The sequence below is a fragment of the Ewingella sp. S1.OA.A_B6 genome, assembly GCF_049889095.1.
Lineage (GTDB): Bacteria > Pseudomonadota > Gammaproteobacteria > Enterobacterales > Enterobacteriaceae > Ewingella.
Map to the genome: position 1 here is coordinate 173,015 of NZ_JBLJFK010000005.1, position 40,938 is coordinate 213,952.

Annotated in this window: 32 protein-coding genes, 1 tRNA gene and 3 pseudogenes (1 of these 36 running past the window's edge); 14 read left to right on the forward strand and 22 right to left on the reverse strand. The window is 50.3% G+C overall.

What is annotated here, in order from left to right; translation table 11 throughout:
• From uxaC to ACMV8I_RS13225, 4 genes are all read left to right on the forward strand, one after another.
• A protein-coding gene (gene uxaC, locus ACMV8I_RS13210) for a glucuronate isomerase (RefSeq protein WP_498865669.1) crosses the window boundary here: on the forward strand, positions 1-218 show its final stretch. It extends 1,195 nt beyond the left edge of the window; only the last 218 of its 1,413 coding nucleotides appear in the window; its start codon lies off the left edge, out of view; its stop codon occupies positions 216-218.
• 143 nt (positions 219-361) lie between these two features.
• Positions 362-1,813 (forward strand): tagaturonate reductase, encoded by a 1,452-nt coding sequence (locus tag ACMV8I_RS13215; protein WP_498865670.1) that lies wholly within the window; start codon positions 362-364, stop codon positions 1,811-1,813.
• Positions 1,814-1,823: 10 nt separating this feature from the next.
• Positions 1,824-3,305, forward strand: a complete 1,482-nt coding sequence (locus ACMV8I_RS13220; protein WP_498865671.1) for a UxaA family hydrolase — start codon at positions 1,824-1,826, stop codon at positions 3,303-3,305.
• An 87-nt stretch (positions 3,306-3,392) separates the two neighbouring features.
• Complete coding sequence (locus ACMV8I_RS13225) at positions 3,393-3,953, forward strand: YgjV family protein (protein WP_498865672.1); 561 nt, start codon at positions 3,393-3,395, stop codon at positions 3,951-3,953.
• Positions 3,954-3,966: 13 nt separating this feature from the next.
• Here the strand turns inward: ACMV8I_RS13225 and ACMV8I_RS13230 are convergent, their stop codons facing one another.
• From ACMV8I_RS13230 to ACMV8I_RS13265, 8 genes are all read right to left on the reverse strand, one after another.
• Positions 3,967-4,695 (reverse strand): proteasome-type protease, encoded by a 729-nt coding sequence (locus ACMV8I_RS13230; protein ID WP_498865673.1) that lies wholly within the window; start codon positions 4,693-4,695, stop codon positions 3,967-3,969.
• A 30-nt stretch (positions 4,696-4,725) separates the two neighbouring features.
• Positions 4,726-5,520: a transglutaminase family protein gene (locus tag ACMV8I_RS13235; protein WP_498865674.1), complete on the reverse strand. Its 795-nt coding sequence runs from the start codon at positions 5,518-5,520 to the stop codon at positions 4,726-4,728.
• Complete coding sequence (locus ACMV8I_RS13240) at positions 5,520-6,464, reverse strand: alpha-E domain-containing protein (protein ID WP_498865675.1); 945 nt, start codon at positions 6,462-6,464, stop codon at positions 5,520-5,522. The genes ACMV8I_RS13235 and ACMV8I_RS13240 overlap by 1 nt, the downstream gene beginning before the upstream one ends.
• Positions 6,458-7,924, reverse strand: coding sequence for a circularly permuted type 2 ATP-grasp protein (locus ACMV8I_RS13245; RefSeq protein WP_498865676.1), 1,467 nt, complete (start codon positions 7,922-7,924; stop codon positions 6,458-6,460). Before ACMV8I_RS13245 ends, ACMV8I_RS13240 begins: the two co-directional genes overlap by 7 nt.
• A gap of 289 nt (positions 7,925-8,213) precedes the next feature.
• Positions 8,214-8,600 (reverse strand): 2-iminobutanoate/2-iminopropanoate deaminase, encoded by a 387-nt coding sequence (gene ridA / locus ACMV8I_RS13250; RefSeq protein WP_498865677.1) that lies wholly within the window; start codon positions 8,598-8,600, stop codon positions 8,214-8,216.
• A gap of 84 nt (positions 8,601-8,684) precedes the next feature.
• Positions 8,685-9,149, reverse strand: a complete 465-nt coding sequence (gene pyrI, locus ACMV8I_RS13255; protein WP_498865678.1) for an aspartate carbamoyltransferase regulatory subunit — start codon at positions 9,147-9,149, stop codon at positions 8,685-8,687.
• A gap of 18 nt (positions 9,150-9,167) precedes the next feature.
• Positions 9,168-10,103, reverse strand: coding sequence for an aspartate carbamoyltransferase (pyrB, locus tag ACMV8I_RS13260; protein WP_498865679.1), 936 nt, complete (start codon positions 10,101-10,103; stop codon positions 9,168-9,170).
• A 186-nt stretch (positions 10,104-10,289) separates the two neighbouring features.
• Positions 10,290-10,559, reverse strand: coding sequence for a hypothetical protein (locus ACMV8I_RS13265; RefSeq protein ID WP_498865680.1), 270 nt, complete (start codon positions 10,557-10,559; stop codon positions 10,290-10,292).
• A gap of 49 nt (positions 10,560-10,608) precedes the next feature.
• Here ACMV8I_RS13265 and ACMV8I_RS13270 point away from each other — a divergent pair, with 49 nt between their 5' ends.
• Entirely contained in the window at positions 10,609-11,070 is a 462-nt protein-coding gene (locus ACMV8I_RS13270; RefSeq protein ID WP_498865681.1) for a NanQ anomerase/TabA/YiaL family protein, read from the forward strand.
• On the opposite strand, the gene ACMV8I_RS13275 is transcribed toward ACMV8I_RS13270, so the two are convergent.
• Together ACMV8I_RS13275 and argF are read right to left on the reverse strand one after the other, a co-directional pair.
• A complete protein-coding gene (locus ACMV8I_RS13275) occupies positions 11,060-12,823 on the reverse strand; it encodes an alpha-amylase family glycosyl hydrolase (RefSeq protein WP_498865682.1) in 1,764 nt (587 codons plus the stop codon). The genes ACMV8I_RS13270 and ACMV8I_RS13275 overlap by 11 nt on opposite strands.
• 196 nt (positions 12,824-13,019) lie before the next feature.
• Positions 13,020-14,027, reverse strand: a complete 1,008-nt coding sequence (gene argF / locus ACMV8I_RS13280) for an ornithine carbamoyltransferase (protein ID WP_498865683.1) — start codon at positions 14,025-14,027, stop codon at positions 13,020-13,022.
• A 170-nt stretch (positions 14,028-14,197) separates the two neighbouring features.
• Between argF and rraB the strand changes: the two genes are divergently transcribed.
• The 3 genes and pseudogenes from rraB to tehB all read left to right on the forward strand — a co-directional run bounded on the left by rraB (position 14,198) and on the right by tehB (position 15,998).
• Positions 14,198-14,638 (forward strand): ribonuclease E inhibitor RraB, encoded by a 441-nt coding sequence (rraB, locus tag ACMV8I_RS13285; RefSeq protein WP_498865684.1) that lies wholly within the window; start codon positions 14,198-14,200, stop codon positions 14,636-14,638.
• Between the two features lie 236 nt (positions 14,639-14,874).
• Positions 14,875-15,030 (forward strand): annotated as a pseudogene (locus ACMV8I_RS13290) (anaerobic nitric oxide reductase flavorubredoxin); the annotation flags it as partial.
• Positions 15,031-15,134: 104 nt separating this feature from the next.
• Positions 15,135-15,998, forward strand: a complete 864-nt coding sequence (gene tehB, locus ACMV8I_RS13295) for an SAM-dependent methyltransferase TehB (protein WP_498865685.1) — start codon at positions 15,135-15,137, stop codon at positions 15,996-15,998.
• 285 nt (positions 15,999-16,283) lie between these two features.
• Here tehB and ACMV8I_RS13300 read toward each other — a convergent pair whose 3' ends face one another.
• The 4 genes from ACMV8I_RS13300 to ACMV8I_RS13315 all read right to left on the reverse strand — a co-directional run bounded on the left by ACMV8I_RS13300 (position 16,284) and on the right by ACMV8I_RS13315 (position 20,867).
• Positions 16,284-17,717 (reverse strand): 6-phospho-beta-glucosidase, encoded by a 1,434-nt coding sequence (locus ACMV8I_RS13300; RefSeq protein WP_498865686.1) that lies wholly within the window; start codon positions 17,715-17,717, stop codon positions 16,284-16,286.
• A gap of 55 nt (positions 17,718-17,772) precedes the next feature.
• Positions 17,773-19,305 carry a PTS transporter subunit EIIC gene (locus tag ACMV8I_RS13305; protein ID WP_498865687.1) on the reverse strand — a complete coding sequence of 511 codons (1,533 nt, stop codon included), beginning with the start codon at positions 19,303-19,305 and terminating at the stop codon, positions 17,773-17,775.
• Between the two features lie 269 nt (positions 19,306-19,574).
• The gene (locus tag ACMV8I_RS13310; RefSeq protein ID WP_498865688.1) at positions 19,575-20,327 is read right to left on the reverse strand and encodes a MurR/RpiR family transcriptional regulator; all 753 of its coding nucleotides are present in this window, start codon (positions 20,325-20,327) and stop codon (positions 19,575-19,577) included.
• Between the two features lie 36 nt (positions 20,328-20,363).
• Positions 20,364-20,867, reverse strand: coding sequence for a GNAT family N-acetyltransferase (locus ACMV8I_RS13315; protein WP_498865689.1), 504 nt, complete (start codon positions 20,865-20,867; stop codon positions 20,364-20,366).
• Between the two features lie 257 nt (positions 20,868-21,124).
• On the opposite strand from ACMV8I_RS13315, the gene ACMV8I_RS13320 reads away from it, so the two are divergent.
• Entirely contained in the window at positions 21,125-22,315 is a 1,191-nt protein-coding gene (locus ACMV8I_RS13320) for a YjgN family protein (RefSeq protein WP_498865690.1), read from the forward strand.
• 3 nt (positions 22,316-22,318) lie between these two features.
• Positions 22,319-23,353, forward strand: coding sequence for a M48 family metallopeptidase (locus ACMV8I_RS13325; RefSeq protein ID WP_498865691.1), 1,035 nt, complete (start codon positions 22,319-22,321; stop codon positions 23,351-23,353).
• A 46-nt stretch (positions 23,354-23,399) separates the two neighbouring features.
• Here the strand turns inward: ACMV8I_RS13325 and ACMV8I_RS13330 are convergent, their stop codons facing one another.
• The 3 genes from ACMV8I_RS13330 to pepA all read right to left on the reverse strand — a co-directional run bounded on the left by ACMV8I_RS13330 (position 23,400) and on the right by pepA (position 28,407).
• A complete protein-coding gene (locus ACMV8I_RS13330) occupies positions 23,400-26,255 on the reverse strand; it encodes a valine--tRNA ligase (RefSeq protein WP_498865692.1) in 2,856 nt (951 codons plus the stop codon).
• A gap of 14 nt (positions 26,256-26,269) precedes the next feature.
• Complete coding sequence (locus tag ACMV8I_RS13335) at positions 26,270-26,734, reverse strand: DNA polymerase III subunit chi (protein WP_498865693.1); 465 nt, start codon at positions 26,732-26,734, stop codon at positions 26,270-26,272.
• A 161-nt stretch (positions 26,735-26,895) separates the two neighbouring features.
• Entirely contained in the window at positions 26,896-28,407 is a 1,512-nt protein-coding gene (pepA, locus tag ACMV8I_RS13340; RefSeq protein WP_498865694.1) for a leucyl aminopeptidase, read from the reverse strand.
• Between the two features lie 276 nt (positions 28,408-28,683).
• Between pepA and lptF the strand changes: the two genes are divergently transcribed.
• Both lptF and lptG read left to right on the forward strand, forming a co-directional pair.
• Complete coding sequence (gene lptF / locus ACMV8I_RS13345; RefSeq protein WP_498865695.1) at positions 28,684-29,778, forward strand: LPS export ABC transporter permease LptF; 1,095 nt, start codon at positions 28,684-28,686, stop codon at positions 29,776-29,778.
• Entirely contained in the window at positions 29,778-30,848 is a 1,071-nt protein-coding gene (gene lptG, locus ACMV8I_RS13350; RefSeq protein ID WP_498865696.1) for an LPS export ABC transporter permease LptG, read from the forward strand. The genes lptF and lptG overlap by 1 nt, the downstream gene beginning before the upstream one ends.
• A gap of 67 nt (positions 30,849-30,915) precedes the next feature.
• Here lptG and ampH read toward each other — a convergent pair whose 3' ends face one another.
• Positions 30,916-32,061 (reverse strand): D-alanyl-D-alanine-carboxypeptidase/endopeptidase AmpH, encoded by a 1,146-nt coding sequence (ampH, locus tag ACMV8I_RS13355; protein ID WP_498865708.1) that lies wholly within the window; start codon positions 32,059-32,061, stop codon positions 30,916-30,918.
• A 220-nt stretch (positions 32,062-32,281) separates the two neighbouring features.
• Between ampH and ACMV8I_RS13360 the strand changes: the two genes are divergently transcribed.
• Positions 32,282-32,366: transfer RNA gene (locus ACMV8I_RS13360), tRNA-Leu, on the forward strand.
• Between the two features lie 303 nt (positions 32,367-32,669).
• Positions 32,670-32,853, forward strand: a pseudogene (locus ACMV8I_RS13365) (integrase); the annotation flags it as partial.
• A 271-nt stretch (positions 32,854-33,124) separates the two neighbouring features.
• Here ACMV8I_RS13365 and ACMV8I_RS13370 read toward each other — a convergent pair.
• The 4 genes and pseudogenes from ACMV8I_RS13370 to ACMV8I_RS13385 form a co-directional block, all read right to left on the reverse strand.
• Entirely contained in the window at positions 33,125-36,334 is a 3,210-nt protein-coding gene (locus ACMV8I_RS13370) for a type I restriction endonuclease subunit R, EcoR124 family (protein ID WP_498865697.1), read from the reverse strand.
• Between the two features lie 17 nt (positions 36,335-36,351).
• The gene (locus ACMV8I_RS13375; RefSeq protein ID WP_498865698.1) at positions 36,352-37,605 is read right to left on the reverse strand and encodes a restriction endonuclease subunit S; all 1,254 of its coding nucleotides are present in this window, start codon (positions 37,603-37,605) and stop codon (positions 36,352-36,354) included.
• A gap of 1 nt (position 37,606) precedes the next feature.
• Entirely contained in the window at positions 37,607-40,198 is a 2,592-nt protein-coding gene (locus ACMV8I_RS13380; RefSeq protein WP_498865699.1) for a type I restriction-modification system subunit M, read from the reverse strand.
• Positions 40,199-40,358: 160 nt separating this feature from the next.
• Positions 40,359-40,706: pseudogene (locus ACMV8I_RS13385) on the reverse strand (DDE-type integrase/transposase/recombinase); the annotation flags it as partial.
• Positions 40,707-40,938 lie beyond the last annotated feature (232 nt).

Sequence of the window (40,938 nt, forward strand, 5' to 3'; positions counted from 1 at the left end):
ATCTGGGCTTACTGAGCCGCTTCGTTGGGATGCTTACCGATAGCCGCAGCTTCCTGTCCTACACGCGCCATGAATATTTTCGTCGCATCCTGTGTCAGATGATTGGCCGCTGGGTAGAAGATGGCGAAGCGCCGAACGACATGGCGCTGCTGGGCAACATGGTTAAGAACATTTGTTTCGATAATGCGAAAGAGTATTTCGCCATTGAATTGAACTGAGTAAAACCCGCCAGGTGTGATGTGTCGCGCCCGGCAGGGTCAAAATTCTTATTCAGATTAATAATTTCTTCTGAACACGACGGTGATGGAGCGCGAACCGCCTTCAAAGACCGGCGTTTGCGTAAATTTAAGGTGAGTGTGAGATGCAAAGGTTAAACCGTCGTGATTTCCCCGGATGCCATTTCCCGGAAAAAATTATTCAGTTTGGTGAAGGCAATTTCCTGCGTGCGTTTGTTGACTGGCAGATTGACCTGCTGAACGAACATACCGATCTGAATGCCGGCATCGTGATTGTGCGCCCGATCAACAGCGACTTCCCGCCTTCGCTGAATGAGCAGGATGGCCTTTACACCACCATCATCAGTGGCCTGAACGAACAGGGTGAACGCGTGCGAGATACGCGGGTGATCCGCTCAGTTAACCGTGAAATCGATATTTACCACCAGTTCGATGATTATCTGGCGCTGGCGCACAACCCGGACATTCGTTTTGTCTTTTCCAATACCACCGAAGCGGGTATCAGCTACGTGGAGGGCGACCGCTTTGACGATGCGCCGCCGGTCAGCTTCCCCGCTAAACTGACCCGTTTGCTGTTCGAGCGCTTCACGCATTTTGCCGGCGCAGCAGATAAAGGCTGGGTACTGCTGCCGTGCGAACTGATCGACTACAACGGCGAGAAATTGCTGGAACTGGTGCAGCGTTATGCAACCGAATGGGCCTTACCGGCAGCGTTCAACCAGTGGCTGCTCACTGATAACACCTTCTGTTCGACGCTGGTTGATCGCATTGTGACTGGCTATCCGCGCAGTGAAGTAGACAGCCTGCAGGCTGAGCTGGGTTATCAGGACAGTTTCTTCGACAGCGCCGAACACTTTTACCTGTTTGTTATCCAGGGGCCGAAAAGCCTGACGCAGGAACTGCGTTTGGACAAACTGCCGCTGAATATCCTGTTGGTCGATGACATCAAACCCTACAAAGAACGCAAAGTAGCCATTCTCAATGGTGCGCATACCGCTCTGGTGCCAGTGGCATTTCTTGCCGGGCTGGACACGGTAGGCGAAGCGATGAATGACCCGCAAATCAGCCGCTTTGTTGAAATGGCGATCGCCGAAGAGATCTCACCGGTGCTGAACTTACCGCAGGCCGAACTGACGTCGTTTGCGCAGGCGGTATTGAGCCGTTTCCGCAACCCGTTTATTCAGCATCAGTTGCTGTCGATTGCCCTTAACGGCATGACCAAGTTCCGTACCCGCATTCTGCCGCAGCTGCTGGCCAGCCAGCAGATGAACGGCCTGTTGCCACCACGTCTGACTTTTGCGCTGGCCGCGTTGCTGGCGTTTTATCGCGGTGAGCGCAACGGCGAAATCTTCCCATTACAGGATGACGCAAAGTGGCTGAGCCTGTTTTCTTCACGGTGGAGTGAAGTACGCCGTGGAGAGCTTACTCTCAGTGGCTTGGTTGCAACGGTCCTTGCTGATGAGCAGCACTGGGGGCTGGACCTGAATACGGTGCCGGGTCTGAATGAAAAAGTGACCGAACAGTTACAGGCAATTGAGGATCGTGGTATGCGCGATGCACTCACGGCTTACAGTTAAGAGGTTGATTATGAATAGTATCATACAGATTCACCCCGCTGATAACGTCGCCGTCGCCCTGCAGGATCTTGAATCCGGCGAACCAACCGAAGCCGGTGTTACGCTGCTTCAGGCGGTAGTGCGTGGGCATAAGTTTGCGATAAAACCCATCGCTGCTGGCCAAAATATCATCAAGTATGGCCTGCCTATCGGGCATGCATTGATGGACATTGCCGCCGGTGAGCATATTCACTCGCAGAATGCCAAAACCAATCTCAGCGATCTGGACCAGTATCAGTATCAGCCGGAGTTCGTCGAACTTCCTCCGCAAATGGCCGATCGCGAGGTGCAGGTTTATCGCCGTAAAAACGGTCTGGTGGGTATCCGTAACGAACTGTGGTTGATCCCGACGGTCGGTTGCGTCAACGGGATTGCTAAGCAGATTCAACAACGCTTTTTGAAAGAAACCAATCAGGCTGAAGGCACTGATGGCGTCTATCTGTTCACGCATCCATTTGGTTGTTCTCAACTGGGTGATGACCACATTAATACCCGCACCATGCTGCAAAATATGGTTCGCCATCCGAACGCCGGTGCGGTGCTGGTGATTGGTCTGGGGTGTGAAAATAATCAGGTGGATGTGTTCCGCGACACGCTGGGAGACGTGGATGACGAGCGCGTGCGCTTCATGACGCTGCAAAAGTTTGATGACGAAGTGGAAGCCGGGCTGGAGCGCCTGCGTGAGCTTTACGCAGTAATGCGCCATGACCAGCGCGTGCCAGGTAAACTCAGTGAGCTGAAGTTTGGTCTGGAATGCGGCGGCTCCGACGGTTTGTCCGGCATTACGGCTAACCCGCTGCTCGGACGTTTTTCCGATTACGTGATCGCTAACGGCGGCACCTCCGTATTGACGGAAGTCCCGGAAATGTTTGGTGCAGAACGTATACTGATGAGCCGTTGCCGCGACGAGCAGACGTTTGAAAAAACCGTTCACATGGTGAACGACTTCAAACAGTATTTCATCGAGCACAATCAGCCGATTTACGAGAATCCGTCGCCGGGCAACAAAGCGGGCGGTATTACTACGCTGGAAGAGAAATCGCTCGGTTGTACCCAGAAAGCCGGTCAAAGTCCGGTAGTGGACGTCCTCAAGTATGGCGAACGCCTGTCCCGTCACGGGCTTAACCTGCTCAGTGCACCGGGTAACGACGCGGTTGCTACCAGTGCGCTGGCGGGCGCCGGTTGCCATATGGTTCTGTTCAGCACCGGACGTGGCACGCCTTATGGCGGTTTTGTGCCGACCGTTAAACTGGCGACCAACAGCGAGCTGGCGGCCAAGAAACCACACTGGATTGACTTCGATGCGGGAAAACTCATTCACGGTGTTCCGATGGACGACCTGCTCAGTGAATTTGTCGATCTGATTGTCGGCATTGCTGACGGTAAACTGTCGAAAAATGAATTGAATGATTTCCGCGAACTGGCGATTTTCAAAAGCGGCGTGACATTGTAGTTACTGAGTTTTAGGATGAAGGTGAAACGGTGTTTCAATATGTGAGGCGCCGTAAACTTTCTCCTGGCTGGATAATGATGTTTGCACATGAGTGACTTCTGGAACGCGCACTATATCTGGTTTGCGCAGGGCGTTGGCGTACTGGCATTCTTTGTCGGCATCACGATGTTCTTCAACCGCAACGACCGCCGTTTTAAACAACAGCTCTCCGCCTACAGCGCCATTATTGGCGTTCATTTTTTGTTAATGGGGGCTAATCCGGCGGGAATGAGCGCCTTGCTCAACGCTGTCCGTACCCTGATCACCCTGAAAACACGCAACCAGTGGGTGATGGTAGTCTTTATTGCTCTGACACTTATTTTTGGCATCGGCAAAGCCAAACACCTGATGGAATTGCTGCCAATCGTCGGTACCGTAGCCAGTACCTGGGCACTGTTTCGCACCAGCGGGCTAAAGACCCGATGCATCATGTGGGGTTCCACCTGCTGCTGGGTCATTCACAATATCTGGCTCGGTTCGATCGGTGGTTCACTGATCGAGGGCAGCTTCCTGCTGATGAACGGTTACAACATACTGCGTTTTCGCCACCTTCAGCGGCAGGGGATTGATCCTTTCGCCGTGGAGAATGCGGTGGAGAAAAAGCGCTGATTTGCACGGATGTCTAATCCAGTTTCAGCGGTGGCAGTTGGCCGAAAATACTCAGCAGGCCTTCGCCCCAGCCCTTGCTTATCATACCGAAGTACGGATGTTCTTCGGTAATGCGGTGCTGCTGCGCGGAACTGTAGCTGTCAGCCGGGTAGATCATCACATCCAGCGGTAAACCGACGGACAGATTGCTGCGCAGGGTGGAATCCATCGAAATCAATGCGCACTGCATCGCCTGTTCCAGCGGGGTATTGTAGTTCAGCACGCGGTCAATAATAGGTTTGCCGTACTTGCTTTCGCCAATCTGAAAGTAGGGGGTGTCATGCGTCGCTTCGATGAAATTGCCCTGCGGATAAATATGGAACAGCCGCAATCCATCTCCTTTAATCTGACCGCCGAGCAGTAAATTGCAGCTGAAATCAGTCATGCCGCCCTGATTGGCACCGCTGTCGCGGGCAATCACTTCACGCACCGTTTCTCCCAGCAGGCTGGCTGCGTCATACATCGACGTCGCATTCAACAGATTCTCGCGTTCAGGATCAAGGCAGCGCCGGTGTAGCATGCTGATGATGCTCTGTGTGGTCGCCAGATTTCCGGCACTCTGAATCACCAGCATCCGTTCATCACTCTGATGAAAAATATGCAGTTTGCGGAAAGTGGAAATGTGGTCCACTCCGGCATTAGTGCGCGAGTCCGAGACAAAAACCAGGCCAGAGGACAAGCGCATGGCCACACAGTAAGTCATAGGAATATCTACCTTTTCAGTAAGTCATCCTCATTGAGGAATATCGAGCATGTGAACCGCCGCGACGGTGTGCATATCTTCACATCCTCCGCCTAAACGGATACCGCGAACCGGGCATGCATCAAGATAATCGATACCGATAGCCAGTTTCAAATGCTGATTGGGTTGGCAGGTATTGTTAGTCACATCAAAGCTCTGCCAGCGGTCATCAAGCCAGGCTTCGGCCCACGCATGCATGGCGACGTGCGTCGAGTCTTCGCTGTAGAGATAACCGCTGACGTAGCGGGCCGGAATGCCCAGACTGCGGCAACAGGCCAGAAAAACATGGGTGTGATCCTGACAGACGCCCTGTTGCGCCGAAAAGGCCTGCGAAGCGCTGTCTTTTACCGTGGTGGTCCCTGGGCTGTAGGGCATTTTCAGCAGCAGTTCGCCCATCAGCGTACACAGACTCTCATGTTGAGCTTGCGGGCGGTAATAGCGGCCGGCAAAGTCACGGATCGCCCCGTCCGCGTGGGTCAGTGGGCTGGTGCGCAGAAAGACCAGCGGCGACAAATGCCCGCAATTATCGTCTTCCACATTGTCTTCAATTTCCACCACGCCATTGGCTTCGATAGTGATCGCCTGATGGGGTTGGTCCAGCGTCAGAACATGGAGCACATTCCCGTAAGCATCCAACGTGCGGGTGGCATATTCCGGCAGCGTCAGATCCCACGACAAGATCTTCTGATGGCTGGAGTCCTGCGGCGTCAGGCGAAGATACTGCGTACTGCGTTTGACCTGCTGCGCATAGGTGTAATGCGTCTGATGACTGACATTCAGTTTCATTATTGTGCCTCCAGATAAGTTTGATGGATGCTCTCTGCAATGGCGCTGGTTTTACCGAGGAACTGCGTCAGCCATTCCGTCAGGCCCTCTGCCATAATTTCATCCAGCGTGGTGAAGCGCAGTTCAGCATGCAGTGTATGCACCCGGCGGCGCGGTAAATTGCCGGAAGTGCCGCCAATCAGTTCGAGCTGTTCGGCCATGATCTCCACGCAGGCCAGCAGGGATCGCGGCAATTCACCCCGTAAGATCAGCAGTTCGGAGATCGTCTCGCGGCTGATTTGCTGTTTGTAGAGCGTATGGAAGGCTTCGCGCGCGCTTACTGCCCGCAGCAGGGTATCCATCCGGTAGTATTCCCGCACCGGGTCTTCATCGGCATCAAGCAGCTGGTGAGTGACATCCAGCAATCGTGCGGTGCTGTCAGCGCGTTCAAGCATGGTACCGAGACGAATGAAATTCAGCGCGTCGCTGCGCAGTAACGTGCCAAACATCGCGCCACGAAACAGATGCGAACGCTCTTTTACCCAGTCGAAAAAGGCGTCAGCGCCGAGCGCAGCCACGCCCTGACGACGGATCAATTTCATCTCAATCCACGACGCGTTAATGCTCTCCCACACCTCAGATGACAGACTGCCGCGCACTGCGTGGGCGTTATTCCACGCCATCTGCATGCAGCTGAAAATACTGCTGTGGTTGATATTATCCAGGGCAAAAAAGTTGAGCAGATTGCTCATGGTGACCTGAGGATAATGCTCACTGAACAGCGTCTGCGTGCCGGTGAGCGTTAACGGAACCATCAGATCATTTTGATCGTCGTTCAGTTGGGTGTGATCGCGGATCGACATCATCGACAGTTTGTTAGTGACGTCGAGCAGGCGGGCAATGTTTTCGGCGCGTTCCAGATAACGTGCCATCCAGTACAACTCACTGGCGGTTCTGCTTAGCATTCGTCGTCCTCCGCACTGTTTTTCTCTATCGGCTCATCCTCTAACACCCAGGTGTCTTTGGTTCCGCCACCTTGCGATGAGTTGACCACCAGTGACCCTTCCTCCAGCGCCACGCGCGTTAAACCGCCTGGCACCAGGCGGATCTCTGCGCCGGTCAGTGCGAAGGGTCGCAGATCGATGTGACGCGGTGCCAGACCGCTATCAACGAACGTCGGGCAGGTCGAAAGTGCCAGCGTCTCCTGAGCGATATAATTTTCAGGACGTGCCCTGAGCAGATCGCGGAAACGGGCGATCTCCGCAAGACTGGCCGTCGGGCCAATGAGCATGCCATAGCCCCCTGCGCCGTGAACCTCTTTCACGACCATCTTTTCCAGATTCGCCAGCACAAAAGAGAGTGCTTTTTTGTCACGACATTGCCAGGTTGGCACATTGTTGAGGATCGGCTCTTCGGAGAGGTAAAAACGGATCATCTCCGGCACGTAAGGATAAATGGATTTGTCATCGGCAACGCCGGTGCCAATTGCATTGGCCAGCACCACGCCGCCAGCACGGTAGACCGACAGCAAACCCGGCACGCCGAGCATGGAGTCAGCGCGAAACGCCAGCGGGTCGAGGAAGGCATCATCAAGGCGGCGGTAAATGACATCAATCTTGCACGGTCCGGACGTGGTGCGCATAAACACGGCGCCGTCTTTGACGTACAGGTCGACGCTTTCCACCAGCTCGACCCCCATTTGCTGTGCCAGAAAGCTGTGTTCGAAATAGGCGCTATTAAAACGGCCAGGAGTCAGCACCACGACGGTCGGATCATTGACCGGTGTACTTTCGCGCAGAGTTTGTAGCAAGTGGGAAGGGTAGCGGGAAACCGGTGCAATACGCTGTTCAGCGAACAATTCCGGATACAACCGCATCATCATCTTACGGTTTTCCAGCATGTACGAAACACCGGACGGCGTTCGCAGGTTGTCCTCCAGAACGTAATATTCGCCATCACCGCCGCGCACCATGTCTGTTCCTGCAATATGCGCATAGGTGTCGCGATGCAGGTCGATGCCCTGCATGCACGGCTGATACTGGTCATTTGCCAGCACTTGTTCGGCAGGCACAATGCCAGCCTTAAGGATGTTCTGATCGTGGTAAATATCATGCAGAAAAGCATTCAACGCCTGTACGCGCTGGCGGATCCCCAGATCCAGCATTTTCCACTCGTTAGCAGGAATAATACGCGGCACGCTGTCGAACGGAATCAGCCGCTCAGCACCGTCATCTTCGCCGTACACATTAAAGGTGATCCCCACCCGGTGAAACAGCAGCGCCGCCTCTTCTTTCTTGCGCTGGACGGCCTGTTGATCGGCCTTCTGTAACCACTGCCAGTAAGCCTCGTAATGGCCGCGATGCTGTCCTTCAGCCATTAACATTTCATCAAAAAAGGGTGAATCGGAAAGGTCGATGTTGATCATATTCACCTCAATGACAGGTCGGGCTGTTTCATTTTTTAAGAGAATTTTTTTTACGTTACAAAAGGGACACGCATAAAGTGTGCCAGCGTGCATAAACCGCGGAAACACGTCTAAAAATCAGTATCTACGCGCTATTTAGGTGCGTAATGCTAACGGCTTGCCTGAATTTGGGGCAAAAAAAGGCGTCGTTTATTGAGTATGGTCGCTGATGAGGCAATCGTCAGCGCAGGGAATAAGACAAAAAAAAGGCCAGCCCGAAGGCTGACCTGATCCCTGCACTGCGTTTGGATTAACGACGTACAGCGATGGCTTCTATTTCGATTTTTACGTCTTTTGGCAGACGGGCTACTTCGACGCATGAACGTGCCGGGAACGGCGCATTGTGCTCGGTGAAGAAGGCTTCGTAGGTGGCGTTAACGGTCGCAAAATCATTCAGATCTTTCACGAAAACAGTGGTTTTCACAATATCTGATACTTTCAGGTTAGCGGCTTCAACAATGGCTTTAACATTTTCCAAAGACTGGCGCGCCTGAGCGGCGATATCATCGGCGACGGCGCCGGTTTTAGGATCCACCGGGATCTGGCCGGAAGTGATGATCATGCTGCCAAGATCAACGCCCTGAACGTAAGGACCGATGGCTGCGGGTGCATTTTCAGTACTGATTTCGCGGGACATGGTGTCTCCTGATTTGAGTGGTCGGATTTTAAAACTTATGGCCAGTATAAAGGCCATGCTTCAAAAGTCATTACGCCTGTCGTGTCAGTCGTTATTCATCACCACCTGATGCTCAAACTCTTTCTCACAATATTTACATTGCAGATGCACGTCGCCCTGACGTTTTTTCACCGCAAAGCTTGACGCCACCTGCTCTGAACGGCTGATGCAGTTGCTGTTTGGGCAGCGCAGCACACCTTCGATGTGGTCCGGCAGGGTTGGCATCAGCTTTTTCACCACGACATAATCGTCAATGCGGTTAACCGTGGCGTTCGGCGCATATACCGCCAGCTGATTGACCTGCTGTTCGGTCAGGAAGGTATTCTCTATTTTGATCAAATCTTTACGGCCAAGCTCATTGGACGGCAGGTTCAGCCCGATGGTGATACGCTGATCGGTTTCGGTCAGCTTAAACAGCGACAGTAATTTGAAGCCGATTTGTGCCGGAATATGGTCAATCACCGTGCCGCATTTAATGGCTTCAACCTGAAGTTTATTATCGTGAGTCATACTATTTTCTCCTCAAGTTTATTGGGCGGTGTCGGCGTTAAGTACCAATGCCAGTAAGGCCTGACGGGCGAAAATGCCGTTGCCGGCCTGCTGGAAATACCAGGCATAAGGGGTTTTATCAACGTCTGGCGTAATTTCATCAATGCGTGGCAGCGGATGCAGTACTTTCATATGCGCCTGGGCACCGACCAGATCGGCAGCGCGCAGAACAAACTGGGCTTTGACGTTAGCGTACTCGGACGGGTCCAGGCGCTCTTTCTGTACCCGGGTCATATAGAGAATATCCAGCTCCGGTACGACGTCATCAATGCTTTCATGAAGGCTGTATTCAATGCCTTTCTCTTCCAGCAGGGAGAGAATATAGCCCGGCATCGCCAGCGCGTCGGGCGCGATAAAGTAAAAGCGATTGCCCTGGAATTTAGCCAGCGCCTGAGCAAGAGAGTGAACGGTACGGCCATATTTAAGGTCACCGACCATGGCAATCTTGATATTGTCGAGGCGGCCCTGGGTTTCGCGAATGGTGAACAGATCAAGCAAGGTTTGCGTCGGATGCTGATTGGCACCGTCACCGGCATTGAGGATCGGAATTCCGCCGGAGAATTCGGTCGCCAGACGCGCCGCGCCCTCCTGTGGGTGGCGCATCACGATGGCATCAACGTAAGTGCTGATCACCGAAATGGTGTCGGCCAGCGTTTCGCCTTTTTTACCGAGCGAGGTATTGGAGCCGTCAGCGAAACCGACCACCGATGCACCAAGACGATGGATCGACGTTTCAAACGATAGGCGGGTACGCGTTGAGGCTTCGAAGAAACAGCTGGCGATCACTTTATGTTTCAACAGTTCAGGTTGCGGCTGGGCTTTAAGACTGGCAGCGGTATCAAGTACCAGCTCCAACTCTTCACGGCTGAGATCGTTGATTGAGATAATGTGTTTTTGGTATAGCGGGTTAGCCATTGCTTCTCTCCTCTTAATCCCCTTCGTGCCTGAAGCTGTAGCTGCGTTGCCTGCGCTCGTTCACCCGAATCACTTACTTGAGTAAGCTCATCGGGATTCTTTCGCTTGCTGCCTTGCCACAACGCCAATTACTTTGGGTTTTTTTGGGTCAATTGGTTCTCGAATTCTGGACAAAAAAAAGCCCCTTTAATAAGGGGCTTTCATCAGATCGGCAATGCAACGGAAGAACAACGGCAGCGGACTGCCTTCTGGCACAGCGTTTTGTGACTGTTTTTGAACACAGCAAACCTGTCGATTGTTCATGGGTTCTCCCGGCAAATTGTCGCGCATTATACGCCCGCCATCGACGACATCAAGCGGAAAAATCATACGCAGCCAATCGATTGGCTGCGGGCCAAAATTGAGGCCAGAAGTGTTAACTGGATCATGCGGCGTTGCCTGCGGGTGCTTTATCATGGCATCGTATTGAAACGTGATTTCATTTTAAATTAGCAAAGGGAAGACCATGTTAACTGGAAATATTCATCAACTGCATCTGGTGCCTTATCTGCCTGCCGAACTGCGTGACGCCATCGAGTATGTGAAGCAGCACATCACCGCGGAAACGCCGCTCGGCAAACATGATATCCGCGGTAACGACGCTTTTGTGCTGATCTCCAATGACGCTACTGAGCCACAATCCGTGCGTCGTGCAGAGTTTCACGCCCGCTATCTGGATATTCAAATTATCCTTAATGGCACCGAAGGCATGACGTTCAGTAATCAGCCCGCCGGTAAAGTCGATACCGACTGGCTGGCTGACAAAGACATCGCGTTTTTATCCGCCGGTGAGCAGGAAAAAACCATCGTGTTGCAGGCTGGTGACTTCGTGGTGTTCTATCCCGGCGAAGTACACAAACCCCTGTGTGTTGTCGGCGAACCGGCCAACGTGCGCAAAGCGGTGGTAAAGATGTTGGTTAACGCTTAAATATTTTCATCCGCCAGCGGCGCAGGCGGCCAAGGCGTTCCGGCGCTTTGAGTTTGTGCTTAATCCACATCACCTGCCATGGTTGCAGACGCGTCTGGCCGGTAAAGGCTTCCCCGCCAATCAAGTCCTTGCCCTCGACGGCCAGTTTCACCACCTGAGACTGGCTGCTGATATTGAAGACGCAGGTAATACGGTCTTCGGTCTGCGGATCATAACGCTCCATCGCAAACAGTGATTTTCCCAGGTCAAACACCCGCTGTCCGGCCTGCGGCGAAAATGCTGGATGCGCACGGCGGTGTTTGATCAACGCATTCAATCCGAAAAAGACACGCGCGGGCAGGCTGTCAGTTTTTTGCAGCGCCGTCTCCAACTCGCCCAGTTTAAGTTTCTTACGATTGATGCGGCGGTTAATTCCCGACTGATGCATACCGTCGAGATCGTTTTCACTGCCCAGCAGGCTGTGAATATAAATCGCCGGTACGCCAATAAACGACAGCAACAGCGCCTGCGCGGCGAGGAACTTACGCGCCTTCAGATCGACGTCATCATCTGGCTCAGTCAGTGCGCTGAGGAAGTTAATATTTAGCTCATACGGCGAGTGCGTGCCGTCACCGTTGTCCTTGTAGGAGACGCGGCCCTCTTTACGCAGCGTTTCCTGCGCCATGTATTTGCGTTCATCGTCGTCGAGAAAGGTTTCGGTCGGTCGCAGCCCGATGCCGTCATGGCTGGCCAGAAAATTGAAATAAGTGGTGTTCGGATAGCGCGCTTCCGCGTTCAGGCTCTGTGCCCATTTCGTCAACGTGGTGGTGTCCTGACGCAAAAAAGCATGCAGTGTGAGCGGCGGCAGCGGGAACTGGTACACCATATGCGCTTCATCACCTTCACCAAAATAGCTGATGTTTTCATGGTGCGGTACGTTGGTTTCGGTGATAAGCCGGGTGCCGGGGATCACTTCGTCGAGGATCGTTCGCCACACTTTAATGATGTTGTGCGCCTGCGGCATGTGAATGGAACGGGTACCGAATTCTTTCCAGATGTAGCCAATCGCATCGAGGCGGATCGACTGCCCGCCGCTGGCGGCGTATTGCAGGAGAACATCAATACTTTCCAGCAATATCTGCGGATTTTTGAAATTGATGTCTACCTGATCTTCGCTGAAGGTGGTCCACAGATACAGCTCTGTGCCGTCGGCTTTAATAAAGGGAGTCAGCAGAGGCGACGCACGAGGGCGGACTACGCTGCTGTAGTCCAGAGCCGGATTGGAGTCGATAAAATAATCTTTGTAGTAAGGCTCGTCGTGCAGATAGCCTTTCATCCAGTCGCTGGAGCGGGAGATGTGGTTGATCACGCAGTCAAACATCAGGTTGAAATGGGTTGAGAGCTGATGAATATCGGACCAGCCGCCAAGGTGTTCGTCAATGCGGCGGTAATCGATGACGCTGAAGCCGTCATCCGAACTGTAGGGATACATCGGCAGAATATGAATATCACTGATGATGTCACGTAAGTACTTGTCTGCGAACTGGTTGAGCGTCTTGAGTGGCAGCTGCTCACCGTGGGTAATATTATCGCCATAGGTGATGAGATAAATATGAGTGCCATCGACCCAATCGGTGGTGCGGTGTTTGCCGTAATCCCATTTCTCTGCCAGATGGAGAATTTTTTTCAGCAGGTCGGCAATGTGTTCCCTGGGATAAATCCGGCTCAATAAACTTTCCAGGCGCAGTACGTATTCCAAATTCACTGATTTCATCGCGATGCCCTTTTTTTACCCCTTCGCCTGAAAACGGCAAAAGAAGGAGTGCTTTAATAAAAAGGTTAGCTGAAAAATCGGCGTTTTGGCGGGGATATGACCTGAAAAACTGCAATATTATGTAAAAGCGGGTGAAGCTATTCCAGCCAAAAAACGGCCCGATGCGCGGTAAAGTAGGCGTCGGGCCAAGGTGGGATCAGAGTGAACCGAGCGTGGCAACCATCACTGCTTTAATGGTGTGCAGGCGGTTTTCAGCCTGATCAAACACGACGCTGTGCGGTGATTCGAACACGTCATCAGTCACTTCCATGCCGCCGTGCAGACCATATTCTTCGGCCATCTGTTTGCCGAGGGTCGTTTGGTCGTCATGGAACGCGGGCAGACAATGTAGAAATTTCACCTGCGGATTACCAGTCAGGGCCAGCATCGCGCTGTTGACCTGATAGGCGCGCAGTAAGTTGATGCGCTCTTTCCAGGTCTCTTTGGGTTCACCCATCGACACCCAGACGTCGGTGTACAAAAAGTCGGCGCCTTTCACACCGGTCGCAATATCTTCCGTCAACAAGATACTGCCGCCATTCTCCTGAGCCAGATGTTGGCAGGTCGCGACCAGTTCGGCATCCGGCCAGCAGGCCGTTGGCGCCACCAGACGTAAATTCAGACCGCACAGCGCTGCGGCTTCCAGCAACGAATTGCCCATATTGTTTCGCGCATCACCCAGATAGGCGAGTTTCATGCCTTTAAGCGGCTGGCCTGGCAGTTGCTCCTGCATTGTCAGCAGGTCGGCCAACAGTTGCGTCGGATGAAACTCGTTGGTCAGGCCGTTCCAGACCGGGACGCCGGAGAACTCCGCCAGCATCTCGACTTTGTCCTGACCGAAACCACGATACTGAATACCGTCGTACATCCTTCCCAGTACGCGTGCGGTGTCTTTCATCGACTCTTTATGGCCGATCTGGCTGCCACTTGGGCCGAGGTAAGTGACGTTTGCGCCCTGATCATAAGCGGCAACTTCGAAAGAGCATCGTGTACGGGTCGAGTCTTTTTCGAAGATGAGCGCGATGTTTTTTCCTTGCAGGTGGGCTTTCTCAGTGCCATTTTTCTTCGCGGCTTTTAGCTCGACAGCGAGCTGGAGGAGGGATGTAATTTCTGACGGGGTAAAATCCAGTAACCTGAGAAAATGACGTTTACTCAAAAGACTCATGGTGTTCCTCTCCAATGCCTTTGCATTTTATGGTGAATATAAATTCAATTTATATGTATGAATATGCAATTACAACCCCGAAATAAAAACTTTGTCGTTTATAGTGGAGGCTGGCCCTTGGCTGTGTGAAAATAGCGGCAATATACGTCACATTGATTGAGGACTGAGGCATGGCAAATCGTGAGTTGCTGGAAGAACAACGTGAAGAAACCCGCTTAATCATCGAGGAACTGCTGGAAGATGGCAGCGATCCTGACGCGCTTTATACTATTGAACACCACTTATCATCAGAGAACTTCGACGTGCTGGAGAAAGCGGCGGTTGAAGCTTTCAAATTGGGTTATGAAGTTACCGACGCAGAAGAGTTGGAAGTTGAAGACGGTACTACCGTAATGTGCTGCGATGTGATCAGCGAAATTGCGCTGAATGCCGAACAGATTGACGTACAGGTTGAACAACTGATGAATCTGGCCGAAGCCCAGGGCGTGAACTATGACGGTTGGGGGACTTATTTCGAAGGCGACGACGAAGATGAAGACGGCGAAGAAGGTGATGAAGAAGGCAAGGAAGGCGAGTTAGTTGATGAAGATGATGACGGTAAGCGTCATTAATCATCTCGTATTTCTGCACTAAATAGATGAAAGGCTGCCGTTTCGGTAGCCTTTTTTCATGATATTTACAGCGTAAACTTATTATTAACCGTCTATATACCACAGCACCCGTTACGATTTAATCCCCAGCCGTTTGGCCAGTCTGTGAAGATTCCCTGCATCTATATCCAGAGCACGTGCACAAGCAGACCAATGTTCTGTTTTTCTCTCAACATTTTGTTGATCAACCGCCGCTGAAAGTCCTGACCCAAGCTTTCCGCTCCAAAGGCGTATTCGTCCGCTCTTCCACCATGAATAACGTAATGATGCCGAAGATCGCGGGAATGCTGGAAGAGTGCCGCGAGCATGGCAGGAAAATTGCCCGAGAATGGGCGCTGCATCCGCTTGAGGTTATCATTACTGCAGAGAATGAGTATGTTACTACGTGAATTGAGCCTCCAATAACAGGACCGACCGCAGCTCATCAACTTAACCGTGCGCAGACAGGAGAACACGAATGAATCCACTATTGCCTTATAAACTCATGCCCTTATGGGACAGTAAAACGCTGCCTCACAGCTTTACGCAAAAACATAACACTCAAGCCGGAACCTGGGCCAAGCTGACTATTCTTCAAGGTTCATTGACCTTCGCCATGATGACGGAGCCCGGAGAAGTGACTGAGTCTTTTGTCTTCACACCACAAAATGCTTCCCCCTATATTGAGCCGCAGCAGTGGCACCGGATTGTCTCTTTCTCTGAAGATTTGCAGTGCCAACTTGCCTTCTACTGTACTGCAGAAGACTATTTCACTAAAAAGTATCAGATGACCGGTACGCATTCTGAAGTGATTGAAGCTGCCAGGATTATCCCGCCAGGACGGGCGCTGGATCTGGGTTGTGGAGTGGGCCGGAATGCGCTTTATTTGAATCTGAAAGGATTTGATGTCACGGCGTGGGATAAAAATACGGACAGTATCGCCCATATTAATAAGCTCATCGAATTAGAAGACCTGCCAGCCATCACCGCCGGGGAAAAAGACCTCAACACGCTTGTCTTTGACGGATCGTTTGATTTTATTCTCTCTACCGTCGTTTTTATGTTTCTCCAGCGCGAGCGGATCCCTTCACTAATTGAGAATATGCAGTCTTGTACAGCAAAAGGGGGATATAACCTGATTGTTGCTGCAATGGATAGTGAAGACTACCCCTGTTTACTGCCTTTCCCGTTTACCTTTAAATCAGGCGATCTCAGAGACTATTATCCAGGATGGGAGATTATTAAATACAATGAAGATCTGGGGCAGTTACATAAAACGGATGATAATGGCGACCGGATAAAGCTACGATTTGCCACAATCTTGGCCAGAAAAACCGACTAGCCCATATCTCTGGAATTGCTATCTAATTTAGCTTGTGAAATCAGCCAATCCGTTGCCTCAGGATCACCCGAACGAAGCCGAATTTTACCCAGATTTGCGAGGAAAGTGTGCCCTGCCTCGGTACTGTCAGACACAATTAAGCCTCGGAGTAAAAACAGAAATAGGATTGATAGAGAATGAGCGTTGGATTTATTTGACTCAATGATTGAGAGCCGCCATCCGCTAATTTCGTGCTCATTCTCTGTATCATATGCCGCTTTTTGACTTATTCAATGCAGCACTGACTTAAAGCACTTCTCCATTGCTGCCAATGACGTTCTTATACCATTCAAAACTCTGCTTACGTGACCGCGCCATGGTGCCGGTGCCGTCATCGTTTTTGTCGACGTGAATAAAGCCATAGCGTTTGCTGTATTCGCCGGTAGTGAACGACACACAGTCGATGCAGCCCCAAGGCGTGTAGCCCATCAGGTCCACGCCATCTTCGAACACGGCTTTCTTCATTTGTTCGATATGAGCTTTTAAATAGGCGATACGGTAATCATCGTGGATTATGCCGTCAGGTGAGGCTTTGTCGATGGCACCGAAGCCGTTTTCAACGATGAACAATGGTTTCTGATAACGTTCGTAAAGTACGCTCAGGGAATAACGCAGGCCGACGGGGTCAATCTGCCAACCCCAGTCGGAGGCTTTGACGTGCGGATTCGGCACGCTGCCAGCAAAGCCAGATAATCCGTTGTCGTCGCTTGGATTATGGGCGGAAACGGCATTGCTCATGTAGTAGCTCAGGCCCATGTAGTCGGCGCAACCTTCACGCAACGCGTCCAGATCACCCTCTTCCATTTGGAGAGTGAAACCGCGTCGTTTCCACTCGTTGAGGATGTATGACGGGTAATAACCGCGCATATGCACATCGCCGAACAAGTAGCGTTCCCGCATCGACTCAACCGAGTACATCACGTCATCCGGGTGACAGGAGAACGGGTAGAGCGGCACCATGGCGACCATGCAGCCAATCTGGAAGTCAGGATTGATGGCGTGACCCAGTTTCACCACTTTAGCGCTGGCCACGAACTGGTGGTGCAGCACCTGATACATTGTCTCTTCAGGATTCTCTTGCTCGGTGAATACCACGCCCGAGCAGCAATAACCGAACAGTGGATAGTTCCAGTTTCGCTGGTTGTTGATCTCGTTGAAGGTCATCCAATATTTCACTTTGTGCTGGTAACGTTGGAGCACCACGTCGCTGAACTTCACAAAGAAATCGACCACTTTACGGTTTTTCCAGCCGCCGTACTCTTTGACCAGATACCATGGCATCTCAAAGTGCGACAGGGTGATCACCGGTTCGATGCCGTGTTTCAGCAGTTCGTCGAACATGTCGTCGTAGAACTGTAAACCTGCTTCGTTCGGCTGCAACTCATCTCCGTTAGGAAAAATGCGCGTCCAGGCAATTGAGGTGCGAAAACATTTGAAGCCCATCTCGGCGAACAGCGCGATGTCTTCTTTGTAGTGTGAATAGAAATCCACCGCTTCGTGGTTCGGATAGCGATAACCGTCCAGTACGCCATCGGTCATTACGCGGTCAACGCCGTGCGCGCCACCGGAAAGCACGTCGGCGATGCTCACGCCTTTACCGCCTTTATTCCAGCCGCCTTCAACCTGATGCGCCGCTACCGCGCCGCCCCACAAGAAATCTTTCGGTAACTGATGACTCATCCCGTTCTCCCTTTATGCGGACAAAAAATTCCGCGCTATAAATATTATTTCAGACTTAATTCATTTGTGTTTGTGTTGCCCGTGGAGCTTCTGCCTGCATTTTTTTGGTGGTAACGACCTCAGGCTCATCATTGAAGCCTACCAGCCAGGTAAACAGCGCACCGAGCACAAAGGCCACGGATATTGATAACAGGAAGCCGAGAAACTGTGGCATGTGCCCTTCCCTGAAGAACACCGGCAGTACGGCAATGCCCGGCAGGCAGTAACTCCACGACACCGCATTGAATGAACCGGCGATGGCACCGCCAATACCGCCTGCCGCGCAGCTGCATAAGAACGGTTTTTTCAGACGCAATGCCACGCCATAAATAGCGGGTTCTGTGATACCAAACAGGCCGGTGATCCCTGCTGATAAAGAAATACCTTTCATCTCGCGGTTACGCGTTTTCAGGTAGACCCCAAACATGCTGCCGGTCATGGCAAAAACGGCTGACGCCTGGAGGCCGGTAAAGGTGTCATAACCCAGCGTTGCGTAATTTCCAACGGTGACCGGCGTAATGCCCCAATGCACTCCAAGGGTGACCAGTGGCTGCCAGAAAGCACCAACAACGAAGCCTGCGACCGCCGGGCTGAGATTATACAATGTGTTATAAACACCGCCGATAGCACCACCAATCAAGTTACCGACCGGGCCGAACACCAACAGCGTTAACGGCACCATAATTGCTATACAAAACATGGGGGTGAAAAGATTACGCACCACGCCTGGCAAAATGCGTTCGAAGAAACGTTCGATGTAGGACATCGCCCAGACCATTAGAATGATAGGAATAACCGACGCGGTATAGCTCAGGTATTGGACTGGAATGCCGAAGAAATCCAGTGTCGGTGACGAGAGTGGGATACCGGCAATGTTATTAAGAATATGAGCGACCTGCGGGTTACTCAGGGCTTCTTGCATCAATTGCTGGATAGTGGGGTCAGCTGAGTTGACGGTGGTAATTCTGTTGGCCGTCAGCATATTCATATAGTCGGGGCTTATCAGAGCACAGGCACTGATCACTGCGGTAAACGGATTAACGTTGAATTTTTTCGCTGCGGTGAAGGCTACCAGCACAGGCAGGAAGGTGAAGCCGGTCCATGAAACGAAGTTAAGAATGCGGTAAGTGCCGCTGGCGGCATCCATCCAGCCAATAGCTGCCAGAAAAGAGATGATGCCTTGCAAAATTCCGCAGGCGGCCAGCGGGTATAGAAAAGGGGCGAAGATGCTGGAGATAATGTCCATTAAACGGCTGACAATGCCGACTTTCGGCGCATCGATCAGCGCATTTTCATCAACGGTGATGATTTTTAGCACCTGCTTATAGGCGTCGCTGACGTGATTGCCGATCACTACCTGCATCTGGCCACCGGCTTCAATAACAGTGATCACACCTTTGACGCGCTTTAACTCTTCTTTTTCGACGGCACTGTTATCTTTTAAAATAAAACGTAAACGGGTCGCGCAATGTGTGACGCTAATCACATTATTATTGCTACCGATATATTTTACAATATCCTGAGCAGTCTGAGCGTAATCAATCGCCATTATTATTCTCCTTATCCTCTTGGTAATTGATGCGGTAGCAATATTAGCTGCACTTATTCAAACGAATGACTTACTTGAGTCAACGTATCGTGATTCATTCGGCTTGCTGCCTTGCTATAGCTCCAATTACTTTGAGGATAAATGCAATCTGTATAGGGAAGGTTTTTATTTTTATACTTTCAGGAGGAAGTGTAACAAAAGGAGGTGTGAAGTCACGATATAACAAAATACATTATTGGGTAGATGTCACATTGATAAAACGCCCTGTTTTATTTCGGGCGGGAAATGGCTTTTGAGGTTATTAACGTCGGCAATTTTTTACAAATAGTTTCGATAATGTACAAGACGGGGATCTGTGTCGTAATATTATATTGGCCTTCCAGCAGGATAGGCGGCATGTGGTAGGATATGTTCAGGTCCGCCATACGTGCCAGGGTTGAGTTCTCACTGTTAGTCAGGCTGATGATCTTACAATTCTGCAAGCGGAACTGGCTGGCAATACGGATGATCTCTTCTGTTTCACCGGAAACAGATAAAATAATCGCAAGAGCATCCTGATACATGTCGCTGTTAATCGGATAGTAAGGGTCATCAATATAAGTGCTGAACTTTCCGATATTGGAGAGGAATCTCGCACTGTATTTTCCTAATGCCCCTGATGTTCCTATGCCAACAAATATTATTCTTTGCGCATTGGCTATTTGTAAAGTGGCAAGATCTAATAATTCATCAAATTCGCTGTTATTAATGCTTTTGAAGTAACTGATGATTTCACTGATGCCAAAAGAGACGGGCGGTTTTTCATCCTGCTCAAGATATAACTTAAGGCGAATGCGGAATTCAGAATAACCCTCGCAATGCATTTTTTTGCAGAAACGTAAAACCGTGGTGGTAGAAACACCGGCGACATCAGCGAGTTCACGAATGGTCATATACATCACCTTGCCCGTATTCTGGATAATGGTGTTGTAGACCATTAATTCCAATTCGTTCAGGGTGGAAATTTCTTTATAACTGAACATTCTGATTTCTGCACCTTCGATTAAACGACTCGATAATTATAGGTATTTCAGCATCGTGACTTCGCAGTCAGTATGCCCCGTGTTGCCGAGTGCGCCATCAATATGCTCAAACCCCAGACGTTCATACAGAGCAATGGCCTGCGTCAGGCTGGCGGTGGTTTCTAAATAGCAGCGTGTGAAAGCCTGAGTACCCGCAAATTCCATGGCTTGCAACGCCAGTTTTTTGGCTAAACCTTGTCCGCGAAGAGAAGGTAGGAAATACATTTTCTGCAATTCACACAAGTCAGCCTCCGCGCCGCTTAAAGGTGCAACGCCGCCGCCGCCCGCGAGCTGGCCGTCGAGTTCCACCACCCAATAGGCGCAGCGGGGCTGGCTGTACGTCTCGTATAAATGATCGAGATTCGGGTCAGCCACGGTATAGCCTTTATCGGCAGTCAGGCCGAACTCGGCCGACACGTGGCGGATGACGTTGGCGATGGCGGCATTATCTTCAGGTCGGATAGGGCGTACCAACAGGCTCAAGGGCGTTGCGGTAGACATATTGCTCACTCGATTTTTTTTGGCGTTGTGCACATCATTCCGACTTAATACCATTTAAAGGTGCGCGGATGCAACGCTGCGCGTACTTCGGGCATTTTTAGGCGCGTAATGAGAATTTTTTTCATCTGAAATGTTAATAATACATTGCCTGAATGTATGCGTGCATGATTAAATCTTCAGCGTTCCACTGGGTTCTTATCCTCTCTCTTTTTTTGAAGAGGGATGACTTCTTATTTGTTTCAGGACGAAAGATAAAAATGTCTGATAATAAAAAAATTGACGACTCATACCATCCGGTTCGTTTTCATGGCAAGGGCGGAGAGTATTTCGCGATTTGGTTAGTCAATGCCTTGCTGACTATTATTACCTTAGGAATTTACTCCGCATGGGCGACGGTCAGACGTCGTCGTTATTTCCTGGGCAATACTGAAATTAATGGAGATCGTTTCGATTACCATGCAAAGCCGATACAGATATTGAAAGGACGTCTGCTGGTAGTCGCAGGAATCATCGTGTTTTTCATTCTTTCTACATTGATGCCGAGTCTTGCTGTTGTGATTGCTCTGGCATTTTTGGCATTGTTGCCGTGGGTGATTATCCGCAGTTGGCGCTACAACGCTATCATGACCAGCTTCCGCGGTGTGCGTTTTAACTATCACTGCAAAGTGGGTCGCGCTTACTGGACGATGTTCCTGTGCCCGATCCTGCTGATGCTGGCGCTGTATATTCCTATCGTTGCCATTGTATTGATCGCCATTCAAACCGCCAGCCTTACTGCGATATTCATCAGCGCCGTGTTAGTGGTTATCGCCTTAGTCCCCGGTGTTGCAGCGGTGCAGGGGATTATCAGCGCCATGCAACATGACCTGTACGTGAATAATATGTTCTTCGGCAATGCACCTTTTCAGGCTGCATTAAAGAAAAAAACCTTTATTAAATACAGTCTGTTCGGTCTGCTGCTGTTTGTGCCTTTCCTGATTGTGGCTTTCTGGCTGATGGGCTCATTCATTGCGACCCTTTATCAGATAGCCCTGTTGGGCGATATCTCCGCTGATACTACGAATGCCATCATCATGAGTTATTTCTTTAAATTCTTTATATCGATGGTGATTTTGTTTGTTGGTGCGCTGGTGGTTGCCAGCTATCAGGTGGTGGCGATCCGTAATTATGTCTTTAATCAGACCAAAATTGACGGCCACGTCCAACTGCATTCATCGATGAAAACCTTGTCGTATCTTGGTCTGCTGTTCACCAACTCGCTGATTGTTATCTTCTCGCTGGGTCTGGCGACGCCGGTGGCGCATGTGCGTTATGCGCGTTACATTGCCAACTGCACGGCAGTCGAGGGCGATATGTCTCTGTTGAATGTCAAAACGCATGGCGACACCGCCAATACGGCAGTAGCAGAAGAAGTCACGCAGGCATTTAATCTCGACGTCGGTATGTAATGCATGATGATTGAAGGCTTTTATCAGCCTCCGGGACGGGCAGCACGTGAGGCTGCCCGCCTCTTATTAAGCGACGTACAACTCAGCGCCGAACCACAGCTGACGCTTTCAACACATGAAAGTACGCAAACATTTACCCTGAAAGAAACCAGCGTTTCTGATGCGCTGGGCTCCATTCCGTTATTCCTGACGTTCCCCGACGGCAGCCGCTTTGTCCCTGCCGATGACGCCTTATTTCGCCGCTGGTTGCTGCAACATCGCAAACCGGGTTGGGTGTATCGCATGGAAAGTCATAAACGCGGCGTTGTGCTGACGCTGCTGGCAACCTGTCTGCTGATTGTCTTCTACGTCTACGGTTTATTGCCGTGGGCCAGCAATACGATTGCACTGCAAATTCCAACGACTATAGAGCAAAACCTCGGACGTCATACCATGACGCTTCTGAAAGCCAGCGATTTCCAGGATTCGACGTTACCGGCAGAAAAACAGAAAGCGCTTCAGACGCTGTTCCGGCAAGTCACTCCGCCGTCTATACGTGCTGACCGGACGCCAGTCAGTCTGAAGTTGATGAATATTCCTGATGTCACTAATGCGTTTATGCTGGCGGACGGCACGCTGATCCTTAGCGATAAGCTGGTCGCACTCAGCCCAGGAGATGATGCACTGGCGGCGGTGATGCTGCATGAAATGGCGCATCATGCTTATCGTCATCCCATGCGGATGCTGGTACGGTCTTCGCTGGTGTCGCTCACGATATTGTGGATGACCGGCGATATCAGCAGCGTGGGTGATACGTTGCTTCAGGCGGCGTCGCTGGCTAACGAACTGCAATTTTCGCGCAGTATGGAACGCGATGCAGATGACTGGGCGATAGTGGAAATGAAACGTCAGGGACGTTCACTGCAGCAGATGGCAGACATGTTCCGCCTGTTAGTGGCAGAGTCTAAAGATGAACAGGCCAGCGGATTGCCAGACTGGTTAAGTACGCACCCGGCCATGCAGTCGCGCATCGCACATATTGAGGCGGCGGCGCAATAAAAAAGGCCGCTTGCGCGGCCTTCGTCATTTTATGTGCTTATCAACATTACAGGGCAGCAATTGTCGCTTTCTGTTCTGCAATCTTGATTTTAGCTTCACCGCAGGCCACCAGACGGTCGCGCTCTTTCGCAACAACTGCTTCAGGCGCACGGGCCACAAAACCTTCGTTAGACAGCTTGCCTTCAATAGATGCGATCTCGCCGTCCAGCTTCGCTATCTCTTTATCCAGACGAGCCAGCTCAACATCTTTATCGATAAGCCCTGCCATTGGGATCAGCAACTCAGCGCCTTCCACCAGTTTGGTGACAGAAACCGGGCCTTTGTCGCCAGCAGCCAGAATAGTGATGGATTCCAGACGCGCCAGAGACGAGATGAAGTTCAGGTTCTGTTCTACACGGCGCTGTGCATCAGCACTTGCACCGCGCAGCAGCAGTTCCAGCGGCTTGGCCGGAGACAGGTTCATCTCGGCACGCACGTTACGAATAGCGATGATCGCCTGCTTGATCCACTCCAGATCGGCCAGCGCCAGTTCGTCCACTTTCTCGACGTCAAATTCCGGGAAAGGTTGCAGCATAATTGTGTCTGCGGTAATGCCTTTCAGCGTTTTAACGCGCTGCCAGATGGTCTCTGTGATGAACGGGATGATCGGGTGTGCAAGACGCAAAAGACCTTCCAGCACGTCCACTAACGTATGACGTGTACCGCGTAGCTGTGCTTCGCTGCCGCCGGTCATGACCGGTTTGGCCAGCTCCAGATACCAGTCGCAGAACTGGTTCCAGGTGAATTCATACAGAATGCTGGCAGCCAGATCGAAGCGGTAGGTGTCCATCGCATCACGGTAAGCTTTCACCGTGCGGTTGTATTCGGCGAGGATCCAGCGGTCAGCCAGTGACAGCTCGAGTTCACCGCCGTTCAGGCCGCAATCCTGATCTTCCGTGTTCATCAGCACAAAGCGGCTGGCGTTCCACAGTTTGTTACAGAAGTTGCGGTAACCCTCAAGGCGCTTCATGTCCCAGTTGATGTCGCGACCGGTTGAAGCCAGTGCTGCCAGCGTGAAACGCAGTGCATCGGTGCCGTGCGGTTCGATGCCGTTCGGGAATTGCTTCTCGGTGCGTTTGCGGATTTTTTCCGCCAACTGAGGCTGCATCATGTTGCCGGTACGTTTTTCCAGCAAATCTTCCAGCGAGATACCGTCGATCATATCCAGCGGATCGATCACGTTACCTTTCGACTTGGACATTTTCTGCCCTTCGTCGTCGCGGATCAGACCGGTCATGTAGACGGTGTTGAACGGAACCTGGGGTTTGCCGTTTTCGTCTTTCACGAAGTGCATGGTCATCATGATCATGCGCGCGATCCAGAAGAAGATGATGTCGAAGCCGCTCACTACCACGCTTGAAGGGTGGAAGGCTTTGAGATCTGGCGTCTGCTCAGGCCAGCCGAGGGTGGAGAACGTCCACAGGCCGGAAGAGAACCAGGTATCGAGCACGTCTTCGTCCTGAGTCAGAACCACGTCCGCGCCCAGATTGTTTTCGCTGCGCACTTCCGCTTCGTCGCGGCCAACGAACACGTTGCCTTCGGCGTCGTACCAGGCTGGAATGCGATGTCCCCACCATAGCTGACGGGAAATACACCAGTCCTGAATGTCACGCATCCAGCTGAAGTACATATTTTCGTACTGCTTAGGAACGAACTGGATATCGCCTTGCTCAACCGCTTCCACCGCCACTTTTGCCAGTGGGGCAGTGCGCACGTACCACTGGTCGGTCAGCATCGGTTCGATAACCACGCCGCCACGGTCGCCGTAAGGAACGGTCAGATCGTGAGGTTTGATCTCTTCCAGCAGGCCCATTTCTTCGATGGCGGCCACCATAGCCTTACGCGCGGCAAAGCGCTCAAGGCCGCGGAATTGCTCAGGGATATGGTTGCTACATGCGTCGCTCTCTTCGCCGTTAGTGTCGAAGATTTCGGCGGTATGACGGATATCGCCATCAAAGGTCAGGATGTTGATCATCGGCAGGCCGTGACGTTTACCGACTTCATAGTCGTTAAAGTCGTGCGCCGGGGTGATCTTCACGCAGCCGGTGCCTTTTTCCATGTCGGCGTGTTCGTCGCCAAGAATCGGAATGCGACGGCCAACCAAGGGCAGAATGATCTCTTTGCCGATCAAATCTTTGTAACGCGGATCTTCCGGATTAACCGCTACGCCGGTATCACCGATCAAGGTTTCCGGCCGGGTGGTGGCAACCACCAGATAATCTTTGCCTTCAGCGGTTTTTGCGCCGTCAGCCAGCGGATAGCGCAGGTACCACATGGAACCTTTGGATTCGCGGTTTTCCACTTCAAGGTCAGAAATCGCGGTACGCAGTTTCGGGTCCCAGTTCACCAGGCGTTTGCCACGGTAAATCAGATTTTCTTTGTACAGGCGGACAAACACTTCGCGCACGGCGTCGGACAGGCCTTCATCCATGGTGAAGCGCTCACGCTCCCAGTCCACGGAGTCGCCCAAACGGCGCATCTGGCGGGTGATGGTGCCGCCGGATTCGGCTTTCCAGTCCCAAATTTTGTTGATGAATGCTTCACGGCCGTAGTCTTGACGGGTTTTGCCTTCTTCGGCGGCAATTTTGCGCTCAACAACCATCTGTGTAGCGATACCCGCGTGGTCGGTTCCCGCTTGCCACAGAGTATTTTTACCCTGCATGCGCTGATAGCGGATCATGGCATCCATGATGGTTTGCTGGAAAGCGTGACCCATGTGCAAGCTACCGGTGACGTTCGGCGGCGGGATCATGATGGCAAAGCTTTCTTTACTGGTATCACCATGTGGCTTGAAGTAGCCCTGCTCTTCCCAGTGCTCGTAAAGCGGCTGCTCGATGTCTTGCGGGTTATATGTCTTATCCATTTCGCTTTCGTTTTTTAGTCGGTCGATGTAGTGACAGACGGCGGCGTGGCCGTGGTCAACGTAAAACCGACGCTGCGATAGGCTTTATAGCGATCGCGCGCCAGTTGTTTAAGGGAATCTTCGTAAGGGACGAAGTCTACCACTTCATGGAAAGCAGTAGCAAAATCTGCAAACTGAGGCAGCAGACTTATCAGTAAATCACGCGGCGCATTGCCCCGTTTGCCCGGCCAGCACAGCTCAACCGGCGCGCCGAACTTTGGGCCTTCACCCGCCAGATTATGCGGGACGAACTGGCTGGGATCGCGTTGCCAAAGGGCTTCGTCCAGACGTTCTGCCTGTTGCTGATCTTCACAGGCCAGCAACACGCGTTTTCCTGCACGACAGCGTTCGGCCGCAATCTGACAGGCCAGCGCTTCGTGCGAAGCGAGGCTCCCGTCCGCGTCGGGTGCATCGATAAGGAAAAAGGTGGCTTGTTTCATCAGTTATCCTGAATCCCCTTCATCCTTCAAGCTGTCTCTGTGTTGGCTGCCTTCACTCACCCCGGTCACTTACTTGAGTAAGCTCCCGGGGATTCATTCAGTTGCCGCCTTGATGCCGCTCGAATGATTTTGGGTATTATGTAGAGGTATGGGCAGAATGATTAATCGTCGCCGTCGAGGCCTGCACGGTTTAGCAGGAACTGCGACAACAGGGCGACAGGACGGCCCGTTGCGCCTTTGTTTTTACCTGAACGCCATGCCGTACCGGCGATGTCCAGATGTGCCCAGCTGTATTTGCGGGTGAAGCGCGACAGGAAGCAACCGGCGGTGATAGCACCACCCGGACGGCCACCGATGTTTGCCATGTCTGCAAAGTTTGAATCCAGCTGCTCTTGATACTCATCAGCCAGCGGCAGACGCCATGCGCGGTCTCCGGACTGCTCGGACGCGCCGATCAGTTCGTGGGCCAGCGGATTATGGTTCGACAGCAAACCGGTGATGTGATGGCCGAGGGCAATCACACAGGCGCCGGTCAGCGTGGCGACGTCAATCACCAGCTCAGGATCGAAACGTTCGACGTAGGTCAGCGCATCGCACAGCACCAGACGCCCTTCGGCATCGGTATTGAGCACTTCAACGGTCTGCCCGGACATGGTGGTCAAAATATCACCCGGACGGAACGCCTGACCGCCTGGCATATTTTCACAGCCCGCCAGCACGCCGATAACGTTCAGCGGCAAATTGAGCTCTGCGACGACGCGCATCGCACCGTACACCGCCGCCGCGCCGCACATGTCGTACTTCATTTCATCCATATCACCCGCAGGTTTAATGGAAATACCGCCGGAATCGAAGGTCAGACCTTTGCCGACCAGCACGATAGGCTTAGCGTTCGGATTAGGATTGCCCTTATATTCCATCACTGACATCAACGATTCGTTCTTCGAACCCTGACCCACGGCCAGATAGGCATTCATGCCCAGCTCTTTCATCTGCTGTTCGCCGATGACGCGGGTGGTGATGTTGGTGCTGAATGCATCGGCCAGTTGGCGAGCCTGAGAAGCCAGATAGGCCGCGTTACAGATGTTTGGCGGCATATTACTGAGGTCTTTCGCCGCTTTGATACCGGCAGAAACCGCCAAGCCATGCTGAATCGCGCGTTCGCCGCTGGTCAGTTCGCGTCGCGTTGGCACATTGAAAACCATTTTACGCAGCGGACGGCGTGGTTCGACTTTGTTGCTTTTGAGCTGATCGAACGTGTAGAGCGATTCTTTGGAGGTTTCGACCGCCTGGCGCACTTTCCAGTAATTGTTACGCCCTTTAACGTGCAGTTCGGTCAGGAAGCAAACTGCTTCCATAGAGCCGGTGTCGTTCAGGGTATTGATCGTTTTCTGAATCACTTGTTTGTACTGGCGCTCATCGAGTTCACGCTCTTTCCCGCATCCGATAAGAAGGATACGTTCGGAAAGAATATTCGGAACATGATGCAGCAACAGGGTCTGGCCCACTTTGCCTTCAAGTTCGCCGCGGCGGAGCAGAGCGCTGATGTAACCGTCACTGATTTTGTCGAGTTGTTCGGCAATAGGTGACAGGCGGCGAGGTTCAAAAACGCCGACTACAATACAGGCACTGCGCTGTTTTTCCGGGCTACCGCTTTTTACACTGAACTCCATGCACTCTCCTGAATCTTAAAGACAACGACGGGGGCTGCGGCTAGAATGAATCGCCGGAGATATCTCCCGCCACTGTGTTAACGACCTGTGTTAACCTTAACGGCGTTAGTTTTTATTTTGGCGGCTATAAGCATGTTCCTATAGGACACCCCATTTCTCGGTGTTGTAATACTATTTTAGCTGTGAAGGTTGCCATATGATGAGAATAAATGACGGATTAGCGATGAAACTATCGATTTTCCTGCAAAAAGACAAGTTTTCACAGGCGTATTAAGCGTGATCATCATTAGATATCTGGTTAGGGAAACCTTCAAGAGCCAAATCGCAATTCTCTTTATCCTGCTGTTAATCTTCTTTTGTCAGAAGTTAGTCAGGGTTCTGGGCGCGGCGGTTGATGGCGATATCCCAACAAATTTAGTCCTTTCTCTGCTGGGCTTAGGTGTGCCGGAAATGGCGCAGCTCATCCTGCCGTTAAGCTTATTCCTTGGCTTACTGATGACGCTGGGCAAGCTTTATACTGACAGTGAAATTACTGTCATGCATGCCTGCGGACTCGGTAAACGTTCACTAATCCTTGCTGCCCTCAGTCTGGCGGTGATCACCGCTATTTTTGCGGGTATCAATGCATTCTGGGTCAGCCCCTGGTCTTCAAAACATCAGGATGAAGTCCTGGCGGAAGCCAAAGCCAATCCGAGTATGGCAGCCATGGTCGAAGGCCAATTCCAGCAGGCGCAGAACGGTAACGCAGTGCTGTTTGTTGGCAGCGTGAAAGGTCAAGAATTCCACAACGTCTTCCTGGCGCAGCTACGGCCCAATGGCAATCAACGTCCTTCTGTGGTCATAGCAGATAAAGGCCATATGGAGCAGCGCCCAGATGGAGCCCAGATGGTCACACTCGATCAGGGCACCCGCTACGAAGGCACCGCGCTGCTTCGTGACTTCCGTATTACCGATTTCACTAACTATCTGGCAATCGTTGGCCATCAGACGGTTGCCGTGGATGAAAGCGATTCTGACCAGATGTCAATGCGCCAGCTGTGGAAATCTAATGAACCGGATGCCCGTTCTGAGTTCCACTGGCGCCTGACCTTAGTCGTATCGGTCTTTATTATGGCGTTGCTGGTGGTGCCGCTCAGCGTGGTTAACCCGCGTCAGGGTCGCGTTCTCAGCATGCTGCCCGCCATATTGCTCTACCTAATCTTCTTCCTGCTGCAAAGTTCGCTTCGGTCTAATGGTGCAAAAGGTAAGCTCGACCCGTTAGTCTGGATGTGGCTCACTAACCTGGCCTACTTCGCGTTGGCGATGGTGCTTAACATGTGGGACACGCTGCCGGTACGTAAAATCCGGGCGCGTTTGAGAGGAACTGCCTGATGTTTGGAGTATTAGACCGATATATTGGCCGCACTATTTTCAACACCATTATGATGACCTTGTTCATGCTGGTATCGCTGTCCGGCATCATCAAGTTTGTCGACCAGTTGCGCAAAGTCGGGCAGGGTGCTTATTCCGCGTCGGGTGCAGGGATTTATACCCTGCTCAGTATGCCGAAAGACATCGAGATTTTCTTCCCGATGGCGGCCTTGCTGGGTGCGTTACTTGGCCTTGGTACTCTGGCTACGCGCAGTGAGCTGGTGGTGATGCAGGCCTCTGGCTTTACCCGTATGCAGATCGCCTCCGCCGTCATGAAGACCGCGATCCCGCTGGTATTTCTGACCATGGCAATTGGCGAATGGGTTGCGCCGCAGGGCGAACAGATGGCTCGTAACTACCGCGCGCAGCAGATGTATGGCGGTTCACTGCTTTCCACGCAGAGTGGCCTGTGGGCCAAAGATGGCAAAGACTTTATCTATATCGAGCGTGTGGCGGGTGATAACGAGATCACCGGTGTCAACATTTACCACTTCGACGATGCTAATAAACTGCAATCCGTACGTTATGCTTCGTCGGCAGCTTTCGAAAATGGCGTGTGGAAGCTGTCGCAGGTTGATGAATCTATTTTGACCGATGCGAAGCAAATTACCGGCTCACAGACGTTGACGGGCGAATGGAAAACCAACCTGACGCCGGACAAGCTGGGGGTGGTGGCGCTAGATCCAGACGCGCTGTCAATAAGCGGCCTGCGCAGTTACGTGAAATACCTCAAACAGAGTGGGCAGGAATCTAAACGGTACCAGCTGAACATGTGGAGCAAAATCTTCTCGCCATTGTCGGTAGCGGTAATGATGCTGATGGCGCTGTCGTTCATCTTCGGGCCTTTGCGCAGTGTGCCAATGGGCGTGCGCGTAGTGACGGGGATCTGCTTTGGTTTCTTGTTCTACGTCATGGACCAGATTTTCGGCCCACTCAGCCTGGTGTACAGCATTCCGCCTGTTCTCGGCGCGCTGTTACCGAGCATGTTGTTCCTGGTGATCAGTATCTTCCTGCTGCTGAGAAAACGCTGACAAGACAGATAGCTACAAAAAAGGGCGCCGAGATGAGCGCCCTTTTTTATTACCATTTTTTGTGACATTAAATCTCGTTATTGCGAACCAGTTCTGCCACCAGTTTATTCACGCCATCACTCATATTTTTGAACTTACTCAGTTCGCTGCGGGTCACCACGATGAACACGCCAATACCGCGCTGTGGAACCATCGCCACGTAGGTAATAAACCCGCCGCCGCCGCCGGTTTTCTGAATAATGCGTGGCAACAGCGGCGTTGGTGCCATGGTTACCCAGCCCATTCCCAGTGAATCTGCCACACCTGGCACGTCCATCCCTTTCAGCGACACCAGATCCGTGCGCTTGTAATACATCTTTTGCGCCAACTCTGCGGTAGCACTGCGCTTACCGAGCGCCGAAGGCAGGAACTGACGCATCCAGCGGCCCATGTCAGCCGGCGTTGAGTAAAGCCCGCCGCTGCCCGCTGCTGCCGTGGTGTTAAGGCAAGGGCTTGGCCGCAACCCGCTCATTAGCCGAGCACACTGGCTGGCACTGGGTGTCAGCGTGGTATCAACCATGCCGAGCGGCTGGGTTATCTGCTCACTCAGCAACTGGGTGTAAGGCTTGCGTGCAGCGTTGGAAAGGGCATCTGACAACAGATCAAATGCCAGATTCGAATAGGCAGCTTTGGCACCCGGTGGCGTGGTCAGCTTCGCCAACCGTAGCCAGGTCCAGCGGTCGCTTTTGGTCGGCCAGGTAAACACCGGGCGATGAGGTGCGCCGCCCGGTTGTTCGCGCGGCAGGCCGCTGGTGTGGGTCGCCAGATTCAACAGGGTAATTGGCGTGGTGCCGCTGTATAAGGGCACCGAGTTTCCGCCGGAATATTTGCGCAGCGGATCGTTAATGTGCACCGTGCCCTGTTGCGACAGCTTGACGAGTACTTCGCTGGTCATGAGCTTAGTCAGCGAGGCGATGCGGATCACCGAGTCTTCACGCGGACGGATATCTGAACCGGGCCGGGTTTCGCCAAAGCTGCGAAACACCTGTTGTTGATTATCGACAACGACCAGCGCCATACCCATAGCACCACTGCCATAGAAAATGTGCTCGGCGTAATCATCAACGACTTGCGAGGCAAGACGCGTATTCTGCGCGTGGCTCAACATTGGCGCGCTGGCAAAAGCCATCGCCAGGAGCGAAAGGGGGATTTTTTTCAACAAACCGGTATCCATCAACAAAGCAAAAGAGTTTTTGTAGCCTGTATACTAATGCCTGCTTTGCGAAACCGTATGGGAAAAAGTGTCTTTACACAGAAAAATGTGTGAGGAAAACTGTCGAATTTGCAGCAGGATGCCGTTTTTTTCGGCACTTGAACGCGCTATGCAGGGATAACTATTGCGTGACTCGCTGTGCTGGGTATAATGCCCACGTTTTCCGCATACTACTTGCTGTGCCGAAGTGGCGAAATCGGTAGACGCAGTTGACTCAAAATCAACCGCCGCAAGGCGTGCCGGTTCGATTCCGGCCTTCGGCACCATTAGTAATGTATGGAAATTAAGACACCCGCTGAGGTGTCTTTTTTTATGCCTAAAATTCAGTATTTACCTATCATTCCCGCGATATTAATTCTCTCAAGCTCAACCGACATTAATGCACATCTACCAACAGATGTTGGTACCAATGATGGCATCACCGGTTTGATAATGCCTCTACCAACAGGGAAGGGATAAGTATGGCGTTGACAGATATTAAGGCCAGAACTTCCAAGCCCACAGAGAAGCAATATAAACTGACCGATGCCAATGGCATGCATCTTCTGGTTCACACCAACGACTCAAAGTGGTCTAAGGATGCGGTAGAGCGGCAGATGAGCCATCAGGAACGAAACTCGGTGCGTGCGTCTTACTTTCATAAAGCGGAACATCTTGATGAGCGTAGGCTGATGCTGCAGGTGGTGGGCTGCAAACAGGCAGCAAGCTATCTCACCTTTTGATTATGCAAAAGTAAATAATTCATTCAAATAACCATCACCCGTCTTTTATCGTGATACATCCCTTTCAATGATTTTTATATCATTGAAAGCCTCTATCAAAAGAAAAGGGCTTTTTTACGTTTTAATTAAACTAAAAGGAAATCATGATGGAAAGTAACATTTGTTGTCCGATAGACGCAGATCTTAAAGACAGATTTAGCCAGGTCGATGCCAATGACTTTTATCGAGTTCATGGTGCAATACCTCTGAAAAAACAACACTCAGCATCAGTGTGGCAAACTTATGCTGAGTGAGGCTATTCATCACATGACTACATCAACGGCATCGCTATCACTTAAGAAATCATCCGTTTGGATATAAATAAACTGTTTTAAAAACTGATCAATGCGAATATTCAGTTTAAATAGAGGTATGGTTATACCATCTTTTTTTTCAAAATAGGCTTTGGCTTTTGCTTTATCTACCGTTTCTTTTAATGCGTCGAAGCGACCAAAGTCGTTGAGGTTCTTATCATTAACACTATCAGCCATTAATGCTATGAGCAGTCCTTTATCTAAACCAAGAGCATTAACAACTGCGTTTAATTGTGCATTTTCAGCGTTATCTTTATAGGTGTTGATGTAGTCTCTGAAAGTATAGCCTTCATGTAACTGCGCATCGCCGCGCTGCAAGTCGTGCAAGAATAGCTTGGCGTACTTTTGCTCGATTTGGGTGAGTGATGCAAACGACTTATGCAGCTCATTTAATGTGGTTTCAATGCTCGCAGAGTCTTGGTGTTGGTTCAGCTCTTTTAAAAATTTATCAAAGCGGTTGTTCATATAGTCAGCATCGATTTTGCCGGTATCTATTTCAGTTAAATAGCCACTGATATCAAAAGGCACATCGCCGCCACCTGCACCGTCGTGATCACCTTTGCCTACCAACTCTTTGTAACGCAGGACCAGACTAAGGTATGTTTGTTCGTCTATGGTCAGCGTAACCTCATGTTCAACATTATTTTCTGTAGAGGAATAGAGCGACGGTTCCCAATGCAAACCTTGTACTTTAGCCGCTTCCAGGTGCTTGCTAAAGGTGTTAAATAATTTGGCGAATTGGGCACAGACTTCTATCTCGTCCGGCAACTTTTCGAAATTCTCAACACCTGCGCTGACAAACAGCTCGGTAATTTCAGCCACTAATTCATTCATGGCTTTAATATTGCTTTCTAACTTATCTACGAAGAGGCCGATAGGCTTGTCGCCGGAATAGAGTTTTACCGCAGCGTTAATGTGCTGCTCCATGGTGTGGGGATAGCGGTAATAACGGATGATGCCGTGGGGTTTGTCGGGACCAAACAAGCGATTGGTACGTGAGAACGCTTGAATAATGTTTTGGTATCTAATCACCTTGTCTAAATACAAGGTATTAAGCCATTTAGAGTCAAAGCCAGTAAGCATTTGATCCACCACAATCAGTAAATCTAATTGCTTTGAAGGCTCGGTATGAATGCGCTCGTAAGGCTTTTTATGGGCAAGCCGCTTGGCTAAATCTTTTTTAAAGGCCGCATGGCGGGCAAAATCAAAATCCTGACCGTAACGCTTATTGTAGTCGTCCATAATCTCGTCCAGACCATCACCTTTAAAGGTGGGGCCACGGTCGCCACTGCCGTCGTTATCAATATTCGGGTCAAATAAGGCTGAGATTTTTAGCTCAGGTTTAGCAGCTTTTAAGCGGCGGTAATAGTCAATGGCTTCAGCGATGCTATTCGTGGCTAAAATGGCGTGAAATTTATTGCCTTGGCTGAGCACATCCCATTTATCTATGATGTCACTGACGACTTTTTCCTGGTGGGTAACGGTTAAATATTGGCTTTTAGGTACATAGTCTTCAATGCCTTTATGGTATTTGCCTGTTGCATCTTTGTAGCCAGCCATAGGTACATCTTTTATAAAGTGATTAAACTTTTTCTTTTTGGCTGGATCCGCCATCGCATCAGCAACCGACCCAGCCTTGGCTTGCTCTAACGCGACCGCTTGTCTTAGGTCACTGTCTCTAAAGGTGGGCACTTTGTAAGGATCAAAGCCCAAAACGTTGCCATCGCGTATACCATCGGCAATGCTATAGCGGTGTAGTTCGTTGCCAAATACGGTACTGGTGGTATTGCCGTTTTTTTCGTTTTCTTCTTGAATCGGTGTACCGGTAAAGCCAAAAAATAAGGCGCGTGGAAAGGTATGTTTAATAATAATCAGCATATCGCCAAAAGTAGAGCGGTGCGCTTCATCGACAATAAATACCAAACGCTTAGCGCGAATTTTTTCTATATCCGCAGAGTTTGTGGCCGTGCCTTCATCGTCTACCGCTTCAAAAATATTACTCATCTTTTGAATAGAGCTAACAATTAAGGTATCGGCGGGGGCGGTGCTTTTTAATTTCGTAATGAGTACATGGGTATTTTCTGTGGCTTGTACGTCTTCGCCATCGCCAGCAAAATTGCGGTATTCCGCGAGAGACTGCGTGCCCAGCTCAATCCTGTCCATTAAAAAAATCACTTTATCGGCATCTTTGGATTGTGCAATCAACTGCGCCGATTTAAAGCTGGTCATGGTTTTACCTGAACCCGTGGTATGCCAGACATAACCCCCAAGGCGATCGGGATTATTGGCCGCGCTACCCAGTTGCTGCCAGTTGGTTTTGGCCACTTTGTCAGATATCGCATTGGCGGCGTAATACTGATAACTGCGCATTACCTTAAGCACGCCGTCGGTATCGTCGGCGACGGTATAAAAGCCAATCAACTGGTGCGCCATAGGGATGGAAAGCAAGGTAGAGGCGATGTCTTTCCAGTGGTTCATGGGTTCGTTATTAAAATCGGCCCAGTTAAATTGATAGTCAGGGTTAAATTTGCCATCTAGCCCGGGGTTAGCAAAGTATTTGGCCTCGTTGGGCTCCATGGCCACAAACACCTGGATAAGCGAAAACAGGCCGCTAAATACACCCTCTTTGCTGTACTTTTCAATTTGGTTTACTGCCTGGCTAACCGGAATGCCGCTGCGCTTTAGCTCTACATGGATCACCGGCATACCGTTAATCAGTAGTAGCACATCACCGCGTCGGTCGTTACGCAAGGGGCTACCGCGTTCAAATTTAGGCTGCTGCACTATTTGGTAACGGCTTTGGCCGGCGGCGATTTCCTGGCGGTCGTATATTTTTAAGCTGACTTCTTTGCCCATATGCAAGATGTCGGCTGGATTATCGCGCTTAATAGCCACGGTTTTGCCGTTAATTAAACCGTTTAGCTTGAGCGGGGTTTTCAATTCTTTGATTTGCTCAATAATTTGCTGCATTTCATTCGCAGTAAGCGGAACATCGTTTAAGCGATCCCGCTGGCGATTGTTTTCAAACAAAATGTTTGCCCAGTTTTGCAGTAAATCGGCTTCGGTTTTGTTTTTGAGTATCTCTGTTTCCCAGCCCTTGTGGGTAAGTACCTCAATAAAGGCCTGCTCAAATTGCGCTTCGGTTGTAAAGGTGGTCATGATTTTTGCTACCCCCGCTAAACAAACATTTTGCTCAAGTAAGCCTGCTTGATGTTATTGAGTTTGATGATCTGTTGTTGGTGTTTGTTGATTAGGCTATCTAGCTTTTGGAAATAGTTACCGATGGCAGTTTGTTCCTCTAAGCTAGGCATAAGAATTTTCATGCGACCAAGTTGCTTACCTGAAATTTCTAAAAAAGTGGAGCCTGATGCATGTTTAAGTGCAAACTCTTTGATTTGTTTGCCAGCTGAATAGACGAAATAGGGTGAAAACCCTTCCTTAACAATAAATGATTGAAAACCTTGATTAGTGGCTCCAGGTTTAGCAAGAATTGCCATATCACCTATGCCTGCTCTACTAGTAAAAAGAACCGTATTACCTGCGGGAAGTATCTTTGCAGAAGAACTCTTCAGACCTAAAGCTGTAATTCTTTTCTGACTACCTTCAGCATACACATTGCCTCCAATTTCAGTAGGTGAATACCAATCAATATCGCCGTCCCAAAATTCAGAAATTGACGTGCTTGGTGTACCGCCCCCTATAATGTCAGCGACATCAGTACCTAGCCCTTTCTCTTCCCACTCCCCACTAAACCCTGTAAAGCGGATTTCTGGGATGGTTTCGCCTTGTTTGGGGAACATCTTTTCCAGCATGGATTTTTTAATGTTGCTGAGTTTGTCATGCTTTTGCTGGTGTTGGTTGACTAGGCTATTGAGCTTTTGGAAGTAGTTGCCGATGGCGGTTTGTTCTTCCTTCTTGGGGAATAAACAAATGCGATTCAAAAACTTGTCGGGTGAAGTGTGTTTCACTGTAGTACCCGAAGAGGTTGACACAACTTCTTTTTGTTTTGTCGTAGTGCACAATAGGTTATACAAAAAAGCTAAATCACCGTTGAATCCAACTAACTTGCCGAGCCGCTGATTGTGAAGGTATGTGTTTTCATCTTTTGGAATTATTGCCGGAAAACCCAAAGCTTGGGCAGTTGGGGTCAAATCCGTCATGGTTATGAACATTTCACCAGGCTTAAATACATACTTAGACGACACTTCCTGTTTTTCATCGTAGTATTGCCCTTTGCCAGCTTGAAATCCGCCGCCAATATTTACGCTTCCAGGTGTAAGAACTATGACTTCAGTTGGCTTGTTCTTAAAGTATTTACTTTGAAAAGCGAAACCATTTTCTAGCTTAACCAATTTACCTAGTATTTCCTTATCCCACTCCCCACTAAACCCCTTAAACCGAATTTCTGGCACCTTGTTATCCATACCCATCTTATTCACCCTTCAATAATTTGGTGAGCTCTGCCAAGCCCTGCATATCAAACTCATTACCTGTTAGCTCGCTCATCATCTGCGCCAGTTCTTGCTCGGTGGTTTTTATCTCATTCGCCACTTGCGAGTAAGTGACGGCGTATTTATCGGCCAGGGCTTGCACTTGGCTGGTAAGTTGGCTAATCACGGTGTTTGGCATCGCGGCCAGCTCCGCACTTAATGGCGCAATCCATTTAAGATGCAGTAGGTTGTTCACTTGCTCATCGGTTAAGGCTTCAATGGTCGTTTTGGTTTTTAAGTGCAGGGCAGTGGCGGCATCTTTGACCGTTTTTTTCAGGGCTTTTTCTTCATCGATTAATTTGTTCGCGCGAATAATTTTGGCTTCATAGCTGTCTTCGGCAAATTTAGTTTTGGCATCTTTTTGCTCTTTCAAGAAGACTTTGGCTGCCTTACCGACTTCGGCATTGGTAAAACCGTCTTGGCTTTCTTTGACCGTATCTTGTTCTTTTTCTTCTTCGGTTAGGGATTCTAAAATTTCTTCCAGCAGGCTGGCGATTTCTGCCAGCCGGGTTTCTTGAGCGGCCAGGGCTTGTAATTCATTACTTAGGTAAGTTTGTTGCACTAAATCAAAGGGCAGTATGTGGCCTTTCCAACCGTCTTGTACTTCAGTGTCTTTGCCGTCTTTCTTCTTAATGACTATGTTAGGGTCAACTTGTTTGGTGGCGGCAAAGCCTTCGGTTTGCATCATTTCTAAATCGGCGCTGGTGATTTGCCATTGGTTGTTCAGAAATTGATAGGCTTGGTATTTGTCGATTAAGGCAATAGGGGCTAAGCGAGTAAATAGCTCGGTGCTTAATATCGCCTCTTGTTGATTGCGTTTTACGCTGTGCCAGTTTTGTATTAACTGGGTGTTCAGGTAGTCATCAAAGCCATTAAAGGCTTGGTTGTAGGCGCTGATAAACGCTAACACTTGCGGGAGCCCACTAATGCTGGTGTTGACGTCTTGTTTGGCAATGGCCAGCTGACTGTAAGCGGCAGATTTTGGCGTAAACAGAGTACCGTGCAATTGCGGGAAAGCTTGCCAAAAATTGTGTAGCTCAGCAATTTCGCTATTGGGGATGCCGCCGAGCATGGTGGCGTGTAAATCCCAGCTTTGTGCCGCTGCAGAGGAATCCACATAGCGCGGTATATTGAGGTTGTAGCCGTTGTCGACCAGGGTTTGTTTACACACCCGTTGCGAGAAGTTGTCGATACTTTCTCGGTTAATCACTGCATCAGTAATGCGCTTGATGTCACTGGCTTGTAGTTTGTTGTTTTTGCCTTCTTTCATAAAGTGTTTGGAGGCATCGACCACCAATACATCGGTGTTTTGGCGTTTTTGTTTGAGTACTAAAATCACCGTGGGAATGCCGGTGCCAAAAAAGATATTGGCCGGTAAACCGATAACAGTATCAATGTGATTCTGCTCAATGAGTTGCTTGCGAATTTGACCTTCTTCACCGCCACGGAACAGGACACCATGGGGCAGAACAATGGCCATAATGCCATCCGGCTTTATGTGGTAGAGGTCGTGCAGTAAAAAAGCAAAATCGGCTTTGGTTTTAGGGGCTAAGCCAAAACGTGAATAGCGAGGATCGCTGTCTTTAAAGCTGGGGTCCCAGCTTTGTGAGTAAGGCGGGTTGGACACCACGGCATCGACATGTAAGGCGTAATATGAACCCAGGGGATCGCTGTCATCAAAATACGGCCAATCTTCTTCCAGGGTGTCGCCATTACGGGTTTTAATGTTGCTGGCTTTGATGCCGCGCATGATGAGGTTCATACGGGTGAGGTTGTAGGTATTGGCTTTTAACTCTTGCGCGTAATAGGTGATGCTGTCTTTGTTTTTAGCGTATTTCTCGAACGCCTCACCGATATTGATCAGCAACGAACCAGAGCCGGAGGTAGGGTCGTAAATTTTGATGGTATCTTTGTGTTTTAACTCGTGGGCGATGATGTTCGACATCAGTACCGAGACTTCATGAGGCGTGTAAAACTCACCGGCTTTTTTACCCGCATTGGCAGCAAATTTTTCAAGCAGGTATTCGTAAATGTAGCCCAGAACGTCATACCCTTGATTACCATTCATAGGGATGCTTTTGATTAGGTGCAGTAAGTCGCTGATGGCTTTGGTGCGTTTGCCAGCACTTTCACCCAGTTTGCTTAACCCTGTTTCTAAGGTGGTAAAAATGCCTTCAAACAGTTTTTTGTAAGTCGGCGAAATCAAACGGCTAAAGGCTGAGAGCGCATCACGCACGTTAGATTCATCAAATTCGGATGTTGGATCAATCCATGTAGAAAACAGATTGTTGTAGGCAATAAAGTAGCCCAAGTTGTCTTGCACGTATTTAACGGTGTCGGCGTCTTCTTCATTGAGGGCTTTGATGTCTTTGGAGGTCATACCCTGTTTGGTGACAAACTGCACCAGTTGGTCGCTGAGGTACTTGTAGAAGATAAAGCCGAGTATGTAATCTTTGTATTCGTTGGCTTCAATTTTAGAACGCATCTGGTTGGCAGATTCCCAGATTTTTGCCGCAAGTTGCTGTTTATTCACTATGAGTCCTGTTAAAAACAATTCTTTTTCGAAAAGGGCTATTTTAGGGTTTTGATTGTACGTTTGATAGGTACTTCTTGCCAGCAGGGGGAGTCTTGGCCATAAACTGAGAAATTGACTTCTGCTTGGCTGTGTTGAGCATTTTTCAAAGAAGCTCACGTATCCATTCATTTTTCAGGTTTCTGAAGAAACGCTCTATCGGACTATCCCACCAGTTTCTGCGTCGGGTAATACTCTGTTTTATTCGGTAACACCATAGCAACTGACGAAACTGCCTACTTGTGTATTGGCATACCCTGATCAATGCTGAACATCAGCTCTGGTGGTCTGCCGAGGTTTCCAAAAGCCGTTTCAAACATCGTAGACGTCAACCTGTTGTAGGGCGAGAACGATATTGCCCAGCCCCTACCTTTCTGGCGAACAGTTTAAGAACAGCAGCATGGTATTCACGATATAGTGCCAGCATACAGATGCTCCATCTTCGGTCGTTTCTGGAACACCATCTTTGACCGCCTCTACAACCTGACTTTTCATAAAAATCATGTTGGTTCAGGCTAAACTATAATCCTACTTGTAGGTACGGTGTTTTGATCTCTGATCTCCTCCCTGAAAACAGTGCCAGTCTAAACTGAAGTATCCGGTCTTTCTTTCATCTCACTGAGAGGCATATCAACCATGAAAAAGACCCGTTATACCGAAGAACAGATAGCCTTTGCCCTTAAACAGGCCGAAACCGGCAC

Coding starts and splice junctions, on each gene's coding strand:
- ACMV8I_RS13215 (WP_498865670.1), top strand. CDS start 362: ATGCAAAGGTTAAACCGTCGTGATTTCCCCGGATGCCATTTCCCGGAA.
- ACMV8I_RS13220 (WP_498865671.1), top strand. CDS start 1,824: ATGAATAGTATCATACAGATTCACCCCGCTGATAACGTCGCCGTCGCC.
- ACMV8I_RS13225 (WP_498865672.1), top strand. CDS start 3,393: ATGAGTGACTTCTGGAACGCGCACTATATCTGGTTTGCGCAGGGCGTT.
- ACMV8I_RS13230 (WP_498865673.1), bottom strand. CDS start 4,695: ATGACTTACTGTGTGGCCATGCGCTTGTCCTCTGGCCTGGTTTTTGTC.
- ACMV8I_RS13235 (WP_498865674.1), bottom strand. CDS start 5,520: ATGAAACTGAATGTCAGTCATCAGACGCATTACACCTATGCGCAGCAG.
- ACMV8I_RS13240 (WP_498865675.1), bottom strand. CDS start 6,464: ATGCTAAGCAGAACCGCCAGTGAGTTGTACTGGATGGCACGTTATCTG.
- ACMV8I_RS13245 (WP_498865676.1), bottom strand. CDS start 7,924: ATGATCAACATCGACCTTTCCGATTCACCCTTTTTTGATGAAATGTTA.
- ridA (WP_498865677.1), bottom strand. CDS start 8,600: ATGTCCCGCGAAATCAGTACTGAAAATGCACCCGCAGCCATCGGTCCT.
- pyrI (WP_498865678.1), bottom strand. CDS start 9,149: ATGACTCACGATAATAAACTTCAGGTTGAAGCCATTAAATGCGGCACG.
- pyrB (WP_498865679.1), bottom strand. CDS start 10,103: ATGGCTAACCCGCTATACCAAAAACACATTATCTCAATCAACGATCTC.
- ACMV8I_RS13265 (WP_498865680.1), bottom strand. CDS start 10,559: ATGATAAAGCACCCGCAGGCAACGCCGCATGATCCAGTTAACACTTCT.
- ACMV8I_RS13270 (WP_498865681.1), top strand. CDS start 10,609: ATGTTAACTGGAAATATTCATCAACTGCATCTGGTGCCTTATCTGCCT.
- ACMV8I_RS13275 (WP_498865682.1), bottom strand. CDS start 12,823: ATGAAATCAGTGAATTTGGAATACGTACTGCGCCTGGAAAGTTTATTG.
- argF (WP_498865683.1), bottom strand. CDS start 14,027: ATGAGTCTTTTGAGTAAACGTCATTTTCTCAGGTTACTGGATTTTACC.
- rraB (WP_498865684.1), top strand. CDS start 14,198: ATGGCAAATCGTGAGTTGCTGGAAGAACAACGTGAAGAAACCCGCTTA.
- tehB (WP_498865685.1), top strand. CDS start 15,135: ATGAATCCACTATTGCCTTATAAACTCATGCCCTTATGGGACAGTAAA.
- ACMV8I_RS13300 (WP_498865686.1), bottom strand. CDS start 17,717: ATGAGTCATCAGTTACCGAAAGATTTCTTGTGGGGCGGCGCGGTAGCG.
- ACMV8I_RS13305 (WP_498865687.1), bottom strand. CDS start 19,305: ATGGCGATTGATTACGCTCAGACTGCTCAGGATATTGTAAAATATATC.
- ACMV8I_RS13310 (WP_498865688.1), bottom strand. CDS start 20,327: ATGTTCAGTTATAAAGAAATTTCCACCCTGAACGAATTGGAATTAATG.
- ACMV8I_RS13315 (WP_498865689.1), bottom strand. CDS start 20,867: ATGTCTACCGCAACGCCCTTGAGCCTGTTGGTACGCCCTATCCGACCT.
- ACMV8I_RS13320 (WP_498865690.1), top strand. CDS start 21,125: ATGTCTGATAATAAAAAAATTGACGACTCATACCATCCGGTTCGTTTT.
- ACMV8I_RS13325 (WP_498865691.1), top strand. CDS start 22,319: ATGATGATTGAAGGCTTTTATCAGCCTCCGGGACGGGCAGCACGTGAG.
- ACMV8I_RS13330 (WP_498865692.1), bottom strand. CDS start 26,255: ATGGATAAGACATATAACCCGCAAGACATCGAGCAGCCGCTTTACGAG.
- ACMV8I_RS13335 (WP_498865693.1), bottom strand. CDS start 26,734: ATGAAACAAGCCACCTTTTTCCTTATCGATGCACCCGACGCGGACGGG.
- pepA (WP_498865694.1), bottom strand. CDS start 28,407: ATGGAGTTCAGTGTAAAAAGCGGTAGCCCGGAAAAACAGCGCAGTGCC.
- lptG (WP_498865696.1), top strand. CDS start 29,778: ATGTTTGGAGTATTAGACCGATATATTGGCCGCACTATTTTCAACACC.
- ampH (WP_498865708.1), bottom strand. CDS start 32,061: ATGGATACCGGTTTGTTGAAAAAAATCCCCCTTTCGCTCCTGGCGATG.
- ACMV8I_RS13370 (WP_498865697.1), bottom strand. CDS start 36,334: ATGACCACCTTTACAACCGAAGCGCAATTTGAGCAGGCCTTTATTGAG.
- ACMV8I_RS13375 (WP_498865698.1), bottom strand. CDS start 37,605: ATGGGTATGGATAACAAGGTGCCAGAAATTCGGTTTAAGGGGTTTAGT.